The organism is Mesorhizobium sp. B2-3-14 (assembly GCF_006442175.1).
Lineage (GTDB): Bacteria > Pseudomonadota > Alphaproteobacteria > Rhizobiales > Rhizobiaceae > Mesorhizobium > Mesorhizobium australicum.
The window spans coordinates 448,974-502,967 of sequence record NZ_VFVP01000005.1 but is presented as its reverse complement, the minus strand read 5'-3'; the positions used below and the strand labels follow the sequence as shown (position 1 = coordinate 502,967).

The 53,994-nt window shown below is 62.0% G+C and carries 22 protein-coding genes and 2 pseudogenes; 10 read left to right on the top strand and 14 right to left on the bottom strand.

Features of this window, described 5'->3' with window-relative positions:
* From FJ950_RS16790 to FJ950_RS16780, 3 genes are all read left to right on the top strand, one after another.
* Positions 1–2,258, top strand: a 2,258-nt coding sequence (locus tag FJ950_RS16790) for a VCBS domain-containing protein (RefSeq protein ID WP_210242359.1), incomplete at its 5' end; no start/stop codon positions are given.
* 63 nt (positions 2,259–2,321) lie between these two features.
* Entirely contained in the window at positions 2,322–4,016 is a 1,695-nt protein-coding gene (locus tag FJ950_RS16785) for a type I secretion system permease/ATPase (protein ID WP_140617591.1), read from the top strand.
* Positions 4,017–4,035: 19 nt separating this feature from the next.
* Positions 4,036–5,373, top strand: a complete 1,338-nt coding sequence (locus FJ950_RS16780; protein ID WP_140617590.1) for an HlyD family type I secretion periplasmic adaptor subunit — start codon at positions 4,036–4,038, stop codon at positions 5,371–5,373.
* 150 nt (positions 5,374–5,523) lie between these two features.
* Here the strand turns inward: FJ950_RS16780 and FJ950_RS16775 are convergent, their stop codons facing one another.
* The 3 genes from FJ950_RS16775 to FJ950_RS16765 form a co-directional block, all read right to left on the bottom strand.
* The gene (locus FJ950_RS16775) at positions 5,524–5,991 is read right to left on the bottom strand and encodes a metallophosphoesterase family protein (protein WP_140617589.1); all 468 of its coding nucleotides are present in this window, start codon (positions 5,989–5,991) and stop codon (positions 5,524–5,526) included.
* Positions 5,992–6,001: 10 nt separating this feature from the next.
* Positions 6,002–6,910 (bottom strand): ribonuclease Z, encoded by a 909-nt coding sequence (gene rnz / locus FJ950_RS16770; protein ID WP_140617588.1) that lies wholly within the window; start codon positions 6,908–6,910, stop codon positions 6,002–6,004.
* Positions 6,911–7,799: 889 nt separating this feature from the next.
* Complete coding sequence (locus FJ950_RS16765; RefSeq protein WP_140617587.1) at positions 7,800–8,072, bottom strand: hypothetical protein; 273 nt, start codon at positions 8,070–8,072, stop codon at positions 7,800–7,802.
* 504 nt (positions 8,073–8,576) lie between these two features.
* Here FJ950_RS16765 and FJ950_RS16760 point away from each other — a divergent pair.
* The 6 genes from FJ950_RS16760 to FJ950_RS16735 all read left to right on the top strand — a co-directional run bounded on the left by FJ950_RS16760 (position 8,577) and on the right by FJ950_RS16735 (position 42,422).
* Complete coding sequence (locus FJ950_RS16760) at positions 8,577–34,400, top strand: LEPR-XLL domain-containing protein (protein ID WP_181171266.1); 25,824 nt, start codon at positions 8,577–8,579, stop codon at positions 34,398–34,400.
* A gap of 65 nt (positions 34,401–34,465) precedes the next feature.
* Positions 34,466–36,337 carry an HlyD family efflux transporter periplasmic adaptor subunit gene (locus tag FJ950_RS16755; RefSeq protein WP_140617585.1) on the top strand — a complete coding sequence of 624 codons (1,872 nt, stop codon included), beginning with the start codon at positions 34,466–34,468 and terminating at the stop codon, positions 36,335–36,337.
* A gap of 71 nt (positions 36,338–36,408) precedes the next feature.
* The gene (locus tag FJ950_RS16750; protein WP_210242358.1) at positions 36,409–38,487 is read left to right on the top strand and encodes a peptidase M50; all 2,079 of its coding nucleotides are present in this window, start codon (positions 36,409–36,411) and stop codon (positions 38,485–38,487) included.
* 178 nt (positions 38,488–38,665) lie between these two features.
* Positions 38,666–39,535, top strand: coding sequence for a SapC family protein (locus tag FJ950_RS16745; protein ID WP_140617583.1), 870 nt, complete (start codon positions 38,666–38,668; stop codon positions 39,533–39,535).
* A 45-nt stretch (positions 39,536–39,580) separates the two neighbouring features.
* Positions 39,581–41,569, top strand: coding sequence for a prepilin peptidase (locus FJ950_RS16740; RefSeq protein ID WP_140617582.1), 1,989 nt, complete (start codon positions 39,581–39,583; stop codon positions 41,567–41,569).
* A 49-nt stretch (positions 41,570–41,618) separates the two neighbouring features.
* Positions 41,619–42,422: an efflux RND transporter periplasmic adaptor subunit gene (locus FJ950_RS16735; protein ID WP_140617581.1), complete on the top strand. Its 804-nt coding sequence runs from the start codon at positions 41,619–41,621 to the stop codon at positions 42,420–42,422.
* A 667-nt stretch (positions 42,423–43,089) separates the two neighbouring features.
* Here FJ950_RS16735 and FJ950_RS16730 read toward each other — a convergent pair.
* The 5 genes and pseudogenes from FJ950_RS16730 to FJ950_RS16710 all read right to left on the bottom strand — a co-directional run bounded on the left by FJ950_RS16730 (position 43,090) and on the right by FJ950_RS16710 (position 46,307).
* Entirely contained in the window at positions 43,090–43,722 is a 633-nt protein-coding gene (locus FJ950_RS16730) for a class I SAM-dependent methyltransferase (RefSeq protein ID WP_140617615.1), read from the bottom strand.
* Between the two features lie 104 nt (positions 43,723–43,826).
* Positions 43,827–43,996: pseudogene (locus FJ950_RS29810) on the bottom strand (nuclear transport factor 2 family protein); the annotation flags it as partial.
* Positions 43,997–44,136: 140 nt separating this feature from the next.
* Complete coding sequence (locus FJ950_RS16720) at positions 44,137–44,727, bottom strand: NAD(P)-binding domain-containing protein (protein ID WP_140617580.1); 591 nt, start codon at positions 44,725–44,727, stop codon at positions 44,137–44,139.
* 43 nt (positions 44,728–44,770) lie between these two features.
* Complete coding sequence (locus FJ950_RS16715; protein WP_140617579.1) at positions 44,771–45,523, bottom strand: glucose 1-dehydrogenase; 753 nt, start codon at positions 45,521–45,523, stop codon at positions 44,771–44,773.
* Positions 45,524–45,573: 50 nt separating this feature from the next.
* Positions 45,574–46,307, bottom strand: a pseudogene (locus tag FJ950_RS16710) (SDR family oxidoreductase).
* A gap of 228 nt (positions 46,308–46,535) precedes the next feature.
* Here FJ950_RS16710 and FJ950_RS16705 point away from each other — a divergent pair.
* Positions 46,536–47,432, top strand: a complete 897-nt coding sequence (locus FJ950_RS16705) for a LysR family transcriptional regulator (RefSeq protein WP_140617578.1) — start codon at positions 46,536–46,538, stop codon at positions 47,430–47,432.
* 63 nt (positions 47,433–47,495) lie between these two features.
* On the opposite strand, the gene FJ950_RS16700 is transcribed toward FJ950_RS16705, so the two are convergent.
* The 6 genes from FJ950_RS16700 to FJ950_RS16675 all read right to left on the bottom strand — a co-directional run bounded on the left by FJ950_RS16700 (position 47,496) and on the right by FJ950_RS16675 (position 53,962).
* Complete coding sequence (locus FJ950_RS16700; protein WP_140617577.1) at positions 47,496–48,236, bottom strand: ribonuclease activity regulator RraA; 741 nt, start codon at positions 48,234–48,236, stop codon at positions 47,496–47,498.
* 23 nt (positions 48,237–48,259) lie between these two features.
* A complete protein-coding gene (locus tag FJ950_RS16695; RefSeq protein WP_140617576.1) occupies positions 48,260–49,423 on the bottom strand; it encodes a mandelate racemase/muconate lactonizing enzyme family protein in 1,164 nt (387 codons plus the stop codon).
* A gap of 33 nt (positions 49,424–49,456) precedes the next feature.
* Positions 49,457–50,554: an ABC transporter ATP-binding protein gene (locus tag FJ950_RS16690; RefSeq protein ID WP_140617575.1), complete on the bottom strand. Its 1,098-nt coding sequence runs from the start codon at positions 50,552–50,554 to the stop codon at positions 49,457–49,459.
* A 10-nt stretch (positions 50,555–50,564) separates the two neighbouring features.
* The gene (locus FJ950_RS16685) at positions 50,565–51,455 is read right to left on the bottom strand and encodes a carbohydrate ABC transporter permease (RefSeq protein WP_015319199.1); all 891 of its coding nucleotides are present in this window, start codon (positions 51,453–51,455) and stop codon (positions 50,565–50,567) included.
* Complete coding sequence (locus FJ950_RS16680) at positions 51,452–52,411, bottom strand: sugar ABC transporter permease (RefSeq protein WP_015319198.1); 960 nt, start codon at positions 52,409–52,411, stop codon at positions 51,452–51,454. The genes FJ950_RS16685 and FJ950_RS16680 overlap by 4 nt, the downstream gene beginning before the upstream one ends.
* A gap of 72 nt (positions 52,412–52,483) precedes the next feature.
* Positions 52,484–53,962, bottom strand: coding sequence for a sugar ABC transporter substrate-binding protein (locus tag FJ950_RS16675; RefSeq protein ID WP_015319197.1), 1,479 nt, complete (start codon positions 53,960–53,962; stop codon positions 52,484–52,486).
* Positions 53,963–53,994: the final 32 nt, after the last annotated feature.

Genomic DNA, 53,994 nt, shown 5'->3' with positions numbered 1-53,994 from the left:
AGAACGACGCGACGGTGCAGGCGCTCAATACGGGCGGCACGACCACTGACACCTTCAACTACACCGTCAGCGACGGCAGCCTGACCGACACCGCCGTGCTTACCGTCACCATCAACGGCGCCAATGACGCAGCTGTGATCTCCGGCACCTCGACCGGCACAGTCGTCGAGGCCGGTGCAAGCAATGGGTCGGGCACGCCGACCGCCACTGGCACGCTAACTGATACGGATGTCGACAACACGCCCAATACTTTCATAGCGTCCTCAGGGACAACAGGTCATGGCAGCTATACGATGACAGCGGGCGGCCTGTGGACATATACACTTAACAATGCGGATCCGACGGTAAATTCCCTCAATACAGGCCAGACATTGCCGGATACATTCACGGTAATGACGGTGGACGGAACTCAACAAGCTGTAAACATTACTGTACAAGGAGCTAGTGACGCTCAGCTAATAAGTTCTGTTGTAAGTTCAAAGCAGGGTGATGCAAATACCCCAACCACGGTAACTATACATTTTAGCACGACTGGCGTTACGCAGACGTTCGCCAATGTGCTTGATCCTTCAAGTATCGTAACTCTGAGCAATCCATCTAAGGGGACGCTATCGCTGGTCGCGAATTCGGGTTCATTTGACGCGGCACATGATACGTATAGTTTTCAAGTCAATAAAGTCGGGGGCAACAACGGTAGCAGCTTCGACGTTTCGATCAGCGCAGGAGCGTTCCAAGACGCTAGCGGAAACACGAACTCGATCGCAACAGCCACAAGTCTCAAGCCCGCCGGCACCTCCGGCGAGCCTATCAACCTTGCTCTCACCGACCCATCGCATGAGGGCGCGCTCATCACCGTCACGGTGAAGGACGTGCCTTCGGGCTGGACCATCAATGGTGCGACCCATAATGCCGACGGAAGCTGGACGACACAGACCAACGACCTGCACGGGCTGACCGTCACCACGCCGGTTAACTTTACCGGCGCCGCCGTTCTCGATGTCCAGATGACCTGGATCAATGCCGACGGCACCTTGGGCACAGCGTCGATCGCCGACAATGTCGAGGCCTATGCACCGGGGTCGCCGATCTTCGCCTGGTCCGGCGACGACGTGCTGACCGGCTCGCACGGCAACGATCTCTTCGTCTTCTCGCAACCGATTGGCGCCGACACGGTGCACAATTTCGATGCGGCCGCCGACCAGATCGATCTCATCGGCTATAACGGATTGGCGGACTTCGCCGACCTCCAGACGCATATCGCCGACGATGCCAACGGCAATGCGGTGATCGCACTCGGCGACGGACAGTCGATCACGCTGGACGGCGTGCATTCGGGCGCACTCACAGCCAGCAATTTCGTGTTCGACCAGACGCCGGTGGTCAACAATTCAGGCACCATGACGATCGGCGACGGTGCGTTGCTGCCGCTCAGCGGCATTATCAACAACAGCGGCCTCATCTCGCTCGACTCGACCGGCGGCGATACGCTGCTGCAGGTCATCCAGCACGGCGTGACCTTGCAGGGGGGCGGGCAGATCCTGCTGTCCGACAGCGCCGCCAACATGATTTCCGGCACAGGGCCGGACGTCACTCTGGTCAACGTCGACAACACGATCTCGGGCGCCGGCCAGCTGGGCGGCGGCATGCTCAGCCTCGACAACCAGGGCACCATTATCGCCACCGGCTCGCACGCGCTGGTCATCGATACCGGTGGCAGCGTCGTCACCAACTCCGGAACGCTCGAGGCAACGGGTTCGGGCGGCTTGACGGTCGCCGGCGGCCTGGCGAATTCAGGCATGCTCTGGGCCAATGGCGGCGACATCGTGATCCACGGCCAGGTTACCGGCGACGGCGATGCCACCATCGGCAATTTGTCGAAGCTGGAATTCGGCGGCGCCTCGTCGACGGACGTCACCTTCGGACACGACGCTGCCGGCACGCTGCAACTCGACGATTCCTTCGACTACAGCGGACGGATCGGGGGCATCACCAATGATGACAGGCTGGACCTCGGCGATATCCTGTTCGGTGCGGGAACGACGGCCGTCTATCAGGCAAACCAGGATGGCAGCGGCGGAACGCTGACCGTTTCGGACGGCACCCACGGCGCCGCGCTGCATCTGGTCGGCAATTATGATGCGAACGCCTTCAAGCTTGCCGATGACGGCCAGGGTCATACCGTCGTTTCGTACAATCCGGCGGAATTCACGCTGACCGGCATCGGCAATGGAGCGATTTCAAGCGACTTCGTGGTGTGAGCGAAAAGGGCCGCCGGCTACGGCGGCTCCCTGACCTGACGAGTATCGAGTGGGGTTCTGGAAGTGGATAGCAAGTCTCGAATTGTGAAGGATGCGCTTCGGGCATGCCGCCGCTATTTCCTGCTTGCGGCGGCGTTCAGCCTGGCGATCAACCTGCTCTACCTCGCTTCCCCCCTCTACATGCTGCAGATCTACGACCGGGTTGTCACCAGCGGCAGCGAAACCACGCTGGTGATGCTGACCCTGGTGTTGCTGGCAGCCTTCCTTTCGCTGGCGGGTCTCGACCTGGTCCGCGCCTGGATCCTGACGCGTGCCAGCGCCCGGCTCGACCGTCTGCTTTCGGCAAAGATCCTCGCCGCGTCCGTCGAGGCCCCATCGCCCGGTTCCTCGCCGAGCCAGCCGATCCGCGACTTCGATACGTTCAGGCAGGTCATCACCGGCAGCGGCATCCACGCTTTGTTCGATCTGCCATGGTCGCCCATCTACATCGGCATCATCTTCCTGCTGCATCCGTGGCTCGGCTTCTTCGCACTGGGCTGCTCGCTGCTCCTGATCGGCATGGCCGTGCTCAACGAGTATCTCGTGCGCTCGCCGCTGAAGCAGGCCAACGAGCTGGCGACGAACAACTATAACTTCACCGAGATGAGCCTCAGGAACTCCGAAGTCGTTCGCGCCATGGGGATGATCGACGGTCTCATCCGCCGCTGGGGGCGCGACCGCAACCTCGCGCTGCGGCGCCAGGCGGAGGCAAGCGACCGTGCCGCCTTGATGTCGGGCCTCATCCGGTTCCTGCGGCTCACCATGCAATCGCTGATCCTCGGCCTCGGCGCCTATCTGGTCATCGAACGGCAGATTACCGGCGGCACCATGTTCGCGGCGAGCCTCCTGCTGGGCAGGGGGTTGCAGCCTGTCGAGCAGATCGTCGGCCTCTGGCGCAGCCTGATCCTGGCGCGGGCAGCGTTGGCAAGGGTCGAGAGGCTGGTCGACGGGGGCGCGCGCAACGAAAGAGCGTTCAACCTGCCGAAGCCCAGCGGCATGATTTCCGTCGAGCAGGTAAGCTTTGCAATTCAAAGCCAGCAGAAAGTGCTTCTGCGCGACGTGTCGTTTCGGTTGGAAGCAGGCGAGGCGCTCGGAATCGTTGGCCCCTCCGGTGCCGGCAAGTCGACCCTGGCGCGCCACCTTGCCGGCGTCATGCAACCCAGTCGCGGCACAGTCAGGCTGGACGGCGCCGACCTGTCGCAATGGGGGCACGACGCATTAGGTGATCACATCGGCTACCTGCCGCAAGATATCGAACTCTTCTCCGATACCGTCGCCGCCAACATTGGGCGCTTCAAGACCAATGTCGACCAGGAGGTGATCGAGGCCGCGCGGCTCGCCGGCGTACACGAGATGATTATCCGCCTGCCGCAGGGCTATGAGACGCAGATCGGGGAGGGCGGCGCCGTGCTGTCGGGAGGATATCGGCAACGGATTGCTCTTGCCCGGGCGGTGTTTGGAACGCCGAAACTGATCATTCTCGACGAGCCGAGTTCCAATCTCGACGCCGATGGCGATCGCGCGCTGAGCGACTGCGCGATCGAGCTCAAGCGCCGCGGCAGCACTGTTATCATCGTCTCGCACCGGCCCTCGACCTTGGCGAATGTCGACAAGATCCTGCTGTTGCGCGATGGCGCCGTCGAGGCGTTCGGCATGAGAAACGAGATCGTGGCGCTGCTCAACCAGCGCGCGGCTCCAATGGCGGTGGCGACCCAATGAGCTGTGGTCGGAGAGATCGATGAGCGACAGTGCCCTCACTTACCATAGCCTGCCTGGCGAGTCGGGCATCCTGGCTCCGGATTCCATCCGGGTGCCGGCCTATATTGGCCTGCTGATCATAATGGCCTTTTTCGGCATTTTCGGCGGCTGGGCGGCCTTTGCCCCTCTGAACGGTGCCGTGCTCGCCGATGCCATCGTCAAGGTGGAAGGCAATCGCAAGAGCGTCCAGCACTTCGACGGCGGTACGGTGAAGGAGATCCGCGTTAAGGATGGCGACGTCGTCAGGAAGGGCGACATAATGCTGAAGCTGGACGACACCAGGATTCGGTCCGAGTTCAATCTCTATGCCCAGCAATATGCACTGTTGCGCGCAACCGATGCCAGGATCCGTGCCGAATTGGACGGCAGCCAGGCGGTTGCCTTTCCCAAGGACATCCTCAAGGAGCACCAGGACTACCTCAAGGACGCAATGGCAAACCAGATCGCCGACCTGGAAAGCCAACGCGCCTCGATGGCCGGCGCAAGGCAGATCCTCGAGCGGCGCATTGCCGAGCTCGAGGAGCAGATACGGGGCAAGCAGTCTCGGGTCGAATCCTACCGGGCCCAGCTCAAATCGACGATCGGCGAGAAGGCCAGCCTGTCGAAGCTGCTCAAGGCCGGTTTGACGACCCGCCCACGCATCTTGGAACTGGAAAGGTCGGCCTCGGATTTGCAGGGCTTGATCGACGATAATCTCGGCGCCATCGGCGGCACCCTACAGAGCAAAGCCGAACTCGAGAGCCAGATCGCACAATTGACGAATGAGCGCCGGACCAAGTTGTCGGCCATGCTGATCGATACGCAATCGAACCTGTCCGATCTAATACCCAAGATGTTCGCCGCCCAGGCCGCCATGGATCGGGCCGAAGTGCGTGCGCCCTATGATGGCCAAGTGATGGATCTCAGCGTTTTCTCGATCGGTGCGATCGTGGCGCCGGGCCAGACCATCCTTGACATCGTGCCGACCGAGAATTCACTGATCGTCCAGGCACAGGTTCGCGTCGAGGATATATCGAACCTGCGTCCCGACATGGCCGCCGAAGTTCGTTTCACATCATACAAGCAGCGTTCGATACCCATAATTCATGGACGCGTCGCCCGCATTTCGGCGGATCGCATTACCGACACCAAGACCGGCTTTCCCTATTACCTCGCGGACGTAGCGGTCGATCCCGTGGAATTGGCCGCAGCCCCACAGATTGCGCTTTATCCGGGCATGCCGGCGTCAGTCATGATCGTTACCGAGCAACGCACGGCGCTCGACTACATTCTAGGCCCGCTGGTTGTGTCGTTCCACTCAGCGTTTCGCCAGAAATGACGGATCAGTCCATCACCGCACGCGGCGAGAACTCCCGTTAACAACTCGCGAAGAATGCGTGTCTCCGCGTTGCGGCGCGCCTGCCATCTTGTGAAAAATCGAGGAGACACGCGGATATAGGTGCGGGCGTGATGTGCGCGCTGAATTGGTTCAGCCGCTTACCAAGCTCAATATCGAAAGCTCTATGCTGTCTCGAGTGATGTCGACCGTCGCAAGGGTGACAGGCAGCTTAAACCGTCGTGGGCCAGCGCTGCCCGGATTCAAATAAAGCACGCCATCCACTGTCTCCATCCTCGGCACATGCGAGTGACCGGACACGATCAAATCGATGCCCTGGGCAATCGGGTCGATCTGCAGCGTCTTGAGATCATGAAGCACGTAGATTGCTCGCCCGGCAAGACGTACGAGCTCGGTTTCCGCGTAAGGCAGCGCCCAGCCACCGGTGTCTACGTTTCCTCTGATCGCGGTAACCGGCGCGATACAGCGAAGCGCCGTGATGATCTCAGGGCGACCGATGTCCCCTCCATGAATGATGTGGTCGACCCCGGCCAGGCAACGCGCCGCCTCCGGCCTCAGCAAGCCGTGCGTGTCCGAGATGACGCCAATTCTGAATGCCATGGCTCTGCCACTAGACGGTGAGGGTGGTGAAATCCGTTGCGATAAGGCTGTTCGCAAACGCCTGAACGGCTTCCGCGAGAATTTCTTCGTCGGAGTACCGGCCGGAGATGTGCGTAAGAACGAGCTGCTTTACATCGCTGGTCGCTGCCAGCGACGCTGCCTCCGCGGCTGTCAGATGTCCGTAGTCGCGCGCCATCGCTGCATCTCGTTGCAGGAATGTGGCTTCGATGACAAGCAGGTCGGCGCCGCTCACCTTGTCGACCAATCCATCAGTGGTTTCGGTGTCGCCTACAATGACCAGCTTCTTGCCAGCCTCGGGTGGTCCGAGGACTGCTTCGGGAGCAATCGTTCGGCCGTCGGGGAGAGAAATTGAGCGGCCTTCGGCCAAATCCTTCCGGATCGGACCGTCTGGCACACCGAGAGCTGCCAAGCGGTCCGAACGGAGGTGACGACGCGCCGGCGTCTCGAAGACGAAGCCATAGCTGTCGGTGTCGCGATGGCGAACTTGAAAGCAATCGACGGTGAACTCATCCACCTCGAACACGCGTCCGGGGGCAAGCGGCACGAGTTGCAGCGGGATCGGCGCGCGTCCCTCACCCCAAAGGCCAGCGAGCATGCGGGCGACGACGTCAAGAGTGTCTGCGCTGCCATAAATGGTCACATGGTTCTTGCTCTGCCGGAGCCGAAGCGTCGAGAACAAGCCTGGAATCCCGAGCACGTGGTCGAAATGCGCGTGCGTGAGGAGCAGGCGATCAAGTCGCCTGAATCCGGCGCCGCTGCGCAGAAGCTGACGCTGGGTGCCTTCCCCGCAATCGACCAGCACCCGTTGACTGCCGGCTTCAACGAGCAGCGCCGGGTGATTGCGCTCGGCCGAGGGCACGCTGGCCGAGGTCCCGAGGAAGATAAGCTTGAAGGTCATGCGAGCAGTCTACCTCGCGGGCAACGAGACCTCAAAGCGGGCGAAGGAGCGGTCCTTGATAGACGTTCGCTAGCCGGCTTGGTGCCGGAGATATGGACATTGTGCATGGTGCTCTGGACATCGCTGGCGACCTCGATCTGCCCAAGCTTCGCTGTCGGGATTCGACGAAGCGATTTCGCATCTGCGCAACAAGCTCATTGGCATGCTGGTCCAATCTCAATGAGACAGCATTGCTGCGACCTGGTTTCTTGTCCGCCAGGCTTGTGAGGCACTGAAAAAAGGGAAGACAACCAGGTATCAGCAAAAAAAGGCCTCTACCAAAGGCCTGAACGAACCTCGTCGTCGACACTTTGTTGGACATCTATTTCGCCGAGAAGAAGAGGCTCTCCACCTTGCCGAGGAGTAATAGCGGCACAAACTGTCGACCTCAAAGTGCATCGATGACGGTACTTTTCAAGATTGGAGCGCGCATGCCGCTGGGTGCCAAGAGGTTGAAAATCGTCCGATTGATCCGATAGTTGGCGAAATCTCAAAAATATTTTCTAATCGATTTTCTCTTTAAAATCAGAAACCTAGCTTTTTGACGGCCCGTTGATCGGTGTTGTGCGTCACAAATAAGAAAAACCCAGCTGGATCAACGGCCTAGCTGGGTTAGAAACAATCGAGTGGGCGTGAGGGGTAGACGGCAATAGCATAGGTTCGGCACGTAGCGTCGCCTTTCCAAAACAGTCTGACGGCACTGAAATGTGGCTGTGCGCGGATGCAAAGCGTCCTCTGATCTGTGTAGAGCCTTGGCGTACAAAGGCGTGCAGATAGGCGGGTTTGGACAGATTGCCAGCTCTGAACTCGACCTGGGCCTGTCCAAACGTTGCGTCGGTGTAAGCAGGCGCTATGGACAGCGCTTGCGAAAAGGCGCTCCGCGCGGCCGGCGGTCATTGAGACCCAGTTCGGTGAAACCCAGCTGAACCAGCGCGTCGGTATTTGCGGGCTGAAGAGCAAGGACACGCTTCAGCAACCCGGCGGCTTCTTCGAAATACTGTTCCTGCCGGGCCTTGACGCCTTGCGCATAAAGACTATCGGCCGTTTGTCCATGTGCCGCAGTCGCGCAACCGAGATACAGAACCGCGTATCCGGCAAGTGCGACAAGCCGCTTCTGGTGCATCAGACCTTCCCGCCGCGGCTATGATGGCTTGGTGCGACATTCGTGCGCCGCCCCTTCTCCAGGTTTCTTGCCTGCCGTCGCGGAAACCATGTGCTGAAATTTCAAGGCCATGGCCTAGAATGCTTCAAGTGGGAGAATTTTGTCTTCTACAATATCACCTTAAAATATGTTCAAAAAAATATTATCAGATATGCATATTAGATGACTGAGAGTTATGCTAATGGCGACGGAAATATATACATAGATAATCTTGTGTCCTGTCGAGATATATGCGTATGGTTCATATTGTCGCAAATTTTACATAAACATAGACTCGTCGCGGTTTCGTGATCGCCTTGCACTCAAGAATTTTCGGATGTACGTTTGATTTCGGTAAATTAGCCTAAACTGATATATCAGGGGGACAAAATGAACATTTTGTCGAGGTCGGCTTTTTTTGAGGCATTTCAGAAGAGATTAGCCAGCAAAGCAGAGACGCCAATCCCTGGCGTATTTGGTCGGTGGTTGGCGAGTTCGCTGCTGCGGCGCTCGCCGGGGCGAGCCCGACGGCCCAGCAAGACATCAGATCTGCCGAACCTGGCGCTTGAAGCGCTTGAGCCGCGTTATCTGCTGTCGGCCGACATCTTGCCTTTCGCGGTCGACATGAACGACTTGGCCGGCGCCGACTATTCGCTGCGCTATGACAATCTGATCCAGGCGATCCAGATCTATGACAACAAGACGGGTACGCTGGTCGACCAGCGCAACGCGCAACAGATCGACTATATCGTGGTGCACGGCACCGCTGCCGACGACAAGCTCACCATAGACTTCGGCGAAGACTTCCTGGCGGCGCTCGACGTGCGTTTCGACGGTGGTGCCGGCAACGACACGCTTGCCATGACCGGCGGCAGCTTCGACGCCGTGCGGCTGGCGACCGACACCGGCCTGTCAGGCAGCATTGCCGCGCAAGCCGGGGCGTTGACCCATAGCATTGGCCTGGCAAACGTCGGCGCGGTCGAGGACAATACGACGGCCAGCCAGCGCATTTATGCCGACACTTCCGGGCAAGCGCGGGTGATCCGCATCGGCAGTTCAGATGATTCCAGTGACGGTCTGTCGGTGCTTGACGCTGGAGCATTTAACAATCTGATCACCTACAAATTCACAACTCCGACGGTCTCGTTGACCGTTGACGCGGGCGCGGGCGACGACAGCTTTGTGCTGCGCGAGATCGACCCCGCTCTGGCTGGCAGGGTTGTGTTGAGTGGCGGCGCCGGCAGCGACGCTGTGGTCGGGCCTCCGCAGGACACCGACTGGCATCTCACCGGCGACGGTTCGGGTGATGTTGCTGGGGTGTCCTTCGTTACGGTCGAGAACCTGATCGGTTCCGCTGGCAACGAGGACACCTTTTTTGTTGGTGCTGCTGGAAAATTGAGTGGCGTCATGGCCGGCGGCGATGCCGGCTTCGACAGCATGGTTCTCGACGGCGGCACCTTCGCCTCGGTGAAGTATGTAGCCACTGGGCCGACGTCGGGCACGATCACGCGTGACGGTGTCGTGCTCCGCTATGACGGGCTCGAACCGATCACCGACAACAGTGTCGTTGCGGACCGTGTCATCACGACCAGCAATGCCGACGATGGAGCGACTCTGATCGACAATGGCGCGACACTGACGCTGTCGTCAGGCCTCCTAGGTTCATTCGAGTCGATCACTTTCAACAAGCCCAGTTCCAGCCTGACCATCAATCTCGGCGATGATTCTGACTTTCCTATTTTTTCAAAGGATACCCTGACCATCAACAATGCGGTGAACCTCGGTTCAACCGCACTCATCATTAACGGCCAGGACGGCAAGGACGAGGTGACGATCTCCGGGACGCTGACTGCCGGCGCAGTTACCGTCAATGCCGAGAAGATCAGCGTTTCCAGCATCATAAATGCCAGTTCGGTGACCCTGACAGCAGCGGCGGCGGACGATGGAAAAATCACGGGTGGCGCGTATCTCGCGACCCCGGAGGCAATCATCGACCTGAGCGGCGCCACGATCATCGTGACGGGCGCGGCTCAATTCACCGCAACCGCGACCGCCAATGTCGAGGCTGAGACTTTCGAAGGTGGGCCGCTCGCGGGTGTCATCGCAACGATCATGCCCGAAGCGCGGGTCAAGTTCAGCAGCACCAATGTGACCGCAGCCAGCCTGTCGGCGTCGAGCACCGTAACCGTCACGCTGACCGCGAAGGACGAGTCCGATGCCGGTTCCGACAACGATGAAAAGAAGGATGCGGCGGTTTCCGTCACCGTTCTGATCAGCGACGCGATCACCGAAGTGCTCGCGGGCAGCGTGCTCAGCGTCTCGGGCGCGGTGTCGCTGACTGCGACCAGCAATTTGACGATGACCACCGAGGCCGATGGCGGTAGCGGCGGCAAGGGCGCAAGCGTTGCGGTTTCAGAAGTCAATGCGACGACCCGCGCCAATGTCTCGGGCGGTTCGACGATTGGCGCGAATGCCGGCGATACGCCCAATTCGATCGCGCTCGGCGCAACGCTGACCAGCAATATCACGACGATCGCCAAGTCGACGGCAGGCGGATCGGACCAAAGTGCAAGCGGTGACAACGAATCCGAGCAGCGCCTGAAGGACCCCAATAAGGACGGCATCACGTCTGACAAGGCGACGACCAGCAGCGGCGATATCACCTTTGCTGGCGCGGTGACGGTGTCGGATTATCGGCCGACCACCGAAGCCTTCGTTCAGGCCTCCACCCTCACATCCGGTGGCACGATCACGCTGACCGCGCAATCGACGGACAAGGTGACGGCGACGGCGGACGGCACCAACACGAATTCCTCCTCCAATGGCGCAACCGGCATCGGCGTTGCAGTGGCGCTGAGCATTGCCGACGTCACGACGCGCAGCTATCTCGGCGGCGCCTCGTCGCTGTCGGCGAGTGCGGTGTCATTGAGCGCCACGATTGCGGCCGGCGACAGCTTCATCGCCCAGGCGACCTCCGGCGCCGGCGAAGGCTCCAAGACGCAGGTCGCGGGTTCGCTGGCCATCAATATCGTCATCACCGAGGCTTCCGCCGACGTCGCGGCAAACGCCTCGATCAATCTGAATGGCGCGGATCTGTCGCTCACCGCCCATTCCACCACCAACGTCGTGACCGATGCGGTTCCCGACGACGCGAGCGGCGCCGCAGGCGAACTCGGCATCGGTGGTTCGGTCGCCCTGACCATCGTCGACAATTCCACCTCGGCATCGATCCGCGACAACGCGACCATCGTTGCCGCCGACGCTGTCACCATGACTGCGACCGGCGACCATACAGCTTCGACCACGGCGGAAGCGGGCGCGGAAGGCGGCGATGTTGGCATCGGCGGTGCGGTGGCGATCGACGTCATCGACAACAATACGGAATCGTCCATCGGTTCCGGCAGCGAACTCGACATCACCGGCAATTTGTCGGCCAGCGCCAGCAATCATGGCGTGAGCACGACGCTGGCCGATGGCGATGCCATCGGCTCGACGGCGATCGGCGCGGCGATCGCGCTTGCCTTCGTGGACAACCGTGCGTTCTCGACATCGAACCGCAATCTTCGTTCGAACGGATCGATCAGTCTGTCGGCCGCCAATGACGGTTCCAGCAAGGCGGAGTCGATTGCGAGTGCCGCTGGCGCCGAGAAAGACGAGGACGGCAACACCAAGGCCGACGAGCAACGGGACAAGGAAGTCGGTCTGGCCAACAGCAAGTCGAATGATGGCGACAGCGTCAGCAAGTCGGCCAACAGTTCAGGTGGGAGCGGCGGCGGCGATGTCAGCGTCGCGGCAGCGCTTGCCCTCAATGTCTCGTCGTCACTGGCGGTGGCGTCGATCAATGACGGGCGCACGGTTGTTGCCGGTGAGGGCGCTGGCGTCGGCGAACTCAATTTGCAGTCGTCCAACAATATGGATGCGACGGCGAAAGCCGATGGCACCGCAAAGACGAGCGACAGCGGCACCGCTGTCGGTGTCGCAGTGGCGATCAATATCGCGACGATGCGCAACGAAGCGTCGATTGGGGCTGGCAGCATCATTACGGCCGACGGGGTGAAAGCCGAAGCCAAGATGAAGAACGTCGGCGGTGACGTGACGCATCGTTTCGGCGCCGAGTCGACCTCCGGTGCCAGCGGCGGCGATATTGGCGTGGCCGGTTCGTTCGCGCTGAGCTTCGCCGATACCGACACGCTTGGCGTGATTGGTCTCGACCATGCCGATCAGCCAGCAAGCGGCGCCGCGACGGTTACATTGACCGGCGGCAATGTTCTGCTCACGGCGATCAACACGACCGTAACCACAACGACGGCGACCTCCTCCGGGGCCGGAAGCGGCTCGGGCAGCGTCGGCGTCGGCGCGTCGATCGCGCTCGGCATCGGCTTGAACACCACGTTTGCCGGCATCGAGAACGGCGAGATGGTTGGCGGGACGACAGGCAATTTCACCGTCACCGCGACATCCAATGATACGCTGACGACGACGGCCAAGGCTGGCGCCGAAGGCGCTACCGGCATCGGCGGCGCGATCGCTGTCGCCTATTTCGATAACGATACGGATGCGCACATCGGCACCGGCGGCGGCGCAACGATCACGCTGACGGGCAATTTGGCCGCGCAAGCCTCGCACACCGGTACGGTTCACACGCTTGCCGATGGCGAAGCCGCCGGCAGCAGCGTTGGCGTTGGCGCGTCGATTGCACTGAATATCGGCGAAGTCACCAACGACGCTTTCCTCGGCCGCAATTTCCAGAACGTTGGCACGGTGACGATCACCGCGACCTCGACACTCGACACCAAGGCAGAGTCCAAGGCGAGCTCGAAGGGCCAATCCACCAAGAAGTCCGATGGCACAACGGACAGTGCCAGCTCCGATCAGGAGACGACCAACCAGACCGAGATGGCCAAGAACCAGAGCGGCGGCACCAAGACGCCCTCGCAGAGCGGCGGCAGCAGCCTTGGCCAGGCCGATGGCAACAGCAGTGGGCAGACCGGCAAGGGTACGCAGGGCGGCAACGGCTCCGGTGGCACCAATGTGGCCGCGACGATCGCCGTCAACTTCCTCGACGCGGACAACCAGGCGCAGATCGCCAGCAATGTGACGATCGCCGGTACAGGCGCGATGAAGGTCGAGGCGATCAGCACGACCGACGCGCGGGCATTGGCCACCGCGACGTCCACGAACACCAGTTCCAACACCGGCGTTGCCGCCGCGATCGGCCTCAACATCGTGCTGCTGGACAACAACGCGATGATCGGTTCAAACGCCGATCTGACCGCCGGATCGATCGAGGTCCGCGCCGCGACCGGCAATGGAGAGAAAAACACGTTCCAGGCGCGCGCCCTCTCCGGCGCGGTGTCGAAGAACACTGCGATCGGCGGCTCGGTTGGCGTCAACTATCTCGATGTCAACACGCTGGCATCGGTCGGCGACAATGTCGATCTCGACGCCAACACCGGCAATATCGAGATCGGCGCCGTCAGTCTCAATGAAATGCAGAACCTGGCCGGCGGTGCGGCTTTGAGCACCGGCAGCGGCGGCGGCGGCGTGGGCATCGCGGTCACCGTCAACATCGTCAACGATCTCAACACCAAGGCTCAGACCGGCATCAATCTCGACGCCGAAGCGCAGGGCGCGATCAACGTCACCTCGCATGCCGAACTGCTGCCGATCTCCGAAGACCTGCCGGTCATCGGCTCGTTGGCCGTCACCAGCTTCGCGGCCGGCATCGCCGGTGCGTCCGGCGGCTTTGCCGTCGGCGGTTCGTCCAGCGTCAACGTGATCTTCATGGAGACGCACGCCTCGGTGAACGACAACTCCGACCTCGAGGCCGGAACCGGCATCAAGATCGAGGCAACGGACCTGCTGACCGTGGTCAGCGGGGCGGGTGGCATCGGCCTCACGCTGAACGGCAATGCCGGCGTCGGCATCGGCCTGGACGTGCAGGTGATCACGCGCAACACGAGCGCCTGGATGGATGGTGGGGCGGATCTGGATACGACTGCCGGCAACATCGTCATCAATGCCGACTCCTTCGACGACATCACTTCGATCGCGGCGACGTTCGGCGGCAGCGCCGGCGGCTCAGCCGGCGTCGCTGCGTCTGTCGGCGTGCTTTACCTCGACACATCGACCCAAGCCTTCGTCGAGGCCGGCAGCACGCTGAACAAATCGCATCTGGGCGCCGGCGGAGATGTCTCCGTCACGGCGACCGGCGACGCGGACGTGTTCCTGCTTGCTGGCGCGGCGGCGTTCGGCCAAAGCGCCGGCATCGGCATTTCCGGAACGGTGTTTGTCCATCTCGACGATGTGAAGGCGGAGCTCTATGGCGACGCCGACGTGGTCACCGGTGGCGCAAACGGCCTCTCCGTATCGGCGAATTCGACCGATGGGGTGCTGATCATCGCCGCCGCCGGCGCGGCTTCCGCGCAGGCGGCGGTCGCCGGTTCGGTCGTCGTGACAGTGCTGACCGAGACAACGACGGCTCGCATCGGCGCAAACAGCAAGGTTTCCGGCCAGACGCTCGCCAACGATCCCGGCGTCTCGGTCTTTGCAAATGACGAAACCGATATCCTGACAATCGCGGGTTCGCTCGCGGTTTCCGCCGGCAGTGCTGGCGTTGGCGCCGGCGTCAATGTGTCGACGCTTACAAAGACGACGACTGCATCGATCGAAGCGGGCGCCGACATCGACGTCGACGGCAATGTGACGGTCGAGGCAACCGGCAACGAGGACATAGGTTCGTTCTCCGTGGCCGCGGGCGCGTCCAGCGGCGCGGGCGTCACACTGACGGCCGATGTCTTCGTGCTGAACCTGAAGACCCGCGCCTTCATCGGATCGGATCCGCTGGCGCCGATCGTCGGCCTGACGGATGTGCGGGCACGCGGCAGCGTACTCGTCCAGGCAATCGACGAGACCGAGATGGACCTGATCGTTGGCGGCGTGGCGATCGGCGGCAGCGCCGGTGTCGGCGTCGCGGCCGGCGTTGCTGTTGTCGACAAGGTGACTGATGCCTTCATCGGCGCAGGCGCACGCGTCACCGGCGAGGGCCACGGCACTGTCGCGGCGAGAACCGGCCGCTACACCGTCGACTATGCGGGCAGCCAGGCTATGTCGAGCTTCGACCCGCAGGGCGGCAACAAGCCGACCGCCAGCAGCCTGGAGGCTGGTACGCCGTCGGGCCTCACCCAGTTCAAGAACCTCGACCAGGAGGGTGGCGACGACGTCCAGCAGGATCCGGGCTTGACCCAGAACCGGGTTGCGACCGCGTCGGTCGACACCGGTTTCCGTGGCGTGGCTGTCTCGGCCTCGGCGAAGGATGATGTCGAGACTTTTGCAATTTCCGTCGGCGGCGGCGGTTCGGTCGGCGTGGCTGTCGGTGCTGCGGTCAACGTCGTCGATACCAAGACGAAGGCGTTCATCGGAGCTGATGCGCAGATCAACCAGGACATGGCCGGCGCCGGAGATGCGGGACAATCCGTCCTGGTTGCGGCGGCGAGCGACTTCAGCCATGTCGGTGTCGGGGCCGGTGCGGCCTTCGGCGGCGCGGGCGCGGGCGCGCCCGGCGTCGACGTGTCGGTGATCAAGGTTGACACGTTCGCGACGATCAATGACGGCGCGGACGTGAAGGCGAACAATGACGTTGCGGTGATCGCCACGTCCAAGGAAAAAGTCATCGTCGTCTCCGCCGGCCTTGCCTTCAGCGGCACGGTCAGCCTGGCGGGCGGTGTCTCGGTGCTGTCGTTCGACACCGAGACCTATGCCCGCGTCGGCGCCAACGCGGCGATTGTCGCCGGCGGCGACGTCGCCGTCATGGCCAAGGACGATTCCGAGGTGGTGGTGGTCGCCGGTGCGGTCGCCATCGGCCTGTCGGGCGGCGGTGCCGCCGGATCGGTCGCGGTCGTCAATGTCGACAAGCTCACCGAAGCGACGATCGGCGACAATGCCAGTATCGACGCGTCCGGCAACGGCACCGGCATCGGCGGCGTGCTGACCGGCACGATCGTCGGCGGCAGCAATCCGAGCGGCTTCGGCACGGCCGAGGCGCATGGCGTCATCGTTCAGGCGGAATCCTCGGAAGAGGTCACCAACGTTACAGTCGCCGGTGCCGCCGGCCTTTACGTCGGTCTGGCCGGCTCCGTCACCGTGACGCTGCTCAATTCCGACACCAAGGCGCTGATCGGCGTCGGCGCCGACATCAATCAGGGCGCTGCAGATTACCTCGCCCACCCAGGCACGGTGTCGGGTGCACAAGGCGTCTATGTCAACGCGGCCAACGAGGTCCGGGTCACGTCCTTCGCGGGCGCTCTCGGCGCCGGTTTCGTCGGTCTGGCCGGCGGCATCGACTTCGGCAGCATCAAGAACGATACGGTTGCCGCGATCAACGCCAACGCCATGGTGCGGGCGCGCGGTGACGTCTCGGTCAATGCGGTCGCAATCAAGGTTCTGCGTGGGTTCGCCTTCAGCGGCGGCGTCGGCGTCGCCGGGCTCGGCGCGTCCATATCGGTCTGGTCGATCGGCGAGGCGTTCACCGACTCCTACGAGGACAACCAGGGTGGCAGCGGCAACGCGACGAAGGACGACGGAAGCTCCAAGACCGCCAATGACGAGGCCGGCGAACAGGCCGACGGTGGCGTCGCAGGCATCACTGGGGAATTGGGCCGCTTCGGCAGCGGCGCCAACAGCAACACGGCCGACTCACGGGTCAAGGCCGGTGTTGAAGGCGCCCGCGACAAGGTCGGCGCCAACGCACTGACCTCAGGCGCCCTGACCAACAAGCTGACCGCCGCCGTCACCGACGAGCGCGGCACCACCGCCTCCGTCGAAGGCGGTGCGACGGTCGAGGCTGGTCACGACATCGTCGTGAACGCGCGTGAACAGATGAAAGCCAACATCCTGGTCGGCAGCCTGGGCGCCGGTCTTGTCGGCCTGGGCGCATCGATTTCCGTCGTCAATGTCTCGGGCCAGGTGAGAGCGAAGGCCGGCGGAAACCTCAAGGCTGGCAATGCCATCCGCGTTGAAAGCCATTTCGGCCAGAATATCGATGTCACGACCGTCGCCTTGCAGGCCGGTTTCGTCGGCCTCGGTGCATCGGTCGCGGTAGTCAACGATACCAGCCGCGTTCAGGCCGGCTTGCTCGACAACGCAGTGGTTAACGGCGCGGCCAGCCTTACGGTCTCGGCGAGCAGCAACCAGACGTTTGACGTGCTGACGACCGGCATACAAGCCGGCGCGGTGGCCGTCGGTGCGTCCTACAGCGACGTCACCATCGGCGATGACGACGACAACACCAAGGAAGTCCTGGCTACGATCGGCGCGGGCAGTCAGATTGGGCAGATCGACGCTGTCGGGGCCATCACGGTCCATGCGGACTCGACGATCAACGTGGATTCCGACACCTTCGCGCTGGCTGCCGGGCTCGGCGCGCTGACCTTCAATTTCGCTTTCGTCGATGTTCAGCCGAATGTAGAGGCATCGGTTGGCAGCAGCGCCAACATCAACGCGACGGGCCTCCTCACGGTCGAGGCGTGGACGCTGCACGATGCGACCGGCGACATATTCGCACTTTCGGTCGGCGCACTGGCGGCCGGCACCAGCCTGGCGACAGTCAATGTCGTCCCGACGGTGGCCGCATTGGTCGGGGGCAATTCGACGATTCACGCTGGCGGCATCGTCATGCTGTCGTCGCACAATTACGATGGCGAGACGGCGACCGACCGCGGGGCGAAGGCCTTTGCGGAGGCCTCCGGCGGTGGCTTGTTCAGCGGCCAGGGCTCGGTGCCGACCGCGAGGTCCAATGCGGTTGCCAACACCACGATCGGCGCCGGCGGCGCATTCACCATCACCGGTGACATCAACATCAAGTCGCGCATTCGCAACTATGCCGTCGCCAATGCCGAGGCCAATTCGTTCGGGGCGGCTGCGGTCGGTGCTTCGTTGGCTGAAGCCGAGGCCAATGGCCAGAGCAACGCCGCGATGAACGCCAACATCGTCTCGGTTACCGACATCATGATCGAAGCGCTTGCCGTAAATGGTGCGCTTGCCGTAGCCGAAACAGCCGGCGGAGGCCTTCTGGCAGGGATCACCGTCAATCGCGCGACCGCGACCGCGAGCCCGTCTTCGGTAAGCGCCTCGATCGGCAACAACACGTCGATCCAATCGGCACGCAATGTGCGGCTCAAGGCCCAGGCCCAGACGGAAGGCGACTCGAAAGTAGTCGGGTCCACAATAGGCGGCATAGCCGCGGTTGGGGACGCCGATTCGGAAACCCATGTTAACCCGACGGTCGCGAGTTCAATCGGCGCCGGCGTGGTGATCAACGCGACCGGCGATATCCTAGTCGAAGCCTCCGCCTCGCCGATCCCCGGCGAGCAACCGACCTACGAAATCGTCGATGTCGACGGCACCGCCAACACGATCACCGTGAACGGGCATGGACTGGTGACCGGCGATACGGTCGAATATGATGCCGGAAGCGGCGGTGCCGTTATTCCCGGCCTCAAGTGGCCGGATCCGGCCGATCCGGCGGTGAACCGTCAGTACAGCGTGATCAATGTCGTCAATGCAGGCGTGACAGATCCCAACACGCTCTATTTCGGCTCCGTCTTTAACGCCGCCGACATCGATCCAAACACCGAGATCATCGAGTTCGCGGGTGGCCATAATTTCCTGAGCGGCGATGCCGTCCGCTACTATCCGGGACCGGACGAGACAGTCGACAGCTTTGGGCTGACCGAGGGCAACCTCTATTATGTGCTGGTTATCGACGGGTCACACATCAAGCTGGTGAACAGCTTCGACAAGGCGGTCAACCCGCAGAATTACCTCAAGAATTTCCAGCCGGACGATGTCTCGGGCAACAGCATAACCATCGCCGGGCATGGCTTCGTCAACGGCACGGCGGTGACCTACGAGGCACCGGACGCGCGCACCTTCGTCAGTCGTCAGGTCGACGTCAATTCGAGCAGCCTCAATCCCGACGGATCGCCGATCGCCGATGCCAACGCCGACAACATCCGTTTCTTCGACGATAACGGAAATGCGCTGGCGCACGGTTTCGCCGAGGGCGAGCACGTTGTCTACGACGTCAAGAATGCGAGCGGAGGAACCGGTCTGGCGATCGGCGGCCTGGTCGACGGCCAGACCTATCGCGTGCATGTCGTCAACTCCTCGACGATCCAGCTCAAGCGTAACGACGCTATCACCGAACAGGTGCAGTTCATTCGCAATGCCGCTGGCGACCAGATCAAGCGAACTGACGGCCTCAACTGGGCCGACAACGGCTTTGGAAACGGCACGTTGTTCATCAGCGGCGGCCTCGTCAATTCCGGCACGTACACGATCGTCGGCGTATCCGGTGATACGCTGACCCTTCTTGAGAAGAACATCGTCACAGCAGGTACGCTGACGAGGGACTTCGATCAGCCGATCATCGCGCTGAACCCGAACAAGGGTCTCAGCGCCAATCCGGCGCTCAATGTCGGCTCCAGCGATACGCATTCGCTGGTCAATGCCAAGAATCTGCCGATCGGCGGGCTCGAAGACGGCAAGACCTACTATGTGCGCGGCGTCAGCGGCGTCGGCGACAACACGTTCGAACTGTGGAATGCGCCGAGCGGCGGCAGTCAGATCATTCTGACGCCGACGGCAATTGGCGGGCCCCACGGCAATCACAGCCTTACTGCGCTTGCGGTCGACATCTCGGCAGCCGGCGACAGCGAGCAGCAACTGCGCATCGACATCAATGACAGCGCCACATCGGCGGCGCCGGGCCAGTTCCTGTTCGGTCCGGGCGAAGTTCCGCTCAGCGAAATCGCACCGCAATCGGGCGACGGCGTATCGTCAGCTTACTCGAAGGGGTCCGGCGGCGGGTTCGTTGGAGTCAACGGCAATGATGCCGACGTTTTCAGCAGTCCGAATGTCTCGGCGACGATCTCCGCGACGCAGATCACGACGGTGGGCGACGTGACTGTCAGCGCGTCGGCGACGACCAATACGTCCAGCTACGCGGTCAACGGCACGGGCGGCTTCGTCGCCGTCGGTGATGCCGACGCGAGTAGCTTCCAGGACATCACGAGCACGGCGACGATCAGTGATGGCACGCGCATCGTGGCGGGCAAGAACTTCACGCTTGCCTCGGCAAGCAATGCCATTGCCAGCGCCTCCTCGCAGGCGAGCGCTGGCGGTGCGGTCGGCCTGGCCGACCCGAGCACCGAGGTCCGCATCGAATACAATACGGTTTCGACAATCGGCTCGAACGCCATCGTTCTTGCCGGTCAGTTGGCCAAGGCTACGGCGAATGCATCCGTCGATGTGACGGCGAAATCGACCGCCTCCGGCGTCGGCTTCGGCGGTGACGGCGACGCCGTCACGCATGTCAACATTGGCTCCCCGGACGCCGATCCGGACGCCGATCAGGCCGACGCGATCGTCTCGCTGGCGGCCAATGCCGTGCTCAGCGCGCGGCGCACCTCCCTTGCGGCACGGGTCGACAACTTCCATGTCTTCTCCGGCAGCGACGGGCGCGGCGCCGGATTCTATGGCGAAGGCGAGGCCGAAAGCACGATCGTGGCACGGCCGGATGCGCAGGTGCGGATCAATGTGGGCGCCGACCTGACGGGTTGGGAAGGCGTCGACCTGATCACCCGCTACGACAATGTCAACACGCATGCGAAATCCTATGCCCGGTCGACCGGCCTGTTCGGCTTCGTCGATTCCGACGCGCATAACGACACCGACGTCTCGTCCGAGATTTTCGGTGCGGCAGGCGCATTGGTGACAGCCGGTCCGCGCGACAACGGCGATGCCGTGCTTGGACATCCGGATTATCCGCAGGAACCTGGAAGCTCGGCCGAGCACCTGGCCTTGTTTGCCTCGACCGTGAACGGCTCGATCTCGCAGACAGATGACGCCGATGACAGCAAGCGCTCGCTCGCCGCCGGCGGATCGAGCGGCAGCAGCCCGGATGACAGACCGCAATCGATCAATTTCAGCTCCGACGTGCTGATCCTTTCCGGCCGTTCACCCGAACTGGTCGTCAAGCAACTGAACATCGGCCTCGACGGCCAGATCGATGTCGCGGTCGAAGTGTCGGTCAACGACACCGCGGGCGGCGGCAGTGCGACCGAAGGCCAAGGCAACACGATCCAGAGCGACGACATTGTCGTCAACAACATCGTTAATCCGGGTCCCGGCGACGTCGTGTTCGACTCGAACTCGATGATCGGCGCCGGCGGTACCTGGACGTTCCGTGATACGTTGCAGCGCGTGTCGATCCGCAACGAGTCCGACAAGGACATCATTATCAACAATATCGATGTCGTCACCGACGAGCAGCCACTGGCATGGCTCAATCCGTCGCAGAGTGTGACACTGACCTTCAACGTGGTGCGCGAAGTCGCGCCGACGCTGATTGAAATCACCGACACCGGTGGCCATTCAGACATCTACATCAACGGCACGATCGACAACCCGATCGGCACGACGTCGATCGTCAATACTGACGGATCGGTGTTCGCCACCAACGATCGCGGTGTCCCGGGCAGTGATGGCCGCCAGTCGCTGATCCGTACGCACATCCTGAACATTCGCGCCGACGAAAACATCGGCGCGACCGGTGCACGGGTGAATATCGACATCGTCGACAGCTCCGGCCTGCCGCTCGGCATAGGCTTCGACACCGGCCGTGTCGCTGGCTTGACTAACCAGATATTCCTTGGAGTCGAGAACCGTTTCTACACCGGCCAGCTGGTGCGCTACGATGCCGTGACCACGACCATCGGCGGGCTCGTCGACGGCGGCTACTACTACGTCATCGCTTCGCCCGATGGGCAGAGCGTCAAGTTGGCGACCACGCTGGCAAACGCTCTGGCCGGTACGGCCATCGATCTGGCGCCGGCAGGCGCGCTGACCGATCTGCACAGCCTGATTTCGGCTGAAACCTTCACCGCCGACGCGCTCGGCAACATCAGCCTCGACCTCAAGGCGCTGTTGCGCGAGGCGCCGGCCGGCGGCTTCTACATCGTCGAGATCGACCGGATCAACGCCGGCAATACGGCGGATGTGCTGCTGCAAGCCAGCCTTGAACAGTTCGGCGACGGTCTGTCAGGCGGCCTGCTGGTCAAGGCGCCGGCGTTGCCCGCCGGCGGACAGACCTACTACAATTTCTTCCGGCCGGATGCAGGCGCAATTCCGTCGCTGAGCCGCGGCGTCTTCGCCACCGGCAACACGGAGATTGCGTCGACCTATGATTTCCGAGGCCTCGACCCGGTAACCGGCCTGCGCACGCTGGCCGGGGTGCAGGCAGGCTCGGTCGTTGCGGGCGGTGACATCATCGTCGCGGCAGCCAATCCGGCGCCCACGGCGACCACCGTCAACGTACTTGGCATCACCGAGATCGCCGGCAATGGCGACATCGACGTGCTGACCAATGGCTATATCGCGCTGACGGAAAAGACCGGTGACATGCGCATCGAGCGCATTCGCTCCAATGCCTCGGATGTGCTTTTGTATTCGCCGCGGCGCATCCTCGATGCGCGCGATGACAACGGCAACCCCGCCTTGGTCGAGGCCGATGTCTCCGGTCGCAACATCACCATGGCCTCTGGCGTGGGGCTGTTTAATCCGACCCATTTCCAAGTGGCCGCCCAGGTGCTCAGCCCCACACTGCTTGACATCAATTCCCCCTTGGGCGGCATTGGTGAACCGAGCAATTTCCTCGAGATCAACGTTGACAACCGCAATGGCGTCGGCGGACTCGGTGTGCTGCGCGCCTTCGATACCAGCGCGGATTCGACGTTAGGCATCTTCCTCGACGAAGTCGTCGGTGACATGCATGTTCACACCGTGCACACGATCCGCGATGTGTCGCTAAGGACCGTCGCAGGCTCGATCCTGGATTCACGCAACAACGGCGCGGGCGACGACTTTGCCAACGTGATGGGTCAGACCATCGACCTGGACGCCAATGGCAATGGCTCCATCGGCGCTTTTGCCAACGACCTCGAGATCGATTCATCACGCGGTTCCAGCGATGACGACGTCGCACTTGAAGCCGGCACCCACATTTACCTAACCGAAGCGCCGGAGGCTCCCGGCGGCACCGCCGGCAATCTGCGGCTGGTGTTGGCTCACGCCTACGATGGCGATATCCGCATCACTGTGCGCGAGACCTCGGTTCAGGGCGAGAACCTCGACCTGCTGCACAGTGGCAGCGCCCGCTTTGCCGAAGATGGCGCGACCTTCCCGACCTTCCAGCCCGATGCGCCGCGTGCGATCGCACACGGCCAGATCTTCGCCGAAAAGGGTTCCGTGCTGCTGCGCGTCGGCGATAACGTGACGCTCGATTCCAACAGCGAGACGCTGGCGGCCAAGAGCATCGACATCTATGGCGACGTGTCGGCGACCAACGACGTCATCCATGCGCTCGTCAATCTGGATGTCGCCTTCGGCACCGTGATGGTGCTGCGTGGCCGCATCATCGCCAACGCAACCGTGGTGCCTGGCAACAAGACGATCGGCGCGCCGGTTGGCTCGGCAACGCCGACATTGACGGCGAACTCGGTCACCGGACCGACCGTGCTGACCCGAATCTTCGGCAACACGGATGTCGACACGATCAACTTCGGCGACACCTCGGGTGCCGGCGGCACCAACACGCAGGGCAGCGCCGGCTATGTCTTCCTCGGCTCGAAGACGCGCGCCTATGGCAGTCAGAACCTCAATGTGAACAACGTCGATGGCGAAGACCGTTTCCGCGTCTACTATCTCCAGGATACCGCGACGCAAACCTCTCCGAACATGCAGACGGCGGCCGAGCATACGCTCACGCTTGACGGCGTGTCGGGCTCCGATCTCTATGAGATCTACACGCTTGGCTCCAACAATCCGGGGCAGGGCACCGCAGGCACCGACTTCCAGCGCAATTACGTCATCAACATCCTGGACAGTGGGCGCTCCATCGACGGTGTCGATGAACTGACCATCTTCGGCTACGATTCGTCGCAGAACGGTCTGGTCGGCGGCAACAAGCCGATCGACGACATCTTCCTGCTGCGCGGCGCCAACTATCTGCCGCACGAAGCCGCCGACCGTCCGGCCTACGTCGCCATGGTCTACGGACAGCCAAAGACCTATGCCGACACGATCGAGGACAACGAGCCCTCGAACGAGGTCGCGCGCATCAATTACGACACCGCGCTGAATGGCCGGATCACCATCGAGGGGCAGGGCGGCAACGACAATTTCTACTCCGACGACACCACGGCGATTGTTTCGCTGCAGGGCGGCGCCGGCGACGATTCCTTCAACATCGGCCAGATATTCGGCACCAAGCGCACCGGCGATGCGGAAAACGGCGTCACGCCGTTCTTCGGCGGCGGCTTGCTCGACCAGGACGTGTTCCCCGACATGGTGGCCACCACACGCGGCTGGCTGAGCCCCGGCATCAGTGCGCCGATGGTGGCGCAGGGCGGCACCGGCAACGACGAATTCCGGGTCTATGCCAACCAGGCCGAGCTGCGGCTCGAAGGCGACGACAACAACGACCTGTTCATCGTCCGCGCGTTCGCCATCGCGGCGGTCGCCAATCAGGACTGGAACGGTGACGGCACGATCGACCAGGACGACCTGCCGGCGGTTACGCTCGACACCAACGGCGATGGCGTGATCAACTTCGCCGACGCTGACTCGACGCCTCACGACTATACCGACGACGTCATCGTGCTCGACGATTTTGGCGTTGCCAAGCCGATCATCGGGCTCGGCTTCTCTGTCGCGCGCGCCCCGGACATCCGCGCCGGCGGCGGCGAGGACGAAGTGCAATACAACGTCAACGCGCCGGTCTCGGTCGACGGCGGCACCGGCTTCGACAAGCTGGTTATCCTCGGCACGGAATTCGCCGACGATTTCGCCATCACCGAAAAGGGCATCTTCGGCGCCGGCGTCAATGTTCGCTACACCACGATCGAAGTGGTCGAGGTCGACGGACTTGAAGGCGATGACGAATTCTTCGTTCAATCGACGGCTTTCGGCGTAGCCTATCGCGTTGTCGGCGGTCTGGGTTCCGATACGATCAATGTCACGGGCGATGTCACGGAAGACATCATCACGCGCGAACTCGAAGGCGCCTCCGGCGCTGTTGACCACCTCGTCACCTCGGGCGATCCACTATACGATGGCGTGCTGGTCGACGGCTTCGACTATCACGTGGCGGGTCCGCAGGAGGGCATCGTCCGCATCGACGAAACGGATGGCTTCACCGCTGTTCGGGAAGGCGGACCGCGCAATGTCGACAGCTACACCGTCAGGCTGGCGGTGGCGCCGCTGGCCGGCCAGATCGTCTATGTGACGATCTCGGCGGCACGTTCGCCGCAACAGGAAGAAGACGGCACGCTGATCAATCCGGCACCGTTGCCGAATGGCATCGGTGACACGATCTGGCTTTCGAAGCTGGATCCCGGCCTCGTCGGAACCGACGGCGAATTCCAGCATGTCATCACCATCAACGGCGTTGCGACGATCATCAACGATCGCTCGATCGTGCTGGCCTTCGACAGCACCAACTGGAACACGGCCCAGAACGTGTACCTTTATGCGCCCGACGATTTGCGCGCCGAGGGCGACCGGGTGGTCGTCGTACAGCACAGCGTCATCTCCGACACCAGCGGTGTCGCGCCGGCACTGCTGGCCGCGGCCTATCCGAACGGCGATCCCTTCGACGCGGCGGACGTACGCAACGTCGAGGTCGACCTGCGTGACAACGACACGCCCGGAATCTATGTCACCGAAGTGACGCCCGGCACGAACACCGAGGATGGCCGCTCGCTGGTCATCGAAGGCAATGCCACGACCAAACTGAATGACGAACTCCTGGTGCAACTCGCCAAGGCGCCCGACGCGGGCGACACGATCGTCGTCAAGCTGTACGTCAACGAGTTCAGCGACGAAAACATCATGATCTACGATGTCGACGATCCGAACGGTCTCGACAATCGCATGTTCAAGGGTGCCGACGGCTACTGGCGCATCACTTTCGACAGCGGCAACTGGGACGATGCGGTGCGCGTCGGCATCGAAGCGCGCGACGACATTCCGCGTGAGGACCCGCACACAGCGGCGATCTTCTTCCAGCTCGACCAGGCGCTGACAGTCGACGCCAACCACAACTACGTGTTCCCGAACCTGCGCTCAGGCCCGGGCTATGTCGACATCGACGTGATCGACAATGACAGCGCCGGCGCGGTTGTGCTGGAGAGTGAAGGCAATACGCTGCTCAACGGCGATGGATCGGACACCGACGACTATACGATCCGGCTGACCAAGGCGCCGTCGACCAACGTCAGCGTCGCGGTCCTGACGGACGGTCTGGCGGATGTCGTTAGTGTCAATGGCGTCGCGGTCACGCCCGGCTCCGGATACGGCATCATTGGCGGCCTCAGGCCTACGCAGATATTCGACGGCAATCTTGTCTTCTCCAACGAAGGTGGCTTGGGCAAGATCACGCGTGGCACCGGTGCCGATCTCGGCAGCTTCGTCGATGAAGGCTTCTTCGTCGGCCAGCAGATACGCATCGGCAATGCCGGCGCCGGCAGCGGCGACTATTTCATCACCTCGATCGATGCGGATGGAAAGTTCTTCAAGGTCGACAGGCTGTTGGCAGCGACAGGCGCGAAGGACGACGTCATCCTGTCCGATCTGGCGCGGGACGGTGAGTCCACCGGCAACATCCGCTTTGAGATGGTCATGGAGGAAGGTCTCCCGACCTACCGGATCACCATCGCCGGACTAGGCGAAAAGGATGATGGCTGGCTGTCATTCGGTTTCTTCGAAGGGCAGTGGATCCGCCTGTTCGATACGGCCGACAATTTGATCGGCGACTTCAAGATCGCGATCATCCGCGGTGACAACGACACCAAGGACACCACGATCCAGATCACCGGCACCAATGTCGCGCAGATCCTGCCGCATCTCGGCAACACGCTGAACGATGTGCGCGTGGTTCGCACTGCGGCCGTGGCCGTGTTCACGCCGGCCAACTATTACCAGCAGCAGACGGTCGAGCTGCGCGCCGACACCGAATATGAAGTGCCGATCACCCGCGAAGGCGTCAAGGTCTTCCCGGTTTCCGGCCATTACCTGTCCAAGCTGCGCGGACCCTTGGCTGTCGAGGGCGGCGTCACCGGCGCCGACCGTTCACTCGAGAACGGCCTCAAGCTGCCTGGCGAAGCCGACGACTTCCTGATCGCGATCGGCCAGCAGCCGCCGGAATCGCAACAGATCGACGTGCTGAACATCTTCAACGACACCAGCAAGGAAGATGTCGGCGGCGTGATGACGGCGACGACGCTCACCGGCTTCAACATGGCCGACAATCTAAGCCTGGGGCTCGGTGTGACCGGCGATCCGACTTTCGGTGAATCCGGCTTCTTCCCGGGTGGCATCAGCTTCGGACGCATCAGCGTCGATCAGAACGGCGATTTCGGCACCGACAGCACCAAGAGCACCATCGAGGTGGTCAACCTGATGCTCGGGGAAGGTAACGACAAGCTCGTCATCTCGGGCACGCTCAATCCCGCACCGCCGGTGCAGGTGACGAGCACGTTCGACATAACGCCATCCGGCGTCAATGGCGGCACCATCGTGCGCACCGGGTTCGATTGGAAAGCGATGGGCTTCCTCGTCGGCCAGACGGTGAAGATCGATAACCTGCCGGGCATCTGGACGATCGTCGCTATCAATGACGCGCTGATCAATCCGGCCAATCCGGCCGAAGGCGCGGATCCCAACGACAACTCGATCCTGGTTCTGAGCGGACCGAGCCTCGCCAGCGTGGCGGATGGGGCGCACACCGTCACGGCCTTCGACAAGGATGTGATCACGCTTAACAAGCCGGTGGATGTGGCCACGACGACAGCGGGCGGGATCATCACGCGGACCGACGGCGGCAACTGGGCCGGCTTTGCGGTCGGAGACTTCATCTCGATCAACCAGGACTTCGCGAAGGGCGAGTATCAGATCGTGGCGATCGCGGGCGCTGTCATGCGCGTCATAGGCGGACAACTCGCGCCGGTCTCGGAAGCACCGCGCACCATCAATCGCATCAACCCGGTGACCAATGCGGTGCTGCAGACCGTGGTGGCCGAAGTCGATGTCGAGCCGACCTATACCGGCGGCATCGTCACGCGCCACGACAACGTCAAATGGGCCGCTGAAGGCTACCTCGCCGGACATCTGGTGACGATGGTCGATGCCAACGGCAAGCGTGACTTCCGCATCATCGAGATATCGGAAGACGGCTTCTCGCTTACGCTCGAAGGCGCGCCGCTCGCGACGCAAAACGGCGCGGTGAAGAGCTTCTACGTGCAAGGCCAGCATGGCGGGCTGACGCTCGTTCATGGCGGCGGCAACATGTATCTGGAAGGCACCGGCCCGATGAACATCGCCGCCGGAACCGGTGGACAGATCATCGTCACCCGTCAGGACGGCCGCGACTGGTCGGAGGACCGCTATCAGGTTGGCCAGGTGATCCAGCTTGCGGGCGAAACCTATACGCGCACCATTCTGGCGATCTCCGATGCAACGCTACCGGCGCCGAGCAACTCCGCGCTGACATGGGGTGACGGCAGCAGGCTGGTGCTCAGCGCACCGAACACACGCACCGGCCAGCCAGCCGGCACGGTGCTCGCGCCCAACGCGTTCAACAGCTATGCCGAGCGTTCACTGCACGTCGCGGAGCCGCGCGCCATCACCGGCACGGCGACCGTCAACATCGCCACCAACAGCCTGACACGCAGTGCCGGCAGCTGGCTGGCGGATGGCTTCTATGTGGGCCAGAAAGTGCGACTGAGCGGATTTGCCGGCACGTTCACCATCCAGGCGCTCACTGCGAGCGTGATAACGCTGCAGAGTGTTGCGCTGACGCCGAAAGCCGGTGTTGCGATGACCGTCTCCGGTGTCGACATAACGCTGGACGGTGGCACGCGTGTCGGTGGCGACCATATTATCGTCACCGGCGGCGCCGGGCCGAACTCGCCACTGGTCATCTATGGCGACACCAGCCAGGACGGAATCTGGTATTCCGGCCAGGCGCACAATGTCTTGGGTATGGAATTCGGCGAGAAGCCGTTCGATCCGTTCCCGCAACTGCAGGACGGCGAGAACGAGGATGACGAGTGGGTGTTCCCGCTCGCCAATCCCTACAAGCTCGCCGGCAACGACATCATCGACGCCAGCGCCTTGTTCGCCGGCACGCCGTCGGCAAACCTGCCGAGCGTCGGCCTGACGATCTATGGCGGTGCGGGCAACGATACGATCTACGGCAGCCAGGCTGGCGATCACCTCGCCGGCGGTTCCGGCGATGACCTGATCATCGGCAATCGCGGCGTGGATCACATCTATGGCGATAGCGGCGTCAACGTGAACATCTTCACGCGCCAGCTGTTCATCGACACGGTCGACAACAGTCCGTTGCCTTCGGCCAATCCGAATGCCGACACCAACGGCACGACGATCAAGCCGGTCAAGTCGTCGGTTCGTGACCTGATGAATGCAGGCGACGACGTGATCTTCGGCGATGGCGCCTCACATCTCGGCTATGGGCCGAGTTCGGTCGCGGCTGCCGGCGTGCTCGGCGACTTCGACGACATCATCTTCGCCGATCATGGTGTGATAGAAATGTTCGTCGACGATCCGAATCTGCCGTCGACCTTGAAGCAGCGCATCCAGACGACCGAGCTGGTGTTGGTCACCGGCATCAAATCGGCCGAACTGCAGAATGGCGGCGACGACGTTGTGTTCGGCGGCCTCGACCGCGACGTCATCGTCGGCGGCGCCGGGCATGATCTGCTCGATGGCGACCAGCAGGACGACCGCGTCTTTGGCGACAACGTCTACCTGTCGCGCCAGGGCGGCGCTGACGGCAATCTGCTTGATGACACGTTCAGCCTGCGCTTCCAGACGCTGGCCGGAACGTTGATGTACAGCCGTACAGACCGGCCGATGCCGGCCGGCCTCGGCATGGTCAATGCCGACAACAGCGGCCTGCTGCTGGCCGACGGCATCGCGCGGCGGTATCGCGATCCGGACGGTGCTCCGTGGTGGAGCGAGTACTCGGTCGATTACGCGGCGCTGCACACTTTCGCCTTCGACGAGGGTACGGCCGGCGTCGGCAGCTTCGGCAACGACTACATCGCCGGCAGCGAAGGCCATGACGAACTGTTCGGTCAGCTCGGCCATGACGTCGTGCAGGGCGATGGCGGCATCGAGCTTGCCTTTGCCGGCACCTCGCATGTCGGCGCATCGCGCACATCCGGCGGCGTCACCGATCCGATCGGTCCGCTCACGGTGATCGCCTCCTTCGCGGCGGCGACAGACGGCCAAGATTATATCGAAGGCGGTGGCGGCGACGACCAGATATTCGGCGGCCTCGGCCAGGATGATCTGATCGGCGGTTCCTCGTCCTTCTTCAGCCTCACGGATCCGAATACGCGGCCTGACGGAGACGATTACATTTTCGGCGGCGCCGGCATCGAGATCGACCGCAATGACGACAATTTGCCAAATGACGGCACGCTCGCCAATTCGCGCTTTGCTCGCGATGCCGACTCCATGATCGGTGACAACGGCAACATCGTGCGGATCGTCGGCGTCAATCACACCGACATCAATCCGAACGGCACGGTTGGGCAGCAGCTTTATGTCCAGTACAATTACGACGTGAACGACCCGGCGCGTGCCGGTGGCGAACGCCTCGTCGTGCGTGGCATCCATCTGCTCGACTACACGCCGGGCGGCCCGGACTTCCGTCCAGACCTGTTCTCCAAAACCAACCCGAACAATCCTGCCTATCGCAACGAGTTCGGCCTATGGGCCAAGCAGGACATCGGTGGCCATGACGAGTTCCATGGCGAGACCGGGGACGACACCGCCTATGGCGGCGGCGGCCATGACCGGATCTTCGGCGATGCCGAGAACGACGATCTGATCGGCGGCTGGGGCAATGACTGGATCTCAGGTGGTACCGGTGAGGACGGCATCCTGGGTGACGACGGTCGCATCTTCACCAGCCGCAACAGCGCGACCTACGGCGAAAGCCTGTTCGGCGTGCTGCCATTGCTGGCGACCGATCCGGATACGCGCACCAGCCAGGGCGATGTGCTCAACGAGTTCATCTACACGCCCGGACAGGTGCAGACGGAGACGATCAATGTCGGCGGCAAGATGAAGAAGGCGGTCGACCTGACCCCTTACAATCTGACGCCGAACGCGCAGGGCGGCGACAATCCGCTGTTCGACGCCAATGTCGTCGACGACATCATTTTCGGCGGCCTGGGTGACGACTTCATCCATGGCGGTTCCGGCGACGATGCGGTCGGCGGCGGCGAAGCTCTGCCAGATTCCTACACGCAGCGCTTCGATGCGGCGGGCAATGTCGTCGGCATCGTGCGCACCGACTTCTCGCGGCCATGGAACCCTGGCGACGTGCTGCGGTTCGGTCCCGACAGCGATCCGTGGAACGCACCGAAGCCTGTGCAGAGCCGGCTCGGCGAGTTCTTCCTCTATGACGAGTACGATCCGCGCCGGACAATCATGTTCAACGCCGATGGTTCGGTATGGAAGGCCGGCCCGGCACCTACCACGCGCCAGTATTTCCTCAACCTCGTCGATAATGAAGGGCCGCTGGTCAACGGTGCGATAGCTTTTGCGCCGAACGGCACACCGACGGCGTTTGCGCAACGCAATACCGATGGCAACGATGCGGTCTTCGGTGACCTGGGCAATGACTGGATCGTTGGTGGCACCGGCCGCGACCATATCTATGGCGGCTGGGGCAACGACCTCATGAACGCCGACGATGTACTCTCGACCAACAACTGGCTGAACGACCAGCCGGAGACGCACCCAATGTACGAGGACCGCGTTTTCGGTGGGGCCGGGCTCGACATCCTGATCGGCAACACCGGTGGCGATCGCCTGATCGATTGGGTCGGGGAGTACAACAGCTACCTGGTGCCGTTCGCACCGTTCGGTATCGCGACGGTAAGCCGCCAGGTGCCGCCGCAACTGTTCGACTTCCTCTATGCGCAGGCATTCAGCGACGGCGTCGACATCACCCGCACCGCTGACACTGGCAGTATCAACGGAGACGACAAGTACAGCCACGTCCATATGTTCATGGGCGGCGTGGAAGGTGAAATCGGCCTGATCACCCAGAAGGATCATGGCTTCTGGCAGGATCAGACCGGCGGTCCAACGGATCCCCAGGCCGGCAACATCCCGGGCGGCAAGCGAGACGTGCTGCGCACGGCTGACTTCAACGATGGCAATGCTAAGGTCGTGGCAGTCGACGAGGGCAATTTCGCCGTCACCAGCGGCAAGCTCACCGTTCAGTCGGCAAGCACCTGGGATCAGGCAGCCGCGGTTCTCTATCTCGACGCCTATACGCCGATCTACTACGAGATCGCGGCGACCTTGACGGCCGACAAGCCGACCGGCGGCTGGAAGGCCAACTCCTACATCATCTTCGACTATTATTCGCCGACGGATTTCAAATATGCCGGCATCAACATCTCGAACGATCAGATCGAGATGGGTTATCGCGACGCCAGCGGCTGGCATCAGTTGGTCAAGTCCAACAAGCCGGTGCAACTCAAAGCGAACCAGGCTTACGATGTCCTGCTCGCAGTCAACGGCACGAACGTGAGTTTGACCGTGGCCGGCGTGAATTGGTTCAGCTACACCTTCGCGCCGCGCATCGTCGATGGCCAGCCGGTGGCGCTGAACAAGGGCCTCGTCGGTGCCGGCAACAGCGGCTCGAAGGGTACGGTGGACAACTTCCGTGTCCAGGTCTTGCCGCCGCAGATCACGCTCGATTACGCAGCCGAGTTCAACGGGCCGCCGACCTATCCGATGTCGAAGACCGCGGCTCAAGGCTGGACGCTCTCGGGCGGCAGGCTCAATGCGGCAGCCGGCGCCGGCACCAATCTGCTGGATGTCGGCCCGGCGATCGGGGCGGACGCCTATCTGGAACTGACGGCGAGGTTGAAGACCGCCGGAACCGGTGGCATCGTCTTCGACTACTACGGCGCCAACAACTACAAGTTCGTCACCCTGGATGTGGTCGGCCAGAAGATTTTGGTCGGACACGTGACGTCGAAGGGCGGCACGGTGATCGATCAGAGCTTCGCGCGCACGCTGAGTTCAACGACGGACTATGACGTCCAGTTGACCATACGGGGTGCTGCCCTTTCGATCGCCGTCAACGGCGCATTCGTCGGCAGTTATGGCTTCAATGCAGCCGTTGCCGATGGCGAGTTCGGTCTGGTGACAGGCAATGCAGGGGCGTCTTTCGACCGGCTGCAGATTCGCACCAACGCGTCGGCGTTCAGCACCAGCTCCAATCAGCTGGCGCTCGCTTCGCTCGGCCAGGCCGCGGACACGGCAACGGCGGTCGGCATCGATCAGGCCAAGACGATGCTGGCGCAGGCGGTGGCGATCTGGTCGGGCAGCGGCCAACTCGACGCGGCACAACTTGCCAAGCTGTCGAACCTGGATGTCCAGATCACCGATCTGCCTGGCTCGGCGCTGGCACAATCGGTGTTCGGCGCGGTGCTGATCGACCGCAACGCGGCCGGACAGGGCTGGTTCGTCGACCTGTCGCCTCTCGACAGCAGCGAATTCCAGCTCGATGCCTCCGGGCACCTGACGGCGTTGCCGGGCGGCGCCGCCGATGGACGGATGGACCTTCTGTCGGTGCTGATCCACGAAATCGGTCATCAGGCGGGCTTGGATCACGATGAGGGCGAGGCGGGCGTGATGTCGGCTGAGTTGGCCGCCGGCGAGCGCCGACTGCCGGAGGCCGGATCTGCCGGTCAGCTGACTGACACGCAGCTCTTCCATGATGGCCTGGGCGTCTTTGTCGGCGCGCAGGAGCATGGATTACTCCAGAGCGCTGGTATCGCGCCGGCCGAAGCGGTTGGTGAGGTCTCGACGATACCGAGCGCAAGACCTTCCCGCAGTGCGGCGGCGGCGCATTCCAGGTCTGACGCCGATGCAAGTGCCAAGACCGACGATATCGTGCTGACCGGGGCTCCTTCCGGCCTGCAGCCAAGCGGCCCGCTCAACTGGGTGTTTGACGAGGCCAGCGGAACCTTTGTTGCCGCACAAGGTCGGCAGCAGGACCGTCCGCACGATGCAGCGCCCGACGCGGATCAGGACGATGGCGACGCAACTTCGGACGACCTCAATGGTCTCGCCGAATGGAGCAACCGCAAGGGTTTGCTGTCGCGCCTGTCCAGTCTGTTTGGAGTGCGATGAGACAATGATGGCGGCGCAGTTCACACATTTCGCGAACTGCGCGCGCCGCTTCGAAACGGGTGTCCATGGCCGATAGCATCCTTGAAGGTGATACCCACAGGATGCTGGATGATGCCGGCATCGTCAGCTACAGTGTTCTGGACCAGGCGCTGTGGACACGCTTCCGTGCGGCCGGAACGTCGGATGAGTTCATCGGTGCATGGCTGGGCCTTCTGTGCCGCCAGATTGCCGATGCCTCGGCAGCAGCCCTGGTGCTCGGGGAAGCCGATACCGGGCCTTATGTGCTGGCCGCTGCATGGCCGAACTCACAGTCGCCGGTCAGTGGACTTCTCGCCGCCGCCGAGATGGCCACGGGAAAGCGTCAGGGCGTCAGTGTATCGGGTCCGGCGGACAACACACAGATCATCGCGTCACCCATCCTCATCGACGGGCATCTGTTCGGAGCCTGTGCCGTTGCCGTGAAGCGAAACGACGCTGCCTTCACCGACATCATGCGCAAGATCCAGTGGGCTTGCGGCTGGGTGGAGGTGCATCTGCGCCGTGGCATGAGCGATCAGAGCGAACAGGCCGCGCAGCGCAGCCGCTTTGCGTTCGATATGTTGGCGGCGGTGATCGAGAAGAAGCGGTACAAGGGCGCTTGCACCGCCCTCGTCACCGAACTTGCCATGCGGCTGAACTGCGACCCGGTCGCCGTCGGCGTGATGCGCCGGCGCTGGACGCGCGTTGCGGCGGTGTCGCATTCGGCGGCATTCGACGGCAAGGTCAGCTTCATGCGCGACATCGCGGCGGCGATGGACGAGGCAATCGACCAGCGCGCCGTGGTCGTCGCGCCACCGCGCCAGGGTCAGGAATATCGAGTCAGCATCGCGCACGAAGCCTTGACACGCCAGTACAAGAACGGCGCTGCCCTGACCGTGCCGCTGCAGAGCAACGGCACGATGACGGGCGCGCTCACCTTCCTGCGGCCCGCCGACGCGAGCTTTGACCAGGAGACGATCTATCTTTGCGATGCAGTCGCGGCCGTGGTCGGACCGGTGCTCGAGGAAAAACGCCGTAACGACCGGACGATCTTCACCAAGGCGATCGAAGCGGGCTGGATCCAGATCAAGAGGCTGCTTGGCCCGCGCTTTATCGGGCGCAAGATTGCGACGCTGGCCGCGGTGGCGATAGCGGCCTATCTGAGCGTCGCCACTTCGCCCTATGCGGTAACTGCGCCTGCTGTCATTCGAGGTTCGGTGCAGCGAACCATCGTTGCCCCATTCAGCGGCTATGTCCTGTCGGAATTCGCCAAGGCAGGCGAAACGGTGCGCAAGGATCAGGTGCTGGCGCAGCTTGACGATCAGGATCTGAATTTCGAGCGGCTGCGGCTGGTCACCACCAAGGCTCAGAAGGAAACGGAATTTGACCGCGCGCTGGCGCGTGGCGAGCGTGCCGAAAGCCAGATCATCGAGGCTCAGATCAAACAGGCGGACGCGCAGCTGTCGCTGATTGACGAACAGCTGCGGCGCACCCGGCTGGTGGCGCCGTTTGATGGATTCATTGTCTCCGGCGATCTGTCGCAGTCGGTCGGCGCGGCGGTCGAGCGTGGCCAGGAATTGTTTCACATCGCGCCGCTCGATTCTTACCGCGTTGTCCTGGAAGTCGACGAAAGCGACATCGACGACATCAAGATCGGCCAAACCGGCCAGTTGCGGGTCAGCGCGTTGCCGAGGGAACCGCTGCCATACAAGATCGAGCAGATCACGTCTGTCTCGCGACAGGGCAACGGCCGCAACTCGTTCATGGTCGAAGCTTCGCTCGCCGGATCCCTCGAGCGGCTGCGCCCCGGCATGGAGGGCGTCAGCAAGACCCATGTGGATGAACGGCTGCTGTTCTTCGTCTACACCCAGAAGATGATCGACTGGCTGCGCCTGACCCTCTGGCGCTGGGCGGGCTGACCATGGACGGGAGCTATTTCAGTTCGTCTTGGTATCGCGTCGCGCAATTGAAGCCGCGGCTGCGGAGCCAAGTGAGCATCCACCGCACGATCTTCCGTAACCAGGTCTGGTATGTAATGCAGGATCGGACCTCAGGCCGATTCCATCGCTTCACGCCGGAGGCCTATTTTATCATCAGCCTGATGACCGGCCGGCGGACCATGCAAGAAGTGTGGGACAGCGCCTGCGAACGCCTCCACGAAAAGGTCATAACACAAGACGCGGTGATCCGCCTTTTGGGGCAGCTTCACGCCTCGGATGTGCTGTTTGGCGACATTCCACCCGACATTGAGGAAATCGCCGACCGCGCCAGCAAACAGCACATCCGTAAACTTCTGTCGAAATTCGCAAATCCGCTGGCTATTCGCGTCGGGCTGTTCGATCCGAACGAGTTCCTGAACGCGACCTATCCGCTGGTGCGGCCGTTCCTATCCTGGTTGGGCGGCATCGCTTTCCTCGCGCTGGTTGGCTATTCGATTTTCCTTGCTGCGATGAATTGGCAGGCGCTGACCGGCGACGTGACTGACAGGGTTCTCTCGGCCGAGAATATTGTCCTGATCCTGATCGCCTACCCCTTTATCAAGACCTTGCATGAACTGGGGCATGCCTACGCCGTCAAACGTTGGGGCGGCGAAGTGCACGAGATCGGCGTGATGCTGCTCGTATTCATGCCGGTGCCCTACGTCGACGCGTCGGAGAGCCTGGCATTCCGGGACAAGTGGCAGCGCGCCCTGGTGGGTGCGGCAGGCATTGTCGTCGAGGGGTTGTTGGCCTGTCTGGCGCTGATCGTCTGGCTGAACGCCGAGGCCGGATTGGTGCGCGCCTTCGCATTCAACGTGATGCTCATCGGCGGCGTCTCGACCTTGCTGTTCAATGGCAATCCACTGCTGCGCTTCGACGGCTATTACGTCCTGAGCGACATTCTCGAGATACCGAACCTTGGTCAGCGCGCGACCAAATATCTCGGCTATCTGGTTCAGCACTATCTGTTCGGTATCGAAAGCGCCGAAACGCCGGCAACCGCACAGGGCGAAGAGTTCTGGCTGTTCAGCTACGGTGTCACGTCATTCTTCTACCGGATCGGCGTCATGGTGGCGATCGTCACGTTGGTCAGCCAGCGTTACTTTGTCGTCGGCATGATGATGGCTGGGTGGGCGCTGGTGCTGATGGTTGGCGTGCCGCTGGCGCGCCAATTGTGGTTCCTGTTCACGAGCCCATCCCTGAGAAAAACGAGGGGGAGGGCCTTCGCCGTCGTTGCAGCCAGTCTCGCACTGGTAGCCTTGCCGTTCTTTGTCATCCCGCTACCCTACGCGACCGCCGCGCAGGGAGTCGTCTGGCTGCCGGGCGACGGCGTCGTCAATGCCGGTGTCGATGGCGTTGTGGCGGAAATTGTCGCGACGCCCGGCGCCCGGATTGAGCGAGGCGCCCCGATCTTGCGGCTGGAAGACCCTATGCTGGAGGCGCGGACCGTCCTGCTGGATTTGAGGGTCGGGGAGCTTGAGCGCCGCCTCGAAAAGCTCGACGTCTCGGACAAGGTCAACGCCAAAGTGGTGGCCGAAGAACTCAGGCTGGCGCGCGCCGACCTGGTCCTGGCCCGCGACCGTGCCGAGGCGCTGACAGTCCGGGCTCAGGCAAGTGGAACGCTGATCGTTCCCTCTTCAAATGATCTCGAAGGCAAGTTTGTGCGCCGTGGCGAGACGCTGGCCTATGTGACGCGGTTCGACCAGCCGACATTGCGCGCCGTGATCCCGGAGGGCGACGCCGACCTGGTTCGCAACCATACGGAGTTCGTCGACGTGCGCTTCGTCGAAGACCTGTCGGTTTCCCATTCCGCCAAGATCATACGCGAAGTGCCGTCGTTGACCGCGACTTTGCCGAACGCCGCATTGAGCACGGTGGGCGGTGGCCAGTTCTCACTCGATCCGACCGATCATGCGCAGAAGCGGGTGCTTGCCAATTTGATGCATCTGGAACTGGCGCTGGCCAATCCAAGCAAGATCGACCGCATTGGCGGGCGAATCTACGTCCGTTTTTTTCACGGCAATGTCCCGCTTTACGAACGGACCTATCGCTGGATCAGACAGGTTTTCCTGCGGGTCTACAAGGTATGACTTGCGCTACCGGAGGAGTTAATATTTGGATTAAGTTAACTAGATCGCCTGATGAGTGCACCAAAAATTCGATAAATTATTTACTTATACAAATAAACGAGAGACAATACTTCGGATTCAGTGCCGATATATACTGTATAAACGACGATTGGCCGCTTTAACCTCGAGGAGAGTTCTCATGACTGTTCAACTTCTTTTCTACCAAGACACAAAGCCGGTGACCTCAGACCGCCACAGAGATGTTTCAATCAAGGCGGGTCACTCCTACAGCTTCGCCCGAAACGTGAATTCGGTACCGGTGACGGCTGTCGAATTCGCGCAGGCAGCGGCGGAGTACCCGATCGTTTTCGCGGGCACCGAACACTCGATCATGCCGGCGGTCATTCTCGGCGTGAAGCAGACCGAAAACCTTTATGTCGACGATGCCGGCAACTGGAGCGGCAAGTATGTTCCGGCGTTCGTTCGGCGCTATCCGTTTGTTTTCTCTTCCGATGCCGGCGGCCGAACGTTCATCCTCAACATCGACGAGAGCTTTGAAGGCATCAACCGGGAGGGCCGCGGCGAGCGCCTGTTCGACAGCGACGGACAGCAGACGCGCTACCTGAAAGAGGTGCTTGGCTTCCTTCAGGATTATCAATCGCGCTTTCAGCGCACCAAGCAATATTGCGATCGTCTTAAGTCGCTCGGGTTGCTGCAGCCGATGCAGGCGCAGTTCAATTTGAACAGCGGCGAGCGTCATTCTCTGGCCGGCTTCATGACGGTCGACCGGGAGAAGCTGAAGGCAATCGATGTCGCCGACCTGCAAGCCTTGTTCGGAAATGACGAATTGGAGTGCACCTATCTTCACCTCCACTCCTTGCGGCACTTCGCCAACATGCTGGAGCGGATGCCTGCCCCGGCCCTGGACGTGGAGGACAAACCGGAACCGGCACCAGAGGCCGCCAAAGCGAAACGGGAAAACGGCAAATCGCCGGCGCACAAAGGCGGTGGACGAAGCGCGGATGCCGGGCTGCAGGCCGAGGCCGAGGATAGTGGGCAGCAGGCTTGACCAGGTGACGACCGGGATATCACTCGAGCGTAGTGGAGTAGGAGCTTGACTGCGGCCGGGCAACCGGCCGGCGTCTTGCTTCCCGCCCTCGATCTCGGCGCCGAGCGGGAAGACCCGGCGCCGAAATTCCTCGACTGGCTGGATCAGTGGCTGGTCGGCGTGACCTCGCCGCTACGGGAGCGAGCGAGGCTCAGGCGGATGTATCGCGCACTGCCTCGCATCGAGGTCCTGGGGCGTGACTATGCGGCCATAACCGAAGTTGAGCTTCTCGAGCGGGTCGCGGCGTTCCGCGGGGTGATGCGTCGCGGCGGCCTCACCCAGGCGAACATCGAACGATGCTTCGCGATCGTGCGCGAGATATCCTGGCGCAAGCTCGGACTGCGCCACCACAACGTTCAAATTCTGGGCGGCCTCGCAATGCTTGACGGGCGGGTGGCGGAAATGGCGACCGGCGAAGGAAAGACGATCACCGCCGGTCTCGCCGCATCGGCAGCGGCGCTGGCTGGCACGCCGGTTCACGTCATAACCGTGAACGACTATCTGGCGGAACGCGACCTTGCGACGCTCAAGCCCGTCTATGACTTTCTCGGCCTGACCACGGGCCTGATCCAGAGTGGCGACAGGGCAGGGCGGCCACGAATCTATGCGTCGGACATTGTTTATGCGAGCAACAAAGAGGTTACGTTCGACTACCTGCGCGATCGCATGGCGCTTGGCCAAAGAACCGGGCTGCTGCACCGCAAGCTCAGCGGCTTCGGCCAGGTCGGCAATGAGAATTCGCAAACGGTCATGCGCGGTCTGCACCTGGCAATCGTCGACGAAGCCGACAGCGCGCTGGTCGATGAGGCGCGTACGCCACTGATCATCTCCCAAGAAAGCAACTCCGTCGACGAACGCGACTGGGCGGAAAAGACGTTTCGTCTGGTCGAGGACCTTCAGCAGGATGTCGACTATCTGCTGTTGCCGGACCGGCGCCGTATCGAATTGACGGAAGCAGGCAAGGACAGGCTCTGGACGCGCGCTGAGGCGGCCGACGGATTCTGGCGCAACCGCATCCGACGCGAGGAATCGGCCAGGCAAGCACTCTCCGCCTTGCTGCTTTTCCGACGCGGCGAACACTATCTGGTCGCCGACGAGACAGTCCAGATCGTCGACGAATTCACCGGACGCATCATGGCCGACCGCACCTGGAGCGATGGCCTTCATCAGTTGATCGAATTCAAGGAGGGCTGCAAGGTGACGCCGCGCAAACGCACCGCCGCGCGGATCACCTATCAGCGCTTCTTTCGTCGCTATCTGCGCCTCGCCGGCATGTCCGGCACAGCCTACGAGGTCAAAGGCGAACTGGGCGCCGTCTACGGGCTGTCGGTTCTCGCCGTGCCGACCCATGTGCCGCCCCGGCGCGCGAAGCTCGCGCCAATTGTATGTGCGACGCGCGAGGAGAAATGGAACCGCATCGTGCAGGAGGTTGAGACGATGCGGACCCTCGGACGGCCGGTACTGATCGGCACGCGTTCGGTCTCGGCGTCGCAGGAACTCAGCGCGTGTCTCGACCGCGCCCGCATCGAGCATGCCGTGCTGAATGCCGAACAGAGCGCGGACGAGGCGAATGTCATTGCGGGCGCGGGTCGTGTCGGAACGGTGACGGTCGCGACCAACATGGCCGGGCGCGGCGTGGACATCAAGGTCGATCCAGAGGCGCTGGCAATGGGTGGGCTTCATGTCGTGCTGAGCGAGCGCCATGATGCCCGTCGGATCGACCGGCAGATGGAGGGGCGGACGGCGCGCAAGGGAGACCGGGGGTCAACGCGGGCCATTCTTTCGCTGGAGGATCCGATCCTCGATCTCGCGCCGCCACGCCTTGTCGAGTGGGCCAGCCGGCGTCAAGGCTGGTTCAGGCGCCGCGCCGCGCTTGCGCTGTTTCGGGTGGCGCAGATGCGCGCCGAACGCGCGCACGCATCGGAGCGCAAGGACCTTCTCGATCAGGACCGGCGGCTGGGTGTGCTGCTCGCCTTCTCCGGCAAATCCGAATAGACTTGGGCTGGCGGCTGGAGAGGCCGCGGCGGGCAGGGAGCCACGTTAAATGCTGCGAGCTATCTTCTCCATAGGCACCGTGTTTCTGGCTGGCGCAACTCATGCAGCGGCGTTCGATTGCGTCGTCAACCCTTCGATCGTGGTGGGTGTAGGCAGCCCTGTACCTGGCCTTCTGGAGGAGGTACTGATCGATCGTGGCGACATCGTCAAGAAGGGTCAAATCCTGGCCCGGATGAATGCAAGCACCGAGCTGTCAACGGTTGACTTGATGTCCGAACAGGCGGCCAACACGTCAGAAATCGAGGCTCAGCAGGCACGCTATCAACTGGCCTTAAGCCGCATGGACCGCTCCAAGCGGTTGGCCAGTCTGAACGTCGCCTCGAAGGATGCCGTCGAGGAAGCGGTCGCGCAAATGGAGGTTTCCAAGCGCGAAGTGGCCCTCGCCGAAACGCGCAAGCGCATTCTCGAACTCGAACTCGCTCGAGCAAAAACGGTGCTGGGCCAGAAGGTTATCTTCAGCCCGATCGACGGTATTGTGATGGAGCGCAAGCTATATGCCGGGGAATACCTTGACCAGAACGGGAAACTGGCCACGATCGCACAGCTCGACCCGTTGAGCGTAGAAGCCTTCGTCGCCGACAGCGAATACAGCAAGTTCAGCGTCGGCCTCGCAGTCAAGGTGACCGTCAGCGAGCCGCGCGATGAAGTCCAGGTCGGCACGGTTCAGGTGATCGACAGGGTGCTGGACGCTGCCAGCAGGACGTTCGGCGTGCGCATCATGCTGCCCAATGCCGGCAACCGTTTGCCCGCCGGCCAGCGATGCAAGGTCGAATTCGACACCAAATCGAACTGAAGCGCCCCTACCGCAGCCGAAGCCTACCGCTGTCGCGCATCCGGCCAGCGGGAAATTTTCTGATTATTGTCCATAAAAAAACAATAAAATCAATAGAATAGCCGCGTCTATAAGCCTGCCCGTGATCATTGATTTCCAACGAAAATACCTTTGTTGGAGTGGTGACGGTACTTTCGAAACTCTATGGTGCCGCCCTCGGACTCCGCCAGGAGCAAAAAATCGCCCGATTGGTCCCGATAGTTGGTGCAACCTCAAAATATTTTTTGCGGCGATTTTCGCTTTAAAATCAAAAGCGTAACATTTTGGCGGCCTATAGGTCGGCGTTGCGCGTCACAAATAAGAAAAAACCGAGATAGATCAATGACCTACTTGAGTTAGAAACAATCGAGTGGGAGTGAGGGATCCTAGGTCGCCGATAGCGCCGATAGACTCTAGACTAGGCGACCCGCAGATCTGCCGCGAGGCCTGGCCTGCCTTACCGAATCCTGCAATCGCATAGCTCACAATCTTCTCCGATCCGCGTTGACACTAATTTTCCTCTTCAGTAGGGCTGCGTTACACCAGCACCTTTGCTCAAGAGAACGGACAGCCAAGGCCCCTCCGTGTGGAAACGGCAACGCTTTCACGCTTGCGGGAGCTGAGCCACTGTGGGGCGGATGACTCACTGTCAGGGCCTCAGGAACCGAAAGGCGAAGCGATCGGTCCTGCCCTTGATCGAAGGATCGAACACCTTGCTCGAGTGCGGATCGTCCTTGTTCGCCAGCATGGTGCTTTCCGCGTCCAGGATGAAACCGGCCGCCTCCACCTCCTCGCGAACGGATGCAGGCTTGATCCGATGCAGCGACTGTGCCTCGCTCGTGCCGGTCCCGACGGCGGCGGCGTGGTCCACGATAACGTAGGAACCACCGGGCTTCAGCCGCTCATAGACGGCTCGATTGAAGTCGGCTGCCGTCGCGCCCCTGGCCTGAATCAAAGCGGTGTGGAGATCGTGGTAGAACAGATGCAGCCATATAACGTCCGCTGGCTGCGTGACCTCCGGCATCACCACAAGGTCCGCCGAGACGGCTTCGATGTTCTCTCGGCCCGGCTCCTTCGCGAGCGTCCGCATGCGGCCGACCGGATCGTCCTTGAAGTGGGCGACTTCGGCCGGCACGAAGCTGTAGACACGTCCTTGGGGTCCCACGATGTCTGAGAAGACGCGGGTCCAGTCGCCGTCGCCGGGGTAGACGTCGATGACGGTGAAGCCCGCATCCGCGCGTGCGAACCGGATCAACTCGGATAGCTTGGATTGGTCGTACATCGAGATCTCGTTTCGTTTGAGCATTCGACGAGCGCCAGCGTGCGAGGGGGCGATCCACGGCTGATCCGCCGTCCACCCCATTCGATGGCCGCAGACGGCAAGCGCTACGCCGATCCGGACGCGTCCATCTGCGAGGCGCGTGCCAGTGCTGTGTGTCGACGTATTCCCGGATGTTGGTCAATCTGCCGTCCCGGACCGTGATGGCGAAGATCCAGTCGTCCTCGAACGTCTTGTTCGTGGCCTTGATCTTTCCCCTCGCGGAGCCGACGACCAAACCCGGCCGATCGCGGCGAAGAAGTCCCTCACGGTCTGGATGGTCTTCTCGATAGTCATGGGAATTTCCCTATTTCGCACGGACCGGATCACGCTCGGTCCGGTCCGTGCATCGTGACCCTGCCGGTGGGCACGTCGTGTTCATCGGTCGAACTTGACCAGGTCCTTGAAGATCAGATGACCCCAGCTATTTCCGCGCGCCTGGACCAGCAGCCCACCTTCCGAAAGCCCGCCAAGTTTGATCGGCGAGAAGCCGAGATTTTCCGTGAGCGTACCAATCTCCGCTGCGGCAGCGTCATCGTCGCTCGCCAGGAACACGACTCTCCTGCCGCCATGCACTGCTGGATCTTGGTCAAGGGTGGCAGCGCCCAAATGGTTGAAGCCCTTGACCAGTCGTCCACCGGGGAAAGCCTGCGCGATGAACTTGGAAGAAGGCTGTCCTCCCAGCTTCTCAGGGGGCACGCCGTAGGCATTGGTCACATCGACGATGGTCTTCCCCTTCCAGGTGGACAGCGCCTTCGCGACATCGGGATGCGACTCGAAACGGACTGCCAAAAAGATGATGTCCGCCTTGACCGCGTCCGCCAGCTTTTTGGGGATGATCGTAGGCCCGATCGCGGCCGCGTCCGCGGCAAAGCTTTCCGGGTCGCGCGTGGTTGCGACGGATACCTCGATGCCCTTGCGAGCAAATGCCTTGGCGAGGGCTCGGCCAATATTGCCGAAGCCGATAATTGTGTAGCTCTAGATGTTTCTCCGATCTTGTGTGATGCCGAGGTCAGACCTGGGCCATGCCTCCATCAACGGCGAAATCTACGCCGGTAATGTAAGAGCTCTCGTCAGAAGCAAGGAACGTGACGGCAGCCGCGATTTCCTCTGGCTTGCCCCTGCGACCCATTGGGATCTGTGAAGCAAATTGGGCGGCCGCTTGCTCGGCTTGCTCGGGGGTAAGGCCTGTCGTTGTCTCCAATGCCGGGGTCTCGGTTGGTCCGGGACTCATTGAATTCACGCGAATTTTGCGATCTTTCAGCTCCAGTGTCCAAGCGCGAGCGAAGTTTCGCACCGCCGCTTTACTCGCTGCGTAGGCGCTGAACCCTGGCAGCCCCAACACGTTGGAGACCGAAGAGGTCAGGATGATCGAACCGCCGTCACTGAATAGTGGAAGCGCCTTCTGTACCGTGAAAAACAACCCCTTCACGTTGACATCGAAGGTCTGGTCAAAATGGGCCTCTGTCGCTGCCGCGAGCGGTGCGATTGTCCCCGCGCCTGCGTTCGCGAAGAGAATGTCGATGCGGCCGTGTTTCTCTTTCACGACGGCATAGACCCGGTCCAGATCCTCCAAGCGCGACACGTCGCCTGCGACCGTCGTAACGTTTCTCTCGATGAAGGCCGCGGCCTCCTTCAGCTCTTTCTCTCGTCGCCCGGTGATCACGACGTGCGCGCCTTCTTCAACGAAGCGCTTGGCTGTCGCCAACCCGATCCCGCTGCTTCCGCCGGTGATGACAGCGATCTTACCTTGTAGCTTTTCCATGATCTTCTATCCTTCGTTGTGCGGGGCCCAGGCGCGGGAACGCGCCGGCGTCAGAGTTGCGCCAGGCCACCATCGACGGCGACCTCGCTGGCAGTCATGAAGCTGCTGTCCGACGACGCGAGAAAGGCAGCCACCGCCCCGATTTCCGCCGGATCGGCCATGCGCTGGAGCGGAGTCATCGAGGCGAAGACCTTCTGTCCTTCCTCGCCCAGCGCTTCCTTCGCGAGTTCGGTCGCCGTCGCCCCGGGCGACAGCACGTTTACGCGGATGCCGGTCCCCTTCAGGTCCTCCGCCCAGGTCCGCGCGAGGTTGCGCACTGCCGCCTTGCTCGCGCTGTAGGCAGTGAACCCCGGGGCGCCCGTGGTGCCGGCGCTCGATCCGGTCACGATGATCGAACCGCCCGGGCCCATCAGCGGCAGCGCCTTTTGGACCGTGAAGATCGTACCCTTCACATTGGTGTCGAAGGCTTCGTCAATGTGCTCGGCGGTGATCTGGCCGAGCGGAAGCGGGCCTCCAGCCCGGCATTGGCGAAGACGATGTCGAGGCTTCCGCGTTCGGCCTTCACCGCTGCGTAGAGCCGGTCGAGGTCGGCCTCATCCGAGACCGAGCCTTTCACCGCGCGGGCATTGGGCCCGAGGTCCGCCACAGCGGCGTCGAGCGCTTGCTGCCGGCGGCCGAAGATGAAGACGAAGGCGCCTTCCTCGATGAAGCGCTTTGCAGCGGCGCGGCCGATGCCGGTAGCGCCGCCGGTGATCACGGCGGTCTTTCCATTCAGTCTGTTCATGTCGTGCGTCCTTCGTTTCGCCATCTCGGGTCTTTGGCTGTACGGTGGGTCAACCCGAGAGCCTGAACATGGGATCGCCGAAGTCGGGCGGTGAGTGCGGAATCGTGCACATCGGTGGTGCGAAAACGATCCAGTCAGACGATTGAACGCCGCAACAGTCGCGCACATTACAGCTCGGCGTGCTAGAATGGGCTTCGGAAGGCGCAGCTGGCGGCGCGGGAATGCACCATGATTGACTGGGATGACGTTCGCTACTTTCTTGCCGCCGCGCGCGGCGGCTCGGTGCGGGCTGCCGCCGAGCGCCTCGGCGTGTATCACTCGACCGTGCTGCGACGCATCGCTCAACTTGAGGAACGCCTCGGGGCGCAGATGTTCGAAAAGCTGCCTTCGGGCTACCGCCTGACGGCTGCGGGCGAGGAGGTCCTCGAGCTCGCGAACCAGATGGAAGCGTCGTCGCACCAGCTGGAGACGCGTGTCTTCGGTCGCGACCAGAGCGCGCGCGGGCTTTTGCGGGTGACAGTTCCACCGTTCCTCGCCACACACCTGCTCATGCCGGATCTCGCCGACTTCGCGCGTATGCATCCGGACATCGAGATGGAAATCTTGACCACTGGCGAGGTGGCGAATCTGACTAACCGAGAGGCCGACGTCGCGATCCGCATTGTCGCCGACCGCAAGACCCTGCCGCTCAATCTTCACGGCCTGAAGGGACCGGAGGTGTTCAGCGGCGTCTACATGTCTCGCGATCGACTACCCGCGTTGCGTGCGGGCACGCCTGATCCCCTCCGGTGGATCGCAATAGACAATCATGGAATTCCGGACTGGGCGCGCGAGGGAGAAGTTCACATCACGGGAGCTCCGTTCAGGACTCCGGATGCCGAGACGCAGATCATCGCGGCGCAGCAAGGGATCGGGATGACGAAACTGCCGTGCTTTGTCGGAGATGCCGACCCCCTGCTCGTGAGGGTGCCGGGCACCAACCCGCCCATGCATGGGACACTCTGGATTCTCACGCAGGGGGAGACACGCAAGACGAAGCGCGTTCGGCTTTTCACGGAGTTCGTATCCCGCAGGCTCGCCGCGTACGCTCCGCTTATCGCGGGACTGTCCGTAACGCGTGACTAACGCCCGTCTGGGACTTGGCGGTCGCCTGCCCTTCATGAAACATTTTGGGATCTCGATCGTCCATCAAAATTTTGGGTTGGTTGCCCGCCAAGCCTCGTACTCTTCGGTCGCACTTGGGTGCAGCGGATAATAGCGTTGCAACGACCCGCCCTCCATGAGCTTCATGCGTGAGAACTCCTCCCAGTCGTGATGTTTCTGGGATTCTTCGATCACCTTCGCGGCCATCGCAACGGGTAGCACCACCACCCCGTCATCGTCGGCGACGATGATGTCGCCGGGGATCACGGTGACACCGCCGCAGGCAATCGGAACGTTGACGGCATTGGGATAAATGCTGGCTTGCACATGGTAGTTGGGCGTCCAGCCGCGCAGCCATAGGGCCAGATCGAGCTTTTCGACATTGGGCCGGTCGCGCATGCAGCCGTCGATGACGATGCCCGCGCCGCCTCTGCCCTTGAAATACGTCGACATCATATCGCCGAAGACGCCCGAACTCATGTCGCCGCGCGCATCGACCACGACCACATCCCCTTCCTGTGCGTGGTACAGCACATGCCGGTGCAGCTGTGTTTCCGGATCGGCATATTCTCCCTCGTTGAAAAGATCGGGCCGCTGCGGCAGGAACTGCAGCGTCAGCGCCGGCCCGACGATCGATCTCCCGTGGTTCTGCGCCACCGGGCCGACCATATGCGGATTGCGGAAGCCCATATGGCCAAGCGTGCCGGCAACCGTCGCGGCGCCGATCTCCTTTAGCGCGTCGATCAGATCCTTCGGCGGCCGCGTGATGTCGGAAGTATGCGTCATTGTGGACTCCGATTGAAAGGGAACTACCAGTTCGTGACAGAACCATCGCGGCGCTTGAGGTGGGGCGCTTCCCAGAAACGGAAGCTCTGCGCCTGGACGGCCTCTTCGTTGACCTCGACGCCGAGCCCCGGCAGATCGCCCACCGGGTAGTCGGGGCCGTCGAGCCGTGGTTGCACCGGGAAAAATTCGGAATTGTCGAAGCCGAGCCTTGCTTCGGGGGCCCTGGTTTCGAGCCACGCGAAGTTGGGGACCGCGGCGGCCAGATGCACGGTCGCGGCCGTGCACACTGGACCAAGCGGATTGTGCGGCATCAGGTCCACATAGTGCGCCTCGCTCCAGCCGGCGATTTTCATTGCCTCGGTGAACCCGCCGACATTGCAGATATCGAGCCGGTTGAACTGGTGGATGCCGCGCTCGATGTAGGGCAGGAACTGCCACTTGCTGGCAAATTCCTCGCCAATGGCGAAGGGGATGTCGGTCATCGTGCGCAGGGATTCGTAGGCTTCCGGCGTCTCGTCGCGTATCGGCTCCTCAAGAAAATCGAGCACGCCGCGGTCGAGCTTGTTGCAGAAGCTCGCCGCCTCCGCCACCGACAGCCGATGATGATAGTCGATGCCGAGGACGACATCGTTACCCAGCGCCCGGCGCGCCTTGTTCAGCATGGTCGCGGTAGCGCCGATCGACTCGCGTGGCTCGAAAACATCCCTGCTGTTTTGCCCGACGGGAAAGAAGCGGATCGCCTGCCAGCCTTGTGCGCGCAGTTCGCGGGCCCGCTCGATGGCAACATCGCCCTCGGCCTCGTCTCCGGTCGAGGCGAAGGTGGGGATCCGGTCGCGCTGCTTGCCGCCCAGCAATTCGTAGACCGGCACCCCCAGCGCCTTGCCCTTGATATCGTGGAGGGCGATATCGATGGCCGAAATAGCTGCCTGCAGAACCCGACCGCCTTCGAAATACTGGCTGCGATAAACCTCCTGCCAGATCCGCCCGATCTGCATGGGATCGCGGCCGATGAGAAACTCGCGATAGTGCTCGACCGCGCCGGCCACGGCCTTCTCGCGGCCGCTCAGGCCGCTCTCGCCCCAACCGAAAATGCCCTGGTCGGTCTCGACCTTGACCAGCATCTGATTGCGCGTTCCCACCCATGCCGGATAGGGTTTGATCGCCGTGATCTTAAGTTTCGTAGTCATCCACGCCCGCGTCCCACACGCATCCGCCCTGTCTCAGTCGACCTCGAGAGCCATCTCGGTCTCACCGTCGAACAGATGCATCCGCTCCTGGTCGAACTCGAGCCAGATCCGCTCGTCGGGCGCGACGGCAATGTTGGGCGGCACGCTGACGTTGACGATGGCACCGGACAGGAAGGCCTGCACGAAGGTGACGTCTCCGGTTGGTTCCACCGTGTAGACCTTGGCCGGGATGCCGCCTTGCACCGTGCTCTTGTGCAGCTTGATCGTCGAGTGGCGTGCGCCGAGCACGATTTTCCTGGTCGTTGCCCCCGTGACCTTCTGGACGTTGCGCGGCGAGAGCCCGAGGCTCCAGCCCTCCGCGCTGGTCAGCACGGTGTTGCCGTTCGCCGTCAATGTCTCCAGCGGAATGAGGCTCATTGCCGGGCTGCCGATGAAGCTGGCGACGAACATGTTCACCGGATGGGCAAAGACCTGCGCCGGTGAATCGTATTGCTGCAGGAAGCCGCCGTTCATCACCGCCATCTTGTCGGCCATGGTGACGGCTTCGAGCTGGTCGTGCGTCACATAGATGATCGTCGCCTTGAGGTCCTGGTGGAAGCGCTTGATCTCCGACCGCATCTGTACGCGCAGTTTCGCGTCGAGGTTGGAGAGCGGCTCGTCCATGAGAAACACCGCGGGATCGCGCACGAGAGCACGGCCCAGCGCCACACGCTGCTGCTGCCCGCCCGAAAGTTCGCGCGGCTTGCGCTCGAGCAGGTGCGTCATGTCGAGCACGCGCGCCGCTTCCTTAACCTTCTTGTCGATCTCGTCCCTGGGCAGTTTGCGCATCTGTAGCGGGAACGCGAGGTTCATGTAGACCGACTTTTGCGGATAGAGCGCGTAGTTCTGGAACACCATTGCGATGTCCCGGTCCTTGGGGTCGAGATCGTTGACCACCTGGTCGCCAATGAGGATGTCGCCCGATGTGATCGGGGTCAGCCCGGCAACGAGATTGAGCGTGGTCGTCTTTCCGCAGCCTGAAGGGCCGACAAGCGCAACGAACTCGCCGTCGTTGACCGTCAGTGAAACGTCGTTGACGGCCTTGAAGCCGCCATAGGTCTTGACGAGATCTTTGAGGACCACGTGGGCCATCGGCAACTCCCTAATGCTTGACCGCGCCTTCTGTCAGGGCGCGTACGAAGTATCGCTGCAGGACGAGGAACAGCACCACGACAGGCACGCTCATCATGAAGCTCGCCGCCATCAGTCCCGGAAAGTCCGTCGTGTTTTCCGAGAAGAAGCGCTGGATGCCGACCGGCAGGGTCAACTGTTCATTTTTGGAGAGGAACGTGTAGGCGTAGATGTACTCGTTCCACGCGCCGATGAAGGAATAGATCGCGGTGGCGATGATCCCCGGCGTCGAGAGCGGCATCACGATCATGATGAAGGCCTGGAACCGTGTTGCCCCATCGATACGCGCCGCCTGCTCGAGCTGCACCGGGATGTTGTCGTAAAAACCCTTGAGCAGCCAGATCGCCAGGGGCAGGCCGAAGGTGAGATAGGTCAGGATCAGCGAGCCATGCGTGTTCACCAGCCCGATCGCACGCATCAGGATGAAGAGCGGCACGAGAAAGATCACCGCTGGGAACATGTTGCGCAGCAGCACGGCGAAGAACAGGAAGTTCCGGCCGGGGAAGGTGAAGCGCGAAAACGCGTAGGCCGCGGGGACGGCAACGATCACCGAAAGGATTGTCGTGACGGTCGACACGAACAGGCTGTTCCAGAAGAAGCGCAGGAAGTCCTGGCCGACGCTGTTCTGCGGATCGAGCAGCTTCTTGTAGCTGGCAAGCGTAGGCTCGTTTGGCCACCATTGCGGCGGGAACTGCGTCGCCGCGAAGCCGGACTTGATCGAGGTGATCAGCATCCAGATCATCGGCACCGCGGTGTAAATCAGCATGAACAAGAGGAAGATGCGCCCGGCCCAGCGCCATCCGTCGACGCGCATGCGGCGATGGGGCCGGCCTCGGGAGGCTGTCTCTGCAAGCGTGCTCATGTGCTCCCCTCTTTCCGCTCGTTGCCGCTCAGCGCCCGGACGTAGAAATAGCCCAGCGTCATCAGGATGAGGAACAGGAGCACCGAATAAGCCGATGCCACGCCCCAGCGCTGGCGGCCGAACGCGAGCTCATAGATGTGGGTTATCCAGATATGCGATGCGTTCGACGGCCCGCCTGCGGTCATGATCCAGGGGATGATGAAGGAATTGAAGTTGGCCACCGCGAGCAGCAGGATCGTCACCACCGAGACGTTGCGCAAGTGCGGGAAAGTGACGTGCCAGAAGCGCTGCCATGCATTGGCCCCGTCGACCTTGGCGGCCCGCAACAATTGCTCGGGGACTGTCTGCAGGCCGGCCATCATCATGATCATGGCAAACGGAAACTCGCGCCAGATATTGACGACGATCAGGGAGGGCAGCACCGTGCTGACGTTGTCGATGAAATTGGGTGGCCGGTCAGTCAATCCGAGGCCGACCAGCACCGCGCCGATGATGCCGAAATCCGAATGGTAGATCCACTTCCAGATATAGGAGGCGGCAACGGCGCTGATCACCCAGGGAATGATCAGGATGGCGCGCAGGACGCCGCGGCCGACAAAGTCTCGGTGCAGCGCCAGCGCCGTGGCAAACCCCAGGACAAAGGAGATGAAAGTGGATCCGAATGTCCAGATCAGGGTGTTCCAGGTTACTTTCCAGAACACATCGCTGGTGAGGATGGTGGTGTAATTGTCGAAGCCGATGAAGGTCTTGTCGCGGAGCTGCAGACCGGGCGGCGTCTTATAGAACGACAGCTCGATCGTGTAGTAGATCGGATAGGCGATGACGACGAGCATCACGGCGATCGCCGGGAGCACGTATGCGTAGTCGGCGCGATGGGCCCAGATGTTCCGCAATGCGCCTGACCCGCCGGGTTGCGATTTTCGGCGAGCCTCGGCCTTGCCGGTCACGATCGTCACTGTGGCGTGCCCTTGTTTTTCGAAAAGAACCGGCTGCGCTCTTGGCGCAGCCGGTCGCAGGTCAGGTGGGGACTAGAGCCCGCCCATTAGGTCTTTCACCTTCTTGGCCGCATCGTCCGCTGCCTGGTCGACGGTCATCGCGCCGGTCAGCGCATTCTGCAGCATGTCCGGGACGATGATGTTCATGATCTCGGGGGATTCCGGCAGCGCCGGGAAGGGGATGCCATAGGGGAGCATCGAAGTCGTGACATCGAGGAACTTGATATGGTCCAGACGTTCCTTCATCCATTTGGTCTTGAAGCCGTTAAGATTGCCCGGGTTCGAACCGGCATAGGCCATCTTCAGCGACCATTCGGGGCTCGCCCACATGCAGATCATCGCCTTCGCGGCCGGCTCGTCCACCTTGCCACCCTCTACATACTCGGGCTTCAGGATGTGAATGTTCGAGCCGCCGAACACGACGGCGCGCTTGCCGTCAGGACCGGTCGGGATCAGGCCGTAGCGCATATTGTCGATGACGGTCTGCGCCTTGTCCTTGTCGGTCCCGGTCGCCTTGGCCTGCAGGTCGAGCATGACGTTGTAGTCGGACGGGTGGGAAACCATCATGCCCAACTGGCCGGCGACGAACAGAGGCTGGTTGTCGGCCTGCTGGTTGGTAAGTGCCGAAACCGGAACCGACTTGTCGCGGACATACATGTCGTATGAGGCTTGCAGCGCCGCCTTGCTCTGCGGGCTGTCGAGCTCCACCTCCTTGTAAGTCGGGTTCGCGGTGGCTTCGTCGAAGACGCCGCCGCCATAGGCCCACAGCTGTGGCATAAAGCGATAGGGCGTATTGCCGGCATTCTTGCGAGCCACGAGGCCGTAACCGGCAATGCCGAGCTTGTCGTGGATCTGCTTGGAATATTTGACGACGTCGTCCCAGGTTGCGGGAGCCTTGTCCGGATCGAGACCCGCACGCTTGAAGATGTCGGCATTCCAGATGAACGCCATCGTCTCGTTGTTCGTTGGAACGCCGTATGTGACCCCATCCCAGGTCACGGCCTTCATGGCGCCGGGCCAGAAATCCTCGGTCGAATAGCCCACATCCTCCGGCTTGAGCGGCTGCAGATAGCCTTTCGAGGCGAATTCGGTACCGCCCAGGATTTGCAGGCGCACCGCCATCGGCGCGGCATTGCCCAGGAGTGCGGTGCGGAACTTGTCGAGAAGGTCGTTATAGGTGAGGGCCTGTTCCTCGAGCTTGATGTTCGGATAGGTCTTGCGGAAAGTCTCGAAGAAATCCTTGTAGTACTGGCGCAGCAGGTCGGGATCGCCCTCGAACACGCCCTGATACCAGAAAGTCAGTCGCCCCTTGTAATCCAGCGGCGTGACCTTGGCGCAATCGCCGGCCGTGTCAAAATCCTGTGTTCCCGCGATGGAGCGCACATATTCGGGCGACCATTTGCTGAGGTCGACCGGTGGCGCACCCAACGCCGATGTGGACATAAGTGATGCCGTCAAAATACCGACGACAGTGCCGCGCAGGACCGCACTGCCGAGCATGATCCTCGTCATAGGTATCCTCCCTGGTTCTCCGCCCTGCGATC

Bases quoted from the DNA above. Each gene is read 5' to 3' on its own strand.
- FJ950_RS16675 (WP_015319197.1), bottom strand. From the start codon at position 53,962: ATGACGAGGATCATGCTCGGCAGTGCGGTCCTGCGCGGCACTGTCGTC.
- FJ950_RS16775 (WP_140617589.1), bottom strand. From the start codon at position 5,991: ATGGCATTCAGAATTGGCGTCATCTCGGACACGCACGGCTTGCTGAGG.
- FJ950_RS16765 (WP_140617587.1), bottom strand. From the start codon at position 8,072: ATGCACCAGAAGCGGCTTGTCGCACTTGCCGGATACGCGGTTCTGTAT.
- FJ950_RS16745 (WP_140617583.1), top strand. From the start codon at position 38,666: ATGACTGTTCAACTTCTTTTCTACCAAGACACAAAGCCGGTGACCTCA.
- FJ950_RS16715 (WP_140617579.1), bottom strand. From the start codon at position 45,523: ATGGAAAAGCTACAAGGTAAGATCGCTGTCATCACCGGCGGAAGCAGC.
- FJ950_RS16690 (WP_140617575.1), bottom strand. From the start codon at position 50,554: ATGGCCCACGTGGTCCTCAAAGATCTCGTCAAGACCTATGGCGGCTTC.
- FJ950_RS16695 (WP_140617576.1), bottom strand. From the start codon at position 49,423: ATGACTACGAAACTTAAGATCACGGCGATCAAACCCTATCCGGCATGG.
- FJ950_RS16700 (WP_140617577.1), bottom strand. From the start codon at position 48,236: ATGACGCATACTTCCGACATCACGCGGCCGCCGAAGGATCTGATCGAC.
- FJ950_RS16735 (WP_140617581.1), top strand. From the start codon at position 41,619: ATGCTGCGAGCTATCTTCTCCATAGGCACCGTGTTTCTGGCTGGCGCA.
- FJ950_RS16705 (WP_140617578.1), top strand. From the start codon at position 46,536: ATGATTGACTGGGATGACGTTCGCTACTTTCTTGCCGCCGCGCGCGGC.
- rnz (WP_140617588.1), bottom strand. From the start codon at position 6,910: ATGACCTTCAAGCTTATCTTCCTCGGGACCTCGGCCAGCGTGCCCTCG.
- FJ950_RS16730 (WP_140617615.1), bottom strand. From the start codon at position 43,722: ATGTACGACCAATCCAAGCTATCCGAGTTGATCCGGTTCGCACGCGCG.
- FJ950_RS16685 (WP_015319199.1), bottom strand. From the start codon at position 51,455: ATGAGCACGCTTGCAGAGACAGCCTCCCGAGGCCGGCCCCATCGCCGC.
- FJ950_RS16780 (WP_140617590.1), top strand. From the start codon at position 4,036: ATGAGCGACAGTGCCCTCACTTACCATAGCCTGCCTGGCGAGTCGGGC.
- FJ950_RS16755 (WP_140617585.1), top strand. From the start codon at position 34,466: ATGGCCGATAGCATCCTTGAAGGTGATACCCACAGGATGCTGGATGAT.